Raw genomic sequence first — 57,531 nt, forward strand, 5'->3', positions numbered from 1 at the left:
ATAGCGTCGAAATCGCGTTCTTCAATCATGCGTTGCATGAGTACAGAACCGACCATTCCACGCCAGCCAACGAAACCTACATTTTTCATAATATCTGTCCTGCCCTGAGGGTGATAACTGCTTAAAACGGCTTGAACGCGCGTTTGCACTCAGTGAGTGCCTGTTTTGATGCACTGCGCCCCATTAACGCGCGGGTCTACCACCTTACAAAATGTAGTAGAAGTGGCAAGTGAATTTAATCAATAGTGCGGCTTTTAATAGCAGCGCAACTTATACCCTCAATAATTCGAGTTGCAGGACAAAAGTTTCCGCTTTTGAACAGCGCTTGCGCTGGCCCTGCGAGTAACGCGACAAGCTCAGGAAGCCTGGGGAGCTTAGACAACTAAGTGACCGGCGTGAGTGAGCGCAGTTAACGCATCTGCGACTTGAAGTATGACGGGTATATAACTGGCATTTTTTCTGAGGTAGTTATGACCGAAATGATTTCAGCAACTATTTTGCTGTTTTTAATTATGGATCCGCTGGGTAATTTACCGATTTTTATGTCGGTATTAAAACATCTCGACCCGAAACGTCGCCGTGTGGTGTTGATCCGCGAAATGCTGATCGCACTCATCCTGATGCTGATCTTCCTGTTCGCCGGTGAAAAAATCCTGTCGTTTCTGAATCTGCGCACTGAAACTGTGTCGATTTCCGGCGGTATTATCCTGTTCCTGATCGCCATCAAAATGATTTTCCCGTCGGAAGAGAAAAGCAGCAGCGGACTGCCTGCCGGTGAAGAACCCTTCCTCGTCCCGATGGCGATCCCGCTGGTCGCCGGTCCGTCGATTCTCGCCACGCTGATGCTGCTTTCGCACCAGTATCCAAACCAGATGAGTCACTTAACGCTGGCGCTGTTTATCGCGTGGGGCATGTCGATGGCAATCCTGTTGCTCTCAAACCTGTTCCTGCGCCTGCTGGGTGATAAAGGCGTCAGCGCCCTCGAACGCCTGATGGGCCTGATTCTGGTCATGCTCTCGACGCAGATGTTCCTCGATGGGATCAGGGCGTATCTGAAGATTTAGCGACAGAAGAAATGAAAAAGGCGAGCCATCTGGCTCGCCTTTTTTACGCTATCCGTTTGCCGTCAGACGACCATCGACAGCAGCAGGCATCCCGCCAGACCGCACAGGGAAATGATGGTTTCCAGCACCGACCAGGATTTGAAGGTTTCGACAATGCTCAGGTTGAAATATTCCTTGAACAGCCAGAAGCCCGGATCGTTGACGTGCGAGAAAATCACGCTGCCGGAACCGACGGCGATCACCATCAGTTCAGGACTGACGCCGGTCGTGGCGATCAGTGGTGCGGCAATACCGCCCGCCGTAATCGCGGCCACGGTGGCAGAACCCAACGCGATACGCAGAACCGCTGCGATAGACCAGGCCAGCAGGATTGGCGACAGGTTGCTGCCGTGCATCAGAGCCGCGATGTATTTTTCAATACCGCTGTCCACCAGCACCTGTTTGAACGCCCCGCCACCGCCGATAATTAACAACATCATCGCGATGATTTTGATGGAGTCGGTCACAGTCGCCATCACATCTTCCATCTTGCGGCCACGGTTCAGACCAAAGGTGAAGATAGCGATCAGCACCGCAATCAGCGTTGCCATCACCGGGTCGCCGAAGAACTCAGCATACGCCAGCACCGGATGGCCTTTCGGCAGGATCATTTCGCAGAGCGCGCGAAACGCCATCAGAATGACCGGCACCAGGGAGGTGGCGACACTGACGCCAAAGCCCGGCATCTCTTCTTCCGTGAAGGTTTTCGGGTTAAACAGACCTTCCGGCACCGGTTTGTCGATACCTTTCAGGAAACGCGCATACACAGGACCGGCCAGAATAACGGTCGGCACCGCCAGCAGCGAACCAAACAACAGCGTTTTACCCATATCCGCATGGAAAATCGTCGCAATTGCCGTCGGGCCAGGGTGCGGAGGCAGGAATCCGTGTGTGACGGATAACGCGGCCGCCATCGGAACGCCGACATACAGCAAAGGCAGACGCGCTGCCGCCGCCACAGTGAAGACCAGTGGCAACATCAGCACGAAGCCAACTTCATAGAACAGGGCAAACCCGACGATGAAACCTGTCAGCACAATCGCCCACTGAATGTGCTCACGGCCAAACTTTTCTATAAGGGTGGTCGCGATACGTTGTGCACCACCGCAATCCGCCAGCATTTTACCGAGCATGGCACCGAAGCCCATGATCAGCGCAAGACTGCCAAGCGTGCCACCCACCCCGTTTTTGATTGAGGTGATAACTTTATCGACCGGCATTCCCTGCATAATCCCCACCGCCAGCGCGACAAGAATCAGTGCAATGAAGCCATTAAGCTTAAATCGGATCATAAGTAACAACAGCAGTGCGACACCCACCGCTACAATAACTAATGGCATATTCTTCCCCTTATGCTGTCACTCAGGTATGGCTAAAAACCGGGTGACGCATTATTTTTAGTTTTCAAGATGTTGTAGGAATTAACAGTGCAACGGGTACAGACCGCGACCGCTAAAACAGCAGTGCATTCCTTTGTGATATTAGTCACATCTCCATTTGTTACCGGTATCATGATACCGGTAACATGCTAATATTAGGACTCACTACGCAGTCAAAATGTTCATTTTGGGATAGAGATCATACTTATGGCAGGACAAAGCATCATTCTGATGGGCGTGTCAGGCAGCGGTAAATCCACCGTCGGCGCGGCACTGGCCCGTGAAATTAACGCGAAATTTATCGACGGCGATGATCTTCATCCCCGCGCCAATATTGAAAAGATGGCCAGCGGCACGCCCCTGAACGACGATGATCGTGCACCGTGGCTATTACGCCTCAACGACGCGGCTTACAGCCTGCGCCATAAAAATGAAACCGGCATCATTGTCTGTTCCGCACTGAAGCGCCGTTACCGCGACGCCCTGCGTAAAGACAACGAAGGCATGGTATTTATTTACATGAAAGGCAGTTTTGAGGTGATTGCCGAACGTCTGAAAGCACGCGCCGGACACTTCATGCCGACCGATTTGCTGCGCAGCCAGTTTGAAGCACTCGAAGAACCCGGCGAAGACGAGCCGGATGTGTTGCGCGTAAATATCGATCACAAGTTTGAAGGTGTGGTAGATCGCTGTATCGCGGCTTTGAAGACGGTACAGAAGTAAGACTTTCCCCTGCGAAGGGGGATGTTTAGACCGGAGAAGTCGGGAGGGGGGCTTAATGGCAGCGCTGTCATCCGCAAAACCAACACCCCATCCCAGCCATCCCCTCGTGAGAGGGGAAGGCGCAAAGAAATCAGATACTTCCGCCCGCAGAAATCGTAAACCCTACATCCACCATTCTCGGCACCACTTCTTCGCCGCGAAGTCTCGCCAGCAGGCGTTCGGCGGAGATTTGCCCCATTTTTTCACGCGGCGTCAGGACGCTGGCGAGCGGTGGCTCCATCGTTTGTCCCATGTTGTGTCCATGAAAACCGGCAATCGCCATTTGTGAAGGAATTTTCAGTCCCTGACGCTGACATTCAAAGAATGCACCTGCCGCAAGGTCATCGTTGGTACAGAAAATACTGTCGATTTGTGGCCAGTCTTTTTGCGCCTGTCGCAATAACTCAGCACCACCACTGTAACTGGAAGAGCGGCTGGTCATCACACTGTAAGGCTCCAGACCGGATTCACGCATCGCCTGCTCGTAACCCTGCTGTTTAATAAGGGTACGTTCGTCCTGACGTGCGCCGAAATACACCACATGACGATGGCCGCGCGCGATAATTTGCTGGGTCATCTGCCGTGCGGCTTCAAAGTTGTTGAAACCGACCGCCAGATCCACGCAAGGCGATACGCAATCCATCATCTCTACCACCGGAATACCGGCTACTTCGATCATCTTCAGCGTACGCGCGGTGTGATGCCGCTCGGACAAAATCAGTCCGTCGATATTGTAGGAGAGTAACGAGGTCAGACGCTGTTCTTCACGTTCCTGGCTGTATCCGTAGTGCGCCAGCATGGTCTGATAGCCATGAATATCGGTCACGCTCTCAATGCCGCGCAGCACTTCCGCAAACACCTGATTGGTCAGCGACGGCAGCAGCACGCCGATAGCGCGACTTTTAGCGTTAGAAAGAATGTCAGGGGCGCGGTTGGGGATATAACCCAGCTCATCGAGTGCTGCTGAAATTTTTTCCTGCAACGCGCCGGAAACCTGTTCAGGATTACGCAAATAGCGGCTGACCGTCATTTTTGTGACGCCCACTTTGTCGGCAACATCCTGGAGTACGGGTCTTTTTTTCTTCATATTCATCAATGAGATGGTGCCGCTGAAAAGGTTAAAGGATCAGAGAGTGATGTTAGCAAACATTCGCGCAGGCGGATATCCGTTGCTGCGCGACATGAGAGGTTTGTCAGGAAGGTAAAGAGAGCTGGCCGCGAACCGGCGCGCTGATGTTGGCGGAAAACTGGCCGGTCAGCAGCGCCATCGCCCGTTGTGCCAGCGTTTCCAGCGGATAGGCAATGGCCGGAACGGCAGAAACACCCGGCGGCAACGTACTGTCGAGGCTAAACACCATCACGTTTCCCGGCACAGTGCGCCCGTGATGCATCAGCTGACGAAGTGCGTCCTGTGCCGACGAGTCATCCGGCACCAGCAGGGCATTGAACGGCACATTCTGTGCCAGCAGTTGCGTCAGTGCGTGTGAGCCGCTGTGAACCAGCCGGCGGTCGTAAGGCAGCAGGAATTTCTCCAGCGCAAGATGATATCCCTGCAGGATTTGACCTGCCGTATCATCATTTTCCGGATTGATCAGGGCAATCTGTCTGCGCCCTTGTTTCAGCACATACTGACAGGCGGTTTCGGCCGCAAAGCTGCGGTCAAAATGAATACTGCGTGCAGAATCCGCATCCAGACAATCAATGGTAATGACGTTGTCGGGCAGCGCTGGCAAAGGAAAGCGTGCGCCGATCACAATCATCGCATCGCACAGGCCGCGGCCAATCTCGTCCACAGAATGCCTGAGACTTGCCGCGTCGGTGGCAAAACGCAGCAGCAAATATTTCTGATTCAGCCGCAACTCTTTTTCCAGCGCGTGGAGATAACCGGTCGACTGATTGATGTTTTCGGTCGCGCAAATGACCCCGATACAACCGGTGGATTGTGTAGACAGCGACTGCGCAATCACACTTGGCTTGTATTGCAGTGTTTCAACCGCCTGCATCACAGCCAGGCGGCTTTCTTCTTTGACACCGCGGCTGCCACTGAGGACACGGGACACCGTCGCTTTCGACACCTTCGCCAGCCGCGAAACGTCGTTAATGTTTGCCATGTCTTTCCTTGTGTTAATCGAAACCGTTATTTTTAGAAACTGCCGCGAACCATTCGCCGCTTTTCTTCACCGTGCGTTTCTGCGTTTCCAGATCCAGCTGGATGAAACCATACCGGTTTTTATAGGCATTCATCCATGACCAGCAGTCAATAAATGTCCACATGTGATAGCCGAGACAACCGCTGCCTTCCTGTAAGGCACGGTGCAACCATTTCAGGTGCCCGCTGACAAACTCGATGCGGTAATCATCATCAATCCGCCCTGCCTGTTCAAAGCGCAGTTCATTTTCCACACCCATGCCGTTTTCGGAAATGAAACAGCGCGGATTACCGTAGTTTTCCCGCAGATTAGTCAGAATATCGTAAATGCCCTGCTCATAGATTTCCCAGCCACGATGCGGGTTCATTTTACGCCCCGGCATGACGTAGTTATCAAAGAACCATTCCGGCATAAACGGACTTTCAGGATTAACCATACTGTCGCGGCACTGAATGCGGCGCGGCTGGTAATAGTTAATGCCGAGCAAATCTACCACGCCCTGTTTCAGCAGTTCTTTATCGCCCTGCTGACAGGCCGGAAGCTGACCGTGTTTTTTCAGCAATTCCACCAGTTCCTGCGGATATTCACCTCGCAGCGCCGGATCAAGGAAACTGCGGTTAAACATCAGATCAGCAATATTCGCGGCTTTCAGATCAGCCGGATTCTGCGAACGTGGATAAGACGGCGTGAGGTTAAGAATGATACCGATTTCGCCACCGGGATCACGGGCACGATAAGCTTTTACCGCCAGGGAATGCGCCAGCATGGTGTGATACGCCACGGTGGCGGCACGTTTGAAATCCACCACATTCGGATAATGGAAATCATACAGATAACCACCTTCCACCGGCACCACCGGTTCGTTGAACGTAAACCAATGCTTGACCCGGTCACCAAACAGTTCAAAACAGGTATCGGCGTATTTTGCATACGCCTGCACCACGTCGCGGTTTTCCCAGCCGCCGATTTCCTGCATCGCCATCGGCATATCGAAGTGGAACAGATTGATAAACGGCTGCACACCCTGCGCCAGCATTTCGTCGATCACCTGATTATAAAACGTGACCGCTTCCTGATTCACGTCGCCACGTCCGTTGGGAATTAAACGTGCCCAGGAAATCGACGTGCGGAAGGTGTTGTGATTCAGCTGTTTCAGCAGCGCGATATCCTCGCGCCAGTTTTTATAAAACGTTGAAGTATCCTGCGGGCCGACGTCATTGTGAAAGCGTGTTGGCTGCTGTGAATACCAGTGATCCCACACCGTGGCACTTTTCCCGTGGCTCAGGGATTCACCTTCGGTTTGTGGCGCCGAACTGGCACTGCCCCACCAGAATTCTTTTGGAAATGCGTATTTCATCGTTATCCTCGCTGTCCGTTAGCTGTACGTTTTAACTGATATTTAACTGTTTGCCGGCACGGCATTGCCCGCCGTTTGTGCCGTGGCTTTTTCCGCTTCCTGTTTCAGCAACGTACGTTCATAGGCTTTCAGGAACGGGTAGTACATAACGGCTGATAACACCATACAGAACAGGCACATAATTACCGGACTGAATGCCCAGTTTGCGGCCCATGACGCACCAATCGGTGCAGGTGTTGTCCAGGGTGTGAGCGAGACCACTTGCGCGACCCAGCCGAGTTTTGTGGCGGTGTAAGCAAAAATAGCATTCAGCATCGGCACCAGCGTAAACGGCAGGAAGAATACCGGATTCATGATAATCGGCGTGCCGAACAGGATAGGTTCGTTAATGTTGAAGAAACTCGGTACCACCCCCATCCGGCCAATAGTACGCAGATGCACGGCCTTGCTGCACAGCAAGAGAATCGCCAGCGGTAAGGTCGACCCTACGCCACCAATCAACAGATAGTGATCCCAAAATCCTTGCAGGTAAATATGTGGCAATGGCGCACCGGCCTGTAACGCCGTCTGGTTAAGCGCCAGATTGGTCATCCAGAACGGGTTCATGATGCCAGTGACAATCAGTGCGCCATGAATCCCTGCAAACCACAGCACCTGGCAAATAAACACTGAAATTAAAATCGCCGGCAGCGAATCCGATGCAGAGACCAACGGTGCCAGCAAATGCATGATGGCTTCAGGAATAATCATGCCGGTGGTGGACTGAATAAAGAGATTCAGCGGATGCAGCGTGGCGACAATCACCACCACCGGGATCAGAATTTCAAATGAACGTGCCACACCGGTCGGCACTTCTTTCGGCAGGCGGATGGTGATGTTGCGGCGTTTGAGCAACGCATACACTTCAGCAGCATAAATCGCTGTCAGAATGGCGGTAAAGATACCTTCGCCGGAAAAATATTGCGTGGAGATTTGTTTGTCATGATACGGCGCGGCCACCAGCAGAAACGCCATAAATGCCAGTAAACCGGTCATGATCGGGTCAAGCTTATAATGCTTACCGAGGCTTGCACCGATACCTACCGAAATGAAAAACGTCATGACGCCCATGCTCAGATACCACGGCAACATCAGTTGTTCGCGGTATTTCAGCGACAAGTCCAGCCAGCCGCGCGCGAAGCTCATGGTCGTATCCGGCGAGAAAGGCGGGAAGATAAAGACCAGCATGAACGAGCCAATAATCATAAATGGCAGTGCTGCGATAAAGCCATCGCGGATGGCAATCACATGCCGCTGCTGACCGACACTGCCCGCCAGTGGCGTGATATGTTTTTCGATGACGTTAACCATCGCCTGATAGAGGCCACTCATACGCGGCTTCCTTCCTGTGCGATCAGACCAAAGGCAAAGTCGAGCACGCTATCACCGCGCTGCATGCCATAATCCATCATGTTGATGGTCTCGACCGGAATGTTGAATTCTGCCGCTCTGGCAGATAAATCAGCCTGCATGTAACGCACCTGCGGACCGAGCAGCACCACCTGATAATCACGGAATTTTTCATCAAACTCGCTGGCACCGAATGCGTCAATCTGCACCTCTTCTCCGCGTTCCGCCGCCACTTCTTTCATCTTCCGCACTAACAAACTGGTCGACATCCCCGCTGAACAACAAAGCATGATTCTTTTCATTTTGCTTCACTCCACGATGATTTATGTTCTGCCCGTTTTAACCTGCTGAGGGTATTTGAGGTGTTATGGAAACCGGTTTCCATCGCTATACCCTCGATGTGCGAACAGGCTCAAAATTTTGACGGGGGATTTGTTGCAGGTGTGAATGGCGTCACGAAGCGCAAAATTAAACAATGCAAAAGCGGGGAAAGAGGCTAAGGGAGAGAGCGGCATTGATACAAAAGAAAAAGGCGACCGGAGTCGCCTTAATAACCATGAATCCTCAGACTGGCGGCAGATCGAACAGCAAGATTTCGCTGTCTTCATCTGCATGAACGGACAATGCCGTTTCATCCCAGACAGCCAGTGCATCACTCTGTCCGGCTTTCTTACCGTTGATGGAAACGGTGCCTTTTACCACCTGGATCCACACGCGGCGATCAGCTTGTATCTGGTAAACCGACTGCTCATCTTTTTTCAGTGCCCAGCGGGACAACTCCATATCCTGGAACACCTTCAGCGAACCCTCGCGGGCATCCGGTGAAAGCACTAACTGGCGGCCCTGCGGCGCATCGAACATGCGCTGTTCGTAACGCGGTTCCAGCCCTTTCTGATTTGGGATAATCCAGATCTGATACAGGTGCAGCTTACGGTCGCTGTTACCGTTGTACTCCGAGTGCGTCACCCCGGTACCGGCGCTCATAATCTGGAACTCACCGGCCTGGATTTGTTCTTTATTGCCCATGCTGTCCTGATGTTCCACGGTGCCTTCCAGCACATAGGTCAGAATTTCCATGTCTTTATGCGGATGCTTACCAAATCCCTGCCCTTCATCGATGAAGTCTTCATTAATCACCCGCAATGCGGAGAACCCCATGAATTGCGCATCGTAATAATCGGCGAAAGAGAAAGTGTGCCAGCTTTCGAGCCAGCCGTGACTGGCGTGACCGCGTTCTTGTGCCTGACGTAAGTAGATCATGTTCAACTCTCCTCAATGTTTTCTCTAGTCTAGTCAACGGCTGAGAATAAGAAAGCGTAAAAACTTCACTCCTCTGTTCAAAAAATATGAACAAATGCAGGCCGTTCAATCCAAAGGATTTGTGGGAGATGAAGCAAATTTTCTTATGCCGGTTGCTTAATTGCCTATCCGTACAATACTCAAAGAATAAATTCCTTAAGGTAAATTAATGTGACTTCTGTTTCCGCAAATTATCATGATTAACCGCTGCAAGTTAATCACAGGGATCACCGGCGGTATTAATCATTATCAGGCGCATCACGTGATATTCACGCACGGTAAGCGGTTATTCACAGATAAGGCATTTTCCTGGCCGTCTTATTTTATCGGACAGAACAATATCATGATAAATACCACATCCGTTGTGCCAGGCCGTACAGGGCCACATATTGTGGTTGAAAATACGGAGATATAACAAAGTAAAAAGCTCACCCTGAGCCTTAAAAGGATCCGCCCATGAAAACGTTAAATCGTATATCGGCACTGAAGGATTATAAATTACGGCAAGATCATAATGTCTTCGTTAATGGTTATTTTCAGGCCGGTGACGGCGGTGGCGGCCATTATTACTGGGACAAAAACTGCGTTCTGCCCGCCAATAACGGCACCGTCATCCGTTCTGACCACTCGGACACTGGACGCTGGCTGCTTATCCATCAGGGCGTGGGCGATTTCCGCACTTTCGGTATTCTCAATGCTGATCAACCCGCCGACGATGCGCTGGATGCATTAGTCAATGACCCGGCCATCAGCCAGATCTTCGCTTTTTCAGATTTGCTCTTTCAGCGCCGTCATCGCTTCTCACGTTCAGACATCACCCTGGATTTCCAGAACAACCGAATTTTCACCACAGGCATTGCCAGCGCACCGGCCAATGACCCCTTTGCTGCTGTGCTGTTTTTCCAGGGCACGGTGACCGGCATGCCTGTCACCTTCACGCAGACGGAAACGTTACAGGAGCAAACAGATATTTTCCCGGTAGCGGATTCGTCAGTTTTTCAGGTGGGCGACTGGTATGCGGTTCAGGTGACGGCGGTGAAAGGCGCGGCAGAACGGGAACTGCAAAAGCTGGTGGAAATTATCGCCATTCCTGACAGCACACATATTCAGATTGATTATTACAACGGCTGGGAATTGCTGGCCGGCAGGATAATCAGCTGGCAGAAAGTCGAACCGGTCAAATTCGTCACCGTCAAAAATATACAGTTCTTTGGGGCGGGTGCTGATCAGATCACCGGTAGCCATCCGGTGGCGTTTGAATACGCGGTGTATGCCAACGTCGAAGGTATCCATTCGACGGGCTCCTTCTGGCCGGTGGTAATGCGCCGCTGGAATACCCATTATCTTACGAAGCAATGTTCTCTCATCAATCCGCCGAACACAGCTTTTGGCGGTGCCGGATACCTGACCCAGCAAATCTATTGTCTTTACGGCCAGGTCAGTGATTGCAGCGTCGCTAACGCGCGGCATTTAAATGATTTCACTGCGTCGGCGTATTGTCTGGTCGAAAATTGTCATGCAAGCGGACAAAGCGCGGAAAAAGGGCCGTTTGTGACCCACGGTCAGTACGAACATGATCTCACCTATACCGGCAACTCAGGCCTGATGACTTTTGCCAATTCCGGTGCGACCTGGGGAGGCAGCGCCAAACGTATCAATGTGCGTAAACACGTCTGCCCGTGGTTTGTCGCACGCACCGGCGTGAGTGAACTCACGCTGGAAGATGTTGTGGTGATGGCTAACGACACTATCCCGCAGTCCGGGATGTTGTGGGTGAATGCCGACGGTTTGCAGATGACCGGCTGTACCGCTGACCGCACGCTGATTATCAGTCAGGCATCGCAACGCGCTGTGCGCCCGAATGTCATCCGTCAGTGCCAGTTTTCCCTGCCGGAGGACGGCGCACCGGTAGTACAAAGCAACGTCACCGCCGCCCTCACCTTTACCGATACAGTATTTAACGACATCAACGGGCAGGCTTTTGACAGCACCGCGCCGCTGAATTTTGTCCGCTGTACGTTTAATGCCACCACAGAATTTGCACCGCTCACCCTGAAATCCTCCACGCTGTCGGTTCAGGCATCACAGTTTAATCAGGCCGGTTTCGTCCTTTCCGGCACTGGGGCGAAGCAAATTGATATTCTTTCCTCGACGATGGTGCAGGCTACATTGGATTTCACTGCTTTCACCTCACAGCCCGCCGGTTCACTGATGTTTCTTAACAACCGCCTGTCAGGCAGCGCTGTCATTGCACAGCCTCCCGCCGGAGAACGGGTAATATGGCAGCAGAATATGATTTTTGCCTGAAACAGGCTCGCCAGAAATATGAAAGGTTTTTCGAAATAGTTTGAGTTGTGGAAAGGCGGCCAGCGAGCGAATCCCCGGGAGCATACACAAGTATGTGACCGGGGTGAGCGAACGCAGCCAACGCATCCACAGCTCAAAATATGAAGAAAAAAAAGCCAGCACCCGGCTGGCTAAGTAATACTGGAAGCAATGTGAGCAATGTCGTGCATTCATGGGGACCCGTTTGACCTTGGTGTGAGGCCATCCCCGGAACGCGTGGCAATAATAATCATTATCATTCGCACTTGTAAAGCTTTATTTTTATCCAACATTCGATTGACACTTTTCCTAATCCTGATAAATCTGGTGGATATTCAAACGGTAACCACCATAAGAGGAGTGTCGCCATGAGCGAAATAGTCATTCGTCACGCTGAAGCCGCAGATGCAGAGGCGCTTCATCACCTATACGCTCAGGTTCCTGTTTACAGCGACACGCTACAACTCCCTTATCCATCTGCCACGCTATGGGCAGACAGGCTTGCTAATGCCACACCGGGTCGGTTTGCGCTGGTGGCGTGCATCGACGGCAAACTGGTGGGCAACCTCACCCTGATGGTCGAGCAGCCCTGGCGCCGCCGCCATGTGGCAACTTTCGGCATTGGTGTGGATACACAATTTCAGGGAAGAGGCGTCGGCAGCAAGCTGATTGCCGCCGCCCTTGAGTTGTGTGACAAATGGCTGCACGTGATCCGCGTCGAGCTGACGGTTTATGCCGATAATGATGCCGCAATCGGGCTGTATAAAAAGTTCGGTTTCAGCGTTGAAGGCCTTAGCCCGAGCTACGCAATGCGCGACGGCGAGCTGGTGGATACGCTGCACATGGGCCGCATCCGCCGCATCCCGCAACCGGCTTAACCGGCAGAGGCGCTGGTTTCATGTGCGGGCTGACGTAACAGCAACCGCACTACCAGCGCCATTGCCATCAGCACCAGTAACGCCGAGCCAGGATAAATCGCATCAATCCCGGCCTGTGCCATCAGCATTCCGGCCAGCGGGCCGGTAATCCCCAGTGATAAATCAAGAAATGCCGAATAAGTCGCCAGTGCGCTGCCCTGATTTTCCGGCGGCAACTTTTTGACTGCCACCACGCCCAGCGCCGGATACACCAGCGAAAACCCTACGCCGGTAATGAAAGCACCGGCCATCGCTGCCCACGCTGTCGGGGCGAGAAACACCATCATCAGCCCGATAATTTCCACCACAAAACACACCAGCGCTACGCGTAATCCGCCAAAACGGTTGATACTGTTGGGTAATAACAGCCGCATACCGACAAACGCCACACTGAAAAATGTCAGGGAAAACGCTGCGCCCGGCCAACCTTTCGCGGCGTAAAACAGGGTGATAAAGGTGGCAATCACGCCAAACCCGGTCGAGGCCAGCGCCAGCATCATGCCGTAAGGCAATATTTTCCCCAGCACCTGCCGGAACGGGATTTGCGTTGAGGCTTTCGCGACCACCGGCGGCTTGTGCCACGCGGTGACCAGTGCCGTCAGCGCCACCAGCATGATGCACACCGACAACAGTGTCAGGCCGCCGAAACTGAAAATCAGTACGCCAAGCGGGGCGCCAATCGCCATCGCGCCGTACGTCACCACTCCGCTCCATGAAATCACTTTGCCGATATGCAGGGAGCCGACCACGCTGATCCCCCACAATGTTGAACCGGTTCCGGCAAAACTTTGTCCGACACCCAACATCACGCGGCCGAGACATAATAACGCCAGACTGACCGCCGGCGCGGCGTCAAATCCCAGCGCCAGCAGATAGCACACGCCGCTGAGCAGACAGCCGCTCAGCCCGAACATCACCACCCTTTTTGGCCCGACTTTATCCGCATAACGCCCGGCATACGGACGGCTCAGCAACGTCGCGAAATATTGCAGGCTGATCACCAGTCCCGCCCAGAAGGCGCTGTAACCGAGATGCTCGTGCACATAACCCGGCAGGATCGCCAGCGGCAGGCCGATGGTCAGATAATTGGCAAAATTAAATACCAGAATGGAGAGAATTCGCAGCGTGGTCTTTGCCGGATGGGTGGCCGTTAAATCAGGCGAAGCAGCGTCAGGCATGGAAATTTGCATCTCACGAAAAGAGGGTTCAGGCATGTTACGAAGCCGTAAAGGAATATTTGACTTTATTAGTAATAGCGTCCTTTCGCAACAAATTGAACCGCTGTTTTACTCAGGCTTCCCGGTACTGCCATCAAAGTGACACATCACTGTCATGCGCGCTGATTATGGTCGGTAGACTTCAACCGGAGGACATCCTATGTTCAGCATGGATACCCTGTTTCAGGATCTCGACCCGCAGCATAAAACCCCTTCCTGGCAACGCCGTCTGTTAAAAATCCTGTTCCGCGAAAAAGAATTCCACCGTTTTGCCGATCAGTATCCGCACCTGAAAGGCATTGATATGGCCGAGCAGGTGCTTGAGCATTTTAATATCCGCTGTGAACTGACAGAGCGCGACCGGGAGCAGATCCCGAGCTACGGCCCGGTGGTTATCGTGGCGAATCATCCGATTGGCACGCTGGATGGACTGGCGATATTGCATGCGGTGGCGTCGGTGCGTCCGGATGTCAAAGTGGTGGCAAATCAGTTGCTGTCACTGGTGTCCTCACTCGGCAGCCTGATGATCCCGGTGGATAATATGGGCAATCGCACACGACGCAATCAGGTCACTCAGATGCAGGAACATCTGGAAAATCAGGGCGTGCTGATTGTCTTCCCGGCGGGCGAAGTCTCGCGCATGAGTTCAAAAGGTGTGCGCGACGGAAAATGGCACACCGGTTTTATCCGCCTCGCCGCCAAAGCCCGTGCGCCGGTCGTACCGGTGCATATCAGCGGCAGTAACAGCATGCTGTTTTATATCAGCTCCATGATTTACCGCCCGTTCAGTACGCTTTTACTGGTGCATGAAATGTTTGGTCAGCGTGGCAATAGCCTGACGCTTAAAATCGGGGCGCGCATTCCTTATACCAGCTGGCACGACGGACAAATGCAGGCGGGCGATCTGGCGGCGCGTTTTCGTAAACATCTTTACCGCCTCGGCGCCGGCAAACCGGGTTTGTTCCATACCGAGACGTCGATTGCCCGCGCGGAAGACCGTGCAGTCTTGAAACACGCCCTGGAAGCCAGCGAAGTGTTGGGCAAAACGCCGGATGGCAAAATGATTTACCTGTATCGCCGCCACGGTGAAGACACTGTGCCGATTTTGCGCGAGCTGGGGCGCTTACGCGAAATTGCGTTCCGCGCCGTTGGCGAAGGCAGCGGACGCCGTCGTGATCTCGACGGCTACGATGACGATTACTATCATCTGGTTTTATGGGATCCGCAGGCGCTGGAAATTGTCGGCGCATACCGGTTTATCCCGACCGCAGAACAAGTCGCCAGCAAAGGACTGAACGGGATCTACAGCCAGAGCCTGTTTCAGTACGGCCATCAGATGGACCCGATTCTGGCGCAGGGTATCGAACTCGGGCGCAGCTTTATTCAGCCCGCCTACTGGGGTAAACGCGGGCTGGATTATCTGTGGCTCGGTATCGGGGCGTATCTGGCGAAATATCCGCAGACACGCTATCTGTTCGGACCGGTATCGATTTCCGGCGGGATGCCGCTGCCCGCCCGTGATTTACTGGTCGCGTTTTACCGCCTGTATTTCTCTCCGGCCTTACCGCTGGCGACATCCCGGCGCCCCTATCCGGCGTCGTTGCCCGACGTGTTAGCCCAGTTTTGCGGGGATGATTATCAGGAAGATTTGCAACGCCTGAAACGCCTGCTGGCAAATCTCGGCTGCAGCATTCCGGCGTTGTATAAACAATATTCCGAACTTTGCGAAACCGGCGGCGTGCAGTTCATTGATTTCGGCAGCGATCCTGAATTCAATAACTGTATCGACGGGTTAGTGCTGGTGGATCTCAGCCAGCTAAAACCGGCGAAGTTTGAGCGTTATATTGCGGTGCATCAGATAAATGAAACGCATGCAATGCATGAAAATTTATAGGAAGGCATCACGCAACTTCTTGATTTGATGTTTGGCAGGCGATCAGTCGTTACTGTATTATTCCCGGGCTGCGGCACATCCGCAGTCCGGGAATTGCAGCCCGGCTTGGAAAACAACAGTGCGATAATATATAGCTATCCTCTGTTGCAGCCTTGTCACATCCGTCGGAAATTATCTGATGTTCTATGGTGGCTCAGGCGGGGCTGACTTCGGTCAGACCGGGGTCCAAGCCGGTACTGCAATCTCCGTCTGGGCTACCACCCAAAAGAGTATTGCAGCTCTTTTAGGGGTAGTAATCACTGCTTAACTTGGACAAGCAACATGAAACATGTTTCTCATAATCCTACCTTTCTACCGTTCCCCGATTGCTCAACGAGCCCGCACATTTGGGGAGGTGTGCAATGAAAACCTACCAATATGAAGATTGGCATTCCGCCGATATCATCGCCGGGCTACGTAAAAAAGGCACCACACTTGCCGCCGTTTCACGCGCCGCAGGTTTATCTTCCTCTACACTGTCCAACGCACTTTCCCGCCCATGGCCGAAAGGCGAATTATTGATTGCAGAAGCACTTGGCCTGGTGCCTGCGCAAATCTGGCCGAGCCGATATTATGATCACAGAGGCGCAGAGATCAGGAAAGTGCTCAGAAAATAAAAAATGAAGTCATTAAATAGTCGGGGGCGGCATTCCGGCGCTGTATAAACAAGACTCCGAACTTTGCGAAACCGGCGAAGTTTGAGCGTTATATTGCGGTGCATCAGGAGATGCAGAAAGCGTAATTCCCCTTTCGGAAGCCGGCTTAAAACCGCCAGTATCGTATGCCTCCCCGGCACCGGGGAGGCATTTTCGTGCAACACCCCCTGCCGTTTAATACATCCATCGAATCAATAAATAATTAATTTTTATTCACAGGGGATATTTAATTATTTTTTACAATGACGCAGACGTTTTTCTAGCAGGAAACTCCATTCCCCTCGAGCAATTTTTGCATTAGCCTTAATTCTTGTTTATAAATATAACGTAGCGGGTCAGCACCACCAATAACGTTGTGGGAGTCAACCAATACCAGGCATGGAAATGATCTGGGCGCGGCTTCAGAAAGAACACATGCCAATTCCTCATCAGTAAAGATAGAGGAATTCAGGGGATCGTTATTAATATTTAAATAATCTTTTATAAACCATTTTTCAAATGAGGCGTTATCAGTAAGGACTTTCATAAAACCTTTTCTGCTCTGTTCAGTGAATGCCATTATTAGGCCGCCCTCTGAGTTCATACACAATAGAAATTTTTAAAAATCGTGATTTGAAATATTTTGTGACCTACATCATGTATTTGATTAAAAGGATAATAATACTCTTGTGAGCAATAAATTTGACTATAATTTGATCAAAACTCTGGTCCTGGTTTATGAAACCAAAAGCATGAGTAAATCGGCGAAAGCACTGGGGCTTTCTTCCCCAACGCTGACCTATGCATTAAACAAATTGCGTGATTACTATAACGATCCGTTATTCATCAAATCCTCCAGAGGGCTTAAAGCGACGCCCGTTGCCAATCAGCTATATCCGAATTTCAAGAAAATTGACGAAGACATTGCGAACTCTGTGATGATAAGCGGCAAAAATTATCCTGAGGTTGCTGATGTTATCATCAGAACTAATACTATGGTTGAATATTTCCTGATGGATAAACTGCTAAAAAATAATAAATTGCGGGAAGGTATTAATTTCACGTTTAATAACCGGATCATGCTTGAAGAACAACGACTCACCGCACTGGTCTCACGGGAGGTGGATATTGATATTGGCTCGGCCATAAAGCATAACCACTCGTTTATTTCTACCCGTATCGCACAATCAAAAATTATTGGCTTATGCCGTCAGGGACATCCGCGGATTAAAGAAAATTTAAGCCTGGAACAGTGGATGAAAGAAGAGCATGCCGTACTCAGTTCTGCTGAAACACACGCCTATCTGCCGGAGAAATTATATGCAAATTTCCATCAGCGAAATATCCGTTACCGCTCAAATTCATTGCTTAATATGCTGCATTGCATAGAGAAAAGCGACTTTGTTATGTTCTTCCCGGAGTTCCTGCTGAAACATATTCCGCACTATTTTAATTTGCAAACGGTTGCTATACCCTGGATGGAAAAAGATACGATGGATGTTTATGCCTATATTCATAGCAAGGCAAAAAATGACGAACGACTGCTGCATATAATTGATTTACTGAAACTGTAGAAGCGGGAAAACTCACCCTTGCGCGCAAAAACGGAAGGGATTCTTTGTTATTTCAACGTCTCTTCCATCACCGGCAACGGCCTTTGAAATCGTCCGCCATTGCCATTTTCAGTAACAAATCATGGCCGACATAATTGCTCCAGTTGAAGGAATTTTGTAGAACCACTACCGCATTTTTATGCTTTTTATCGAAGCCAATATAACTGGAATACCCACCGATATAGCCGACCTGATAAGTAATAATCTGTCCATCTTTATAATCTGTGACCCAGGCGATGTTAGCGGCTTCCATTTCTCTCTGGAAATAAATCTTTTCCGTGGTCTGAATAGCGGCACTGAGAGCCGCAGATTGTGAATCATCAATATGCGCCCGCAAATATTTCAGCAAATCATCAGCATTACTGTAAAGGCTGGCCGCCGCCACCATATTGTTCGAGAAATGCCAGTCAGGCACCACGTCGCCACGGCGGATAAGTTTAGGCTGATCCCCTGCATGACCAATCGCGCGGTACGGATAGGTTTTTAACTGGCTGGCATAAAAACTGGTGTTACCCATTTTTAAGGAATCAAAAATAAAGGTATAAGATAATTGCTGAATATCTTCACCGGTTTTTAATTTCAAAATATAACCGAGCAGTGCATAGCCTAAATTAGAATATTGTGGCTGACGTAATAACGGCCTTTTAAAAGACGACAGGTCATCGACCACGGCATCGCTGTCCAGCTCATGATAGAAATTGTCGCCGGTATATAAATACTTAAGGAAACTTTCCAGCATATCTTTGGTCATGTTCTGACGGGGCAAACCCGAAGTGTGCGTCGCCAGTTGCAACAGGGTGATTTTTTTGGCGTCCTCGCTCAGCGGGGTATTTTTTGGCAGGAGATCCACCAGTTTGTCATCCCACTTGAGCTGTCCTTTATCGACCAGCCCCGCCACCACTTCTCCCGTCACACCTTTACTGACCGAACCGAGTGCAAACAGGGTTTCGCCATCAATCCTGTAACCGTTCACCGCGTTGGTATAACCATAGCCCCAGGTTCTGGCCGCGCCGTTATTTCTGATGATCCCGATCGCCATGCCGCTGGATTTTTCTTTGTGCAGGTACCGCCGGGCTACGGTATCCACCATGTCGTCAAGATTTTGGCTACAGGCCAGCTGCTTCACTTCATGCGGATTTTCTTCAACCTGCATATCGGAAAGTGTGCCGCACGCTGTCAGAAGCAGTGGAAGCATGATACTTAAGCCCGAAAATCGTCCCGTGATTCTTTTCATTTTATTGATTTATAAAGATAAATAGCACGGTGGCAATTATGAATAAACATCAGGTGACCTTGTGACAGAGAAAGAGACATGCCGGATGGGCGTGGGCAGGTCGCAGACTGTGTTATTTCCTCGCGCTTTTCAATGAGAAATTGCCGTGTTCCTGATGTTCTTTTTAACAACCTTCCTGATCCGTCGGAAATGATTCAAAAACCGATCCAATGAGAATGAAAAATCTCTTTAGATGCATAAAAAATCATTCGCAACATTATTTATGAACATTTTATTAACGTAAATTATTGAATTAGATCGGTTTAATTAACGTTAACGCAATTTTTGCCGATAACCGTGATTCACATCCTGTCTTTTTCCTGAAGGCGGGACTTTTAAAATCAGGGGAAAATATGAACATCACACAACGTCTTTTACTGACGTTCTCGCTGCTTTCTGCGGCCCTTATCTCAATGGGCGTCGTCGCAATCATGTTGATTTCGGGTTTCCAGGACCGGTTTGAATATGTTCAGGTCAATACGATCCCTTCAATTAAGGATCTCAATAATCTTATTGATCAAAGCAATAAGCTTTCTCTCACCCTCTATAAACATCAGAGCCAGACCGATAACGGTAAAATGCCTGAAGTAGAAACCCGCATTCAGCAGCAGATTGCCGGGCTAAAAACGCTGACGGATTATTATCTGCAGCACAACATCTCAGATGCTGAAGATGAAAGGCTGACACACGTGGCTTTTGACAATATTCGTAAAGTGGAAGAGAAACTTCCCGCCTTTCTGACCTCTTCACGAGCGCATCAGGACGATGTCACTCTGGCAATGATTGAGGGCGACGACAGTATCGGCGGGGCTATCCGTCAGCTCATCGCCGATTATCGCAAACAGCTTACCTTAAATATCAACATCGGTGAGGGGCTGCGGGCCATCAACCACAGCATTTTCAACACCACATTGTGGGGAATGGGCGGCAGCGTGACGATCATTATTCTGCTGTTGGGATCCTTCGCACTGGCCACCATCCGTCGGGTACGAAAAAGCCTGCTGGACATCGGCGGGATTATGGCCGTCGCCAGCGAGCGGCTGGATCTGACCGTAAGCGCCGATGACAGCCGTCATGATGAAGTGGGCAATATGGCCCGCGCGTTCAATAGCCTGATGCAACGCGTATCCGGAGCGCTGCTGTCTGTGAGCGCGGCTTCCCAGTCCGTCAGCAGCGCCTCGGCACAAATCGCGGCCGGTAACGAAGACCTCTCCTCGCGCACCGAGCAGCAAGCAGCTTCTCTGGAACAAACGGCCGCCAGCATGACCGAGCTGAGCGAGACGGTTCGCCAGACGGCTGACAACACGCGTCAGGCCAGCCAGCTGGCGGGTAACATGAATGCACTGTCGGAGAAAAGTGCATCATCACTTGAGACGATGCTGGGTACGATGGGTGATATCCGCAGCAGTTCACGCAAAGTCACTGAGATCATCACGCTTATCGAGGGCATCGCCTTCCAGACCAATATTCTGGCGTTAAATGCCGCCGTGGAAGCGGCACGTGCCGGTGAGCACGGTAAAGGCTTTGCTGTTGTTGCAGGAGAGGTCAGAAATCTTTCTCAACGTTCGACCACCGCCGCGCGTGAGATAAAAGAACTGATCGACCTTTCCTACAGCCTGATCGAAGCCGGTGCCCATCAGGCGGGCGATGTCGGCGAGAACATGAACTCCATGGGTAATGCCATCCGTCAGGTGACTGATTTGGTCAACGAGATTGCCGCTGCGGCAACAGAGCAGAGTCAGGGGATTTCTCAGGTACATCAGGCGGTCAATCAGATGGATGACGTGACTCAGCAGAACGCCGCGCTGGTAGAGGAAGCCTCTTCAGCCTCGCGCTCGTTGCAGGATCAGGCTGACGGCCTGGCGAGACTGGTCGGCGAATTCCGTCTCAGCGACGCCACGGCTCAGCATCAGTCCCGGGCAAAACCGGCGCGGGCACTAGCCGCCCTTCCACGCACGGAAAAGCCGGGTGCGCACTCCACAAATGAGTCCGACTGGCAAAGCTTCTGATCAGGCTTTTGCCGTCGTCTCGTTACCGGGAGAACGTCATTATGGAAAATCTTCAGGAGCATGCCGGCCATCTGGAAAAACACAGGGCGCTGATCGAGAGCTTCGAACAGATGGCGGTGCTGGTGAATCAGCTTGCTACGGGAGAATACCGTTCACTGGATTTGTACATTAATAACTGCCGACATTTCCGCGATCGCAGTCTGGAAGTTCAGGCGGTGCTGGCAGATAAGCGTTTTGAAACCTACCTGATGCGCAATGATATTACGCTGTATTACAGCATTCACAGCGTAAATATGGCCTTCGGCATGATGACCAATATGCTGGAAAATTTGAAAGGTTTTTTGTCCTGAGAAGGTGTTACCGGGGGACTCCAAAACGCCAGTCAGGCTGCCGTTCACGACAGGAGACTATGAGTTCAAAGTGACCGTATCCTAAAAGTACGTTTTAGCTGACCCCGCTACCTCAGAAAGGGTGGCGGGGTTTCTTGTGGTTCGTATTATTGGGTTTTACGCGTAGACTGCCCAACCTCACAAACCCGCTGTGATTATCCCGTAATAAAAACAATACCGCCCACAGGTGGCATTAAAACATCTGGACAGATAAACGCGGCAAGCCGCTAGCCTGCTTATGCAACCCAACGTCCTCATGCCACCGGCGTGAACCGCTCGCTAAACACGACATAGGGTCTGTCGGTCAGTGGCGACCACTACCCTATGTCGTGTTTTTCTGCTTTTGAGAGGGGAGATTTTCCTGTTTGACATCACAATTAGATTTTTTGTCGTGGTGCTCTGGATCACGAACTTTAATGTCTCAAATGCAGGTGAGATCACCAACTATTTATTCAGATCATCATTTTTATTATTGCAAAACACCACCAGATCCTGCGCACAGGCCCACGCCGAACTCCACGCCCACTGGAAGTTATATCCACCCAGCCAGCCGGTGACATCCACCACTTCACCGATAAAATACAAGCCCGGCACCTTAGCGGCGGCCATGGTTTTGGACGACAACTCTTTGGTATCGACGCCGCCAAGCGTCACTTCTGCCGTGCGGTAACCTTCGGTGCCGTTGGGCTGAACCTGCCAGTTTTGCAGTTGTTCAACCAGTTCCGCCTGCTGCGGCACATTCAGCTGTTTCAGCGTGACGTCCGGCAACTGACCCAGCGTTTGCAGGCACTCCACCAGACGTTTCGGCAGTTGCATCGCCAGCGTATTTTTCAGGCTCTGGTTCGGGTGTTCCTGACGCTGCGTATTCAGAAACGCCGCCAGATCCACATCAGGAAGTAAGTTAACGCTCACAAACTCACCCGGCTGCCAGTAGCTCGAAAGCTGTAAAACTGCCGGACCGGACATGCCACGATGGGTGAAAAGAATGCTTTCACGGAAAACCGTGCCGTCTTGCGCAGTCAGAACCGCAGGCACTGACACGCCGGAAAGCGTCTGCAAATGATCGAGCAGCGGTTTGTGCAGGGTAAACGGCACCAGACCGGCGCGGGTCGGCAGCACTTTCAGGCCAAACTGTTCCGCCAGACGGTAACCGAAGGGTGTCGCGCCCAGCCCCGGCATGGAAAGCCCGCCGCTGGCAATAACAAGTGAGTGAGTGCTTACAGTTGAGCCATTCACCTTGATGACAAAGCCATTTTCGGTTTTCTGCACATCGGAAATCTCGCTGCGCAGGCGTACATCGACATTGCCCAGCTCGCATTCTTTATCGAGCATGCTGACGATTTGCTGTGCCGAGTCGTCGCAGAACAACTGCCCGAGGGTTTTCTCGTGCCAGGCGATGCCGTAACGGTTGACCATATCGATGAAATCCCACTGGGTATAACGCGCCAGCGCGGATTTACAAAAATGCGGATTTTCGGAAAGATAGGCAGCGGGTTCAGCATAAAGGTTGGTGAAATTGCAGCGTCCGCCGCCTGACATCAAAATTTTGCGTCCGGTTTTTTTGCCGTTATCCAGCAGCAGAACCCGGCAGCCACCTTGTCCGGCCTGCGCCGCGCAGAACATGCCTGCCGCACCTGCACCAATGACTACCACATCAACCTGTTCCACTTTCGGCCTCTCTTTTACGGAAATTCAACTACGTTTTACATAAGGTTCGCCCTGTTTACCGGGGCGTTGAGCCGCGGATTGTAAGGGACAGGCGCCTGTTAAACCAGCCAACAGACCGTTTCCTGAACGTCGTAAGTAAATGTTTCAATCACCAAAGGAGGAATAACTTTTTGATAAATAAAAACTTAACCAAATCCAGGGTAGATATTGGACTGTTTTTAGTCAAAAAAATGTCATATTTTCCTTTTCCCCTCCCCCTGTTCTCGCAGATAATGCGCGGCGTTCATGACCACTAACTGGCGTAACAATTATGCTGCATCTATTTGCCGGATTGGATATTCATACCGGTTCGTTATTGATTCTCGCGTTACTGTTTGTTCTGTTCTATGAAGCCATTAACGGCTTCCATGATACGGCCAACGCAGTGGCAACCGTCATCTATACCCGGGCAATGCGTTCGCAATTAGCGGTCGTGATGGCAGGGGTATTTAACTTCTTTGGCGTCCTGCTCGGTGGTTTGAGTGTGGCTTATGCCATCGTTCATTTACTGCCAACTGATTTGCTGCTCAACGTGGGTTCTGCTCATGGCCTTGCCATGGTGTTTTCTATGTTACTGGCGGCGATCATCTGGAACCTTGGCACCTGGTATTTCGGCCTGCCGGCGTCCAGTTCCCATACCCTGATCGGCGCCATCATTGGCGTAGGGCTGACCAATGCATTAATGACTCACACCTCTGTGGTCGATGCGTTAAACATCCCCAAAATGATCGGTATTTTTGCCTCACTGATCGTCTCCCCGCTGGTCGGGATGATTATGGCAGGTACCATGATTTTCCTGCTGCGCCGTTACTGGAGTGGCAACAAGAAACATGCACGTATCCACCTGACCCCTGCTGAACGGGAAAAGAAAGATGGCAAGAAAAAGCCGCCATTCTGGACACGTATCGGCCTGATCCTGTCGGCTATCGGCGTGAGTTTCTCTCATGGCGCTAATGATGGTCAGAAAGGTATTGGCCTGATCATGCTGGTTCTGATTGGTGTGGCTCCGGCGGGTTTTGTGCTGAACATGAGTGCAACCGGTTACGACATTACCCGTACCCGCGACGCCGTGACCCACCTCGGACAGTATTATCAGCAACATGCTGATGCCGTACCGCATGTGGTAGCACTGACACCGATAGTGCCTGCACCTGATGTTAATATCGCACCGACTGACGAGCCCAAAGTGTTCCACTGCGACAGCAGCCACGCACTTGACGCCATTGGTCGTGCGCAAAGCCTGCTGACTAATCTGCAATCTTATAGCGACCTGTCACCGGACGAACGCAGCCATATGCGTCGCCTGCTGATGTGTGTTTCTGATACTGCGGATAAAGTGGCGAAGCTGCCGGAAACTTCCGCCGCAGATAAACGCTTCCTCGGCGAGCTGAAAACCGACATTCTGCAAACCGTCGAATATGCACCTATCTGGATCATTATCGCGGTAGCGCTGGCGCTGGCACTGGGTACCATGATTGGCTGGAAACGTGTTGCGACCACCATCGGTGAGAAGATTGGTAAGAAAGGCATGACTTACGCACAGGGGCTGTCAGCACAGCTTACTGCGGCAGTTTCCATCGGCGTAGCCAGCTACACCGGCATGCCAGTTTCCACCACGCATGTGTTGTCGTCTGCCGTCGCGGGCACCATGATTGTCGATGGCGGCGGTGTGCAGTCGAAAACCGTGAAAAACATCGCGATGGCGTGGATATTAACCCTGCCGGTGTCGATTGTGCTTTCCGGTGTCCTGTACTGGATTGCCCTGAAGCTGATCTGATGCTTGTCTGACAGGCAGTAAAAAGGCGACCTTGCTCAGCAGGTCGCCTTTTTTGTTTCCTTATTCACTCATCCTCCCTCACGTTTCTTTCAGTTTCTAATACCAGATCAGCATCGCTAACATACTGATTAATATTAAACCGACCAGTGCCGTAGTCAGGATAAACTGACCGCGAACCCGCTCACAACGGCGAATAAACTCAGGATCGTGATGTTCAACGTAGCGCTGAGCATAAATATAGCGTACCAACCTTATTTGCTTGCCAGGCTGACCGTGAGCCGTAAAAAACCCTCCGCCATCGACGTACTGATACAACAGCGGATCGCACCCCCGCAGAACCACCAGCAATGCGCGCAAAGAAGAGTAATAGCGCAGCATATTCACTACACATACAAAACATAAAGCCCAAAACAGCGCAACGGGACTGATCATGATTCCCCCTCAAGGCGAACTGACACCGCGCAATGCGCCCGTCATGCTGGCATACACCCGGCGTTTCGCCCTGCCTTTCCGCAATTTCACACCCCCGGGCTACCTTCGCCCGCCCTCTTTTCGTACCACAGAAGATTGCCAAAGCAGGAGACGCCTGCATTATTGAGTGTAGGAAACGAATCCGAAACTGTTCATATTATTTATATCTATGGATTCTCAGATAAGGAAATGGGATCTGTATGCTTGATTTATTTAACCATTTTGGCGCTATACTGACGTCATGACATCCGCATGATGCTGATATTGCTATTAACCGACTTATGGAAGGAGTTTTCTTATGGCTTACAAACACATACTTATTGCTGTGGACCTGTCGCCGGAGAGCAAAGTTCTGGTCGAGAAAGCCGTTTCCATGGCGCGCCCATATAACGCCAAAGTGTCCCTGATCCACGTTGATGTGAACTATTCAGACCTGTATACGGGTCTTATCGACGTTAACCTGGGCGACATGCAGAAACGTATTTCCGAAGAAACCCATCACGCGTTGAACGAACTGTCGCAAAATGCCGGCTATCCGATTTCGGAGACCCTCAGCGGCAGCGGTGATCTGGCGCAGGTGCTGGTAGATGCCATCAACAAATATGGCGTGGACTTAGTGCTGTGCGGCCATCATCAGGATTTCTGGAGCAAGCTGATGTCCTCAGCACGCCAGTTGATTAACACCGTTCATATCGACATGCTGATCGTGCCATTGCGCGATGAGGAAGAAGAAGCGTAAGAGGCGTTGCTGTTAATATTGTAAACAAGCCCGCTGGTTTTCACCTGCGGGCTTTTTTTGTCTTTTTGCCTGGAGAATACGGGTCGATTCCTGAACAAAGAATTATTCTGTATATACAGAATAGGTGATTATCAATATATAAATCACATCCCTCTGTTAATTATGAAGAATATTAAAACAGTATGGGTATATACGGAAGATGTTTTCATACAGGATGTATTATGAAAATCCAGTTTTCACCGGCAGTGAAAGAGAAATTGTTCGTAAAATATAATGTTGTGGAGAAAGAGGTCTTCGAATGCTTTGCTAACCGCGGGGGTCATTATCTGAAGGATACCCGCGAAAAACTGGCAGCAACACTCCCAATTTAGAGGAAGATATTATGACGACCCGCCATGACGCTCAGGATAATGCAGAAATGTGGGATAATCGCGAACTCGGAGCATCGGAGGAGCATGCAGAGGCAGTTAACCCTTCTCTGGCCGCTGAATTTGATGACATGATGGAGCTTCAGGCCATCTCAATAAGGTTGCAAAAATCGCTGCTGAATAACCTGAAAACCATCGCGGCACATCACCAGATTGGATACCAGCCGATGGTAAGGGATTTACTGACGCGTTTTGCAGAAGCAGAAATGAAAAAGATCCTGATTGACCAATTAAATAAGATCGACGAAACACAGCGGGATCGCGAAAAAACGGTGCCGGTTACTGAGTTTATTGAAGATTTGCGTAATCAGGCATGAAAATAAGAAACCAGAACGTATGTGCAGCGCTTTCTGGTTTCTTATTAATCATGCGATGCCTTTGGTTACAACGGCGTATAGATATCAAACCGGTGACTTTTGGTCACGACAGCGGCCTGGGCGGCGATATCAGCCATCGGCGGTGCGTAGTCCGGGCGTTTGACCACAATACGTTTAGTCGCTAAACGGCGTGCCGGTTCCAGCAGGCCATCCGCATCTTCATCCGGGCCGACTAATCCCTGAAATACCCGCATCTCTTTCTTCACCAGCGCACTTTTCTGTTTATGCGGATACATCGGGTCGAGATACACCACTTCCGGTTTTGGCGATAGTGCAGCCAGCGCTGTCAGGCTTGAGGCATGCAGCAACGTCATACGCTCGCGCAGCCACGGGCCGATTTCTGCATCGCGATAGCCGCGCGCCAGCCCGTCATCGAGCAGTGCCGCCACTACCGGATTGCGCTCCAGCATCCGCACCTTACACCCCAGGGACGCCAGTACAAACGCATCACGGCCCAGCCCTGCGGTGGCGTCAACGACATCCGGCAGATAGCTGCCTTTAATGCCGACGGCTTTGGCTACTGCCTCACCGCGTCCGCCGCCGAATTTGCGACGATGCGCCATCGTGCCGCCGACAAAATCGACATAAATCGCGCCGAGTTTTGGCTCGTCACGTTTGCGTAATTCCAGACGTTCAGGCGTCAGCACCAGCGCCATTACGGCATCCGGGTCAGACGTCAGATCCCAGCGCTGCGCCAGAACAGATAAGGCGCCTTCATCGGCGCCTTCTTCACACAGTAAACACACACTCACAGGCAGAGGTTATCCTTTGATTCCGTAGTGGCGCAGCATAGCATCCAGCTGCGGCTCACGCCCGCGGAAGCGTTTGAACAGCTCCATCGGCTCTTCGGAACCGCCACGCGACAGAATGTTATCCAGGAATGACTGGCCGGTTTCGCGGTTGAAAATGCCTTCTTCTTCAAAGCGGGAATAGGCATCGGCAGACAACACTTCCGCCCACAGATAGCTGTAATAACCCGCCGCATAACCGCCCGCAAAGATGTGGCTGAAAGCGTGCGGGAAACGTCCCCACGACGGTGACGGTACCACGGCCACCTGTTTTTTGATTTCTGCCAGCGTTTGCAGGATTTGCGCACCTTTGGCCGGGTCGTACTCTGCATGCATACGGAAATCGAACAGACCGAACTCCAGCTGACGCAGGATAAACAGCGCCGCCTGATAGTTTTTCGCCGCCAGCATCTTATCCAGCATCTCTTTCGGCAGGGGTTCGCCGGTTTCAAAATGACCGGAGATAAACGCCAGAGCGTCCGGCTCCCAGCACCAGTTTTCCATAAACTGGCTTGGCAGTTCGACAGCATCCCACGGTACACCGGCAATACCGGCAACCCCCGGCGTGTCGATGCGGGTCAGCATATGATGCAGTCCGTGACCGAATTCATGGAACAGCGTGGTGACTTCGTTGTGCGTAAACAGTGCCGGTTTGTTGCCCACCGGACCGTTAAAGTTACAGGTCAGGTATGCGACCGGTTTTTGCAGTTCGCCGTCCGCTTTGCGCATACTGCCCACGCAGTCGTTCATCCATGCGCCACCGCGCTTGTGTTCACGGGCATAAAGATCGAGATAGAAGCTGCCGCGCAGGTCGCCGGTTTCATCGAACAGATCGAAGAAACGCACATCTTTGTGCCAGGTTTCCACATCTTTGCGCTCTTTGGCGGTGATACCGTAAATACGTTTCACCACTTCGAACAACCCTTCCAGCGCACGCTGTTCAGGGAAGTAAGGCCGTAACTGCTCGTCGTTAATGGAGAACAGGTGCTGTTTCTGTTTTTCGCCATAGAACGGCAAATCCCAGGCTTCCATCTCATCCACGCCGAAATGTTCTTTGGCGAAAGCACGCAACTGCGCCAGTTCCTGCTCGCCCTGCGGACGCGCACGTTTTGCCAGACCGCTCAGGAAATCGATCACCTGTTTCGGGCTTTCCGCCATTTTGGTGGCAAGCGACATATCCGCAAACGAATCAAAACCTAACAACTGGGCCAGTTCGTGACGCAGCGCCAGCTCTTCGGCCATGACCTCACTGTTGTCCCACTTACCGGCATTCGGCCCCTGATCGGAGGCACGGGTGGCAAACGCACGGTACATCTCTTCACGCAATTCACGGTTTTCGCCGTAGGTGATCACCGGCAGATAGCTCGGGATATCCAGTGTTAACAGCCAGCCTTCCTGCTCTTTAGATTCTGCCAACGCTTTTGCAGCGGCCAGTGCGCTTTCCGGCAGACCTTTCAGGTCATTCTCATCAGTGATGAGTTTGCTCCAGCCCATGGTGGCATCGAGCACATTGTTACTGTAGGTCGAACCCAGTTCAGACAGGCGCGCGGAAATTTCGCCGTAACGCTTTTGTTTGTCCATCGGCAAGCCAATGCCGGACAACTCAAAATCACGCAGCGCGTTATCGATGGCTTTTTTCTGAGCCACGGACAGTGTGCTGAAATGTTCGCTGTCTTTTAAATCGCGATACGCCTGATACAAACCGGCATGCTGCCCGGTCCAGGTGCTGAATTCCGACAGAATTGGCAGACATTGCTCGTAAGCTTCACGCAATTCCTGGCTGTTTTTTACGGCGTTGAGATGCCCGACCGGCGACCAGATGCGGCTCAGGCGATCGTCACTTTCGGCCAGCGGCTGACACAGGTTTTCCCAGGTATAAGGTGCGCCCTGCGCAACAACGCGTTCAATTGTCTGACGGCTTTCTTCGATAGCGGATTTCATCGCAGGGACAATATGTTCGGGCTTGATCGCAGAGAAAGGTGGCAGGGAGAACGGTGTTAAGAGCGGATTCGACGCATTTTGCTGTTCAGTCATAGGGCCAGTCCTTCGTAATAGCGTTTGGGGCTGATGCGCCTGTGGCGCACCACGCCGTGAATTCGGGTCGTCTTAAAGATGACGTAACTTCTAACATGCGGTCAAGTTACGGTGAAATCAATGGGTGGCGGCGGGATAGTCTTTAATGGATAATGCCGCGAAGCCGCAGGAGAAGCCGCACATGTTGAGTTACCGCCACAGTTTTCACGCAGGCAACCATGCCGACGTACTGAAACACACCGTTCAGAGCCTGATCATTGAATCTCTGAAAGAAAAAGAAAAACCCTTCCTTTATCTCGACACCCACGCGGGTGCCGGGCGCTATCAGCTGAGCGGCGAGCACGCCGAACGCACCGGCGAATATCTGGAAGGCATCGCGCGCATCTGGCAGCGGGACGATATTCCTGAAGAACTGGCGGCATATATGTCGGTCGTCAATCACTTCAACCGCAATGAAAACCTGCGTTATTACCCGGGTTCGCCGCTGATTGCCCGTCAGCTGTTGCGCGAAGATGACAAGCTGCATCTGACTGAACTGCACCCGAGCGATTTCCCGCTGTTGCGCAGTGAGTTTCAGAAAGATGACCGCACCCGCGTTGCCCGCGCTGACGGTTATCAGCAACTGAAAGCCCAGTTGCCACCGCCTTCACGCCGTGGGCTAATCCTGATGGACCCGCCGTATGAAATGAAAACCGATTATCAGGACGTGGTAAAAGGCATTCAGGAAGGCTACAAGCGTTTTGCCACCGGCACTTACGCGCTGTGGTATCCGGTGGTGATGCGTCAGCAAATCAAGAAAATGCTGCGTGATCTCGAAGCGACCGGCATCCGCCGTATTCTGCAAATCGAGCTGGGCGTGCGCCCGGACAGCGATCAGCGCGGCATGACCGCTTCCGGCATGATCGTGATTAACCCACCGTGGAAACTCGAGCAGCAGATGAACAACGTGCTGCCGTGGTTGCTCAAAGTGCTGGTGCCTTCCGGTACCGGTCACACCACAGTTAACTGGGTTGTGCCTGAGTAAAAGCCTGCATAAATTGCCGGAGCCTTTTTTCAAAGGTTCTGGCTATCAAACCTATCACAATCATTGATCCAATCTTTTCCACAACACGTTAAACTCTTAGCCAAATTTTGAGATTAATGACGCTGTATCAGTGTCTCCATTTTTCACAACTTACGGATAAAACGATGACCAAACATTATGACTATCTGGCAATTGGCGGCGGCAGCGGCGGTATCGCATCAATCAACCGTGCAGCCATGTATGGGAAAAAATGTGCGCTGATCGAAGCTAAAGAGCTTGGCGGCACGTGCGTCAACGTGGGTTGTGTTCCGAAAAAAGTCATGTGGCATGCCGCGCAAATCGCAGAAGCGATCCGCAACTACGGCCCGGATTACGGTTTTGATACCACCGTTAACAGCTTCAACTGGAAAACGCTGGTCGCCAACCGTACCGCTTACATCGACCGTATCCACACCTCGTACGACAACGTACTGGGCAAAAATAACGTGGATGTGATCAAAGGTTTTGCCCGTTTCGTTGACGATCATACCGTTGAAGTGAACGGTGAGCAGATCACCGCAGATCACATTCTGATCGCCACCGGCGGACGTCCGAGCCATCCGGATATTCCGGGTGCAGAATACGGCATCGATTCAGACGGTTTCTTCGATCTGACCGAAATGCCAAAACGCGTTGCGGTTGTCGGTGCAGGGTATATCGCGGTGGAGATCGCCGGTGTGATGAACGCACTGGGTGCCGAAACGCATCTGTTCGTGCGTAAACATGCACCGCTGCGGACTTTCGATCCGCTGATCGTCGAGACGCTGGTAGAAGTGATGGAAACCGAAGGTCCGGCACTGCATAAAGAATCCATTCCGAAAGAAGTGGTGAAAAATGCCGACGGCAGCCTGACGCTGAAGCTGGGAAATGGCCAGGAATTTGTTGTCGACAGCCTGGTCTGGGCGATTGGCCGCGAACCGGAAACTGACAACTTCAACCTGAAAGCGACTGGCGTGAAAACCAACGATAAAGGTTACATCGTCGTCGATAAGTTTCAGAATACCAGCGTAAACGGCATTTACGCCGTGGGTGATAACACCGGTGCGGTTGAACTGACCCCGGTGGCTGTTGCCGCCGGTCGTCGCCTGTCAGAACGCCTGTTCAACAACAAGCCGGACGAACATCTGGATTACAGCAACATCGCCACCGTGGTGTTCAGCCACCCGCCAATCGGCACGGTCGGGCTGACCGAACCGCAGGCGAAAGAGCAGTTCGGCGAAGACAACGTAAAAGTCTACAAATCAGCCTTCACCGCCATGTATACCGCCGTCACGCAACACCGTCAGCCATGCCGCATGAAGCTGGTATGTGTCGGTAAGGAAGAGAAAATCGTTGGCATCCACGGCATCGGTTATGGCATGGATGAAATGTTGCAGGGCTTTGCGGTCGCACTGAAAATGGGCGCAACCAAGAAAGACTTCGACAATACCGTCGCTATCCACCCGACCGGTGCGGAAGAGTTTGTGACCATGCGCTGATCGCGTCATGCTCTTGCCGGAAAAGTGTTATCTCCGGCAAACAAAAGGCTGAGGATCTTATGATCCCCGGCCTTTTTTATAGCGCTATTTACACTGCAGGAAGCAAAGAACACAGCCGGTTATCACCGTAGTGATGTCAGTCCAGCAAAATCACTTTCGGGCTGTCGGCCTCGAATAACGGCTTACAGAGGATTTTATAACTGTCGCGGTCAAAATGCGGCACAGCAGTATCAAAGGCTTTGGCGGCTTCCAGCGTTTTCACTGTCCCCAGATAAAACCAGTGATTAATGACGTGATAATCGGTCAGTCCGTTGGCTTCTTCGGCGATCGCAATCCGTCCCGGATACGGCCAGCTACGAATTTTCAGGGCGCTGAGTGCTTCCCGCAGGCGCGCCTGATGATCCTCCTGTGATTCTTTGCCACAACAGACACCGGCACACTTGCCCAGCGAAAAACGGAAACACGCGCGATTTTTTGACAGCTTTTCCAGCCCCAGCGTGCCGTAACATAGCTTTTCCTGATCGGCGATCTCACGGATCTTTTCGACTGCCGACATCCTGGTTTTAAACAACCCAAACAGGTCTTCGCTGTGCGAAAAATCCACATCATCGCTGAAAACGATGCTGGCCGTCAGCCCCTGAAGCCGGATGGAACACAGCTTACGGGCAGTGCGCAGACGCTTATTAAACAAAGGTCGCCGGGTTTTGATCAGATCAGATTCCAGCAATAAGGCGCCGACTTCCCCGATCGTTTCAATAAATTCAATATCACGGGTCATATGCAGGAGTTTGGCTTCGCCAGGATTGCGGAAGTGCGACATGACCCGGCTGCGGATATTCACGCTTTTACCGATATACAGCGGAAAGGCATTATCATCACCGTAAAAAATATACACGCCGCTGCGGTTGGGCAAATTTTCTAAGGTATGACGAAGATGCTCAGGGTACTGATAGAGCTCGGTAAAAAGCTCTTTCTCGGGATTCCACAAAATAGCTGACCTGTTTTTCTCTGATAACTTTTCTCTGACACCTTTTTTGAAACTTTTCTAAAACAAAAAATGCCGTATAAAAAACAGACGGATAATACTGGGGATTTATACAGCCTTCAACCTTTGGGGGAAAAATCTTGTGTAAATATTGAACGTCAGGATTTACGCCTGGGTACGCAGCTCTATATATTCCTGACCATTCAGCAGGCTAGCTAAGGTTTTTTCACGGCTTTCCCGCTGTCCGGATTGTATCCACTGGTAAAGATTATCAATGTTATCGAAACGGACCAGCACGGTGTAGATAGTTTCCCCATGAACCGGCCGCAAGATTTTTACACTTTGGTAACCGGTAAAACTTGCCGCATCGGCCATCAGTTTCTCCAGCCAGGATTCATATTCCGTCAGCTTATCCCGCCGTACGCCATGGGTTATCACCAGAGTAATGTGGTCAGGTTGGTGCGGATAAGTCATCAGATATTCCTTCTCATTAACCGTTGTTCTGGTTAACTGAATGTTGCGTTATATTCATGAACGATACGAAATCAATACAGTCATTCATAACGGAAATATTTTGGGTTGTTGTTAAACAATTTTTGGGGTGGGGAAAATAATGCGATTAAGCCTTGAAGCGCTGCTGATCCTGGATGCGCTGGACAGACACGGCACTTTTGCCGCTGCGGCTGCCAGACTGTTTAAAACCGCTTCTGCACTGAGTTATACCGTGCAGAAAATGGAAAGTGATCTGAATATCAAGCTTCTGGACCGCTCAGGCCACCGCGCGACATTCACACCCACTGGCCGTCTGATGTTGGAAAAAGGCCGCGTACTGCTGCGGGCCGTCAGTGAGCTGGAACAACAGGCGCAGTACGTCGAAAGCGGCTGGGAAAGCAAACTGACCATCAGCGTCGATGCTTCCGTCCCGTTCGCGCTGCTTGCGCCGCTGATCGACCGTTTTTACGCAGAACATCAGCACACCCAGTTATTGTTCCGCCACGACGTACTGGCGGGTTGCTGGGAAGCGCTGAGTTACGGCGAAGCCGACATCGTATTCGGTGCCGTGCAGGAGCCGGTGACGCGCAGCGGCATTGAATACCGCCCGATCGGCTGGCTGGAATATGTGTTTGCAGTAGCAAAGCATCACCCGCTCGCCTCACTGCCGGAACCGCTGGTGCGTGAGCAAATCCGTCAGTATCGCGCGGTGGTGGTTCACGACACGTCCCGCCACGGTACAGGGGCTGACTTACGCGTGCTTGATGAACAGAAAATGCTGAGCGTTCATGATTTTAACGCCAAAGTTCACGCACAAATTGCCGGGCTGGGTTGTGGCTATTTGCCACGTTATCTGGCCACGCCGCATCTCGAAAGCGGTGCGCTGGTGGAGCGTCGTCTCGATACCGAAACCCGTCGCGATCAGGCTTTTATGGCCTGGAACGAAAATGCCACCGGCAATGCCGCCATGTGGTGGCGCGAAAACTTACAGAATTTCGACGGTATCGCAGCGGTGTATAGCCTGGAATAAAAAAAGCCGCATCATGCGGCTTTGTACTGCGACTAACGTACCGAAAGGTAATGATGTACCTGAGGTTTATTTTCTCCACGGTGATAACGTGTCACTTCGCTTTGCAAATCGGCATCGGCATGCGACACACGCTGATGCTGACGCAGATGCTCTTGCCAGGATTCCACCAGGAACCATTCCACCAGACGCAACGGATCATCGCTGTGCTCGGTGATCCCCCACGCATAAGCCCCGTCACGGCGGCGTGCCAGCGAAAGTTTGCGGATTTCAGCCAGAAACGCCGGACGATCTTCCTGTGCAATCATATATTCAATCTGGATCATCACCGGACCGCGATCGCCCTGCACATCCCCTTCCACGACCGGATTATCCCAGTGCCCGGCAGGTTGTAAATCCGCCTCGCCAGCGGGCAATTTCAGCCGCCAGCATACCAGCGCGGCGATAACTAATCCGCTGCCGGCGAGTAACAGCGCCCCGACCAGACCGGTTTCCCGGGCAATTAAACCCCAGAACAAACTGCCCGCTGCCATCGCACCGTTAAACACCATCAGGTACACTGCCAGCCCGCGGCCACGCACCCAGTCAGGCAGTACCGCCTGCGCCACACCGTTCATGGAGGTCAGCGCGATAATCCAGCCAATCCCTAATACCACCATCAGCACCACGGCCAGCCATTTTTCCGGTGATGTTGCCAGCAGCAACATGACGGCGGCGGACAGTAAGGCGGAAAGCAGCACCAGTCCGTCAGCGCTCAGTTTCCGGCGTAAACGGGGCAACAGCAGCGCACCGAAAATCGCGCCGACGCCCACTGCGCCAAGCAGAACACCGTAGAATCCGGCAGTACCGTGCAACATATTGCGGGCAATCAGCGGCAACATCGCCCAGATGGCGCTGGCGAAAGCGAAGTAAATCGCGGCACGCAGCAGCACGCGGTGAAGTTCCCGGCTGGCTTTGACATATCGCAGCCCTGCACGGAACGCACCCAGGAAGTGCTCCGATAACTCATTTTTCGCTTTAACCGGACGTTTCCACCACAGCAATGCGCCGATGACAAAAACATAGCTCATGACATCTGCGCCGTAAGCCGCACCGGCACCGAGGCTGGCCAGCAGCAAACCTCCGCCAGCGGGACCCACCGCCCGGGCAATGTTGATCCCCAGTGAATTCAGCGCGACGGCATTTCTCAAATCTGAACGGGGCACCAGTTCCGGCACAATCGCCTGCCAGGCAGGCCCCATCAGCGCGGCACCGATACCGCCGATAAAGGTCAGTGCTACCAGGTATTCCACGGTCAGCAAATTATTGTGTGACAACAGAAGCAAGGTTCCGCTGACGCCTGCCAGCAACAACTGAACAAAAATCAGCAGGCGGCGACGGTCAAGAATATCGGACAGCACACCCGCGGGGATCGCCAGCAAAAAAATCGGCAAGGTTGCTGCGGTTTGCATCAGCGCGACCGCCGCAGGGTTTGATGACAGCCCGGTGACTAACCACGAGCTGGCCACATCACGCATAAAACTGCCGGTATTACCGAGAATGGTTGCCACCCAAATCGTGGCAAATAATCCTTGTTTCAGCGGTGAAAAAGCGCCGCCGGTCGCAACAGCATTCTGGCTCATACCCGCCCCTTAAGGTCATCCCAGGCAACATAGATAAAAGCGCCGGCCAGCCCGATATGCTCGAAGAAACCGTTCATCATCATGGCGCGTTCCTGTCCCGACACCTGCCAGAAGGCATTTGCCATAAAATTGGCGCTGAAAGTGAACAGCGCCAGCGCCAGCGCACCCGCCCGGCGAAAGCGTCCGGTAAGAATCAGTGCCGAAGCCGCCAGTTCCAGCACAATCACCGCAGCGGCCATGGGCGCGGCCGGTGACAAACCGAAATGTTGCATCTCGGCAATCGCGCCGGGAAAATCGAACAGTTTGACGATGCCGCCCTGCAAATACGCGGCACATAAGGCCAGCAGGGCCAACCAGCGGATGACCGCGAAAGGGATAACAGGTGCCGACAGGCGGGAAACAGGGGCATGACGCATGATGTCTCTCCTGCCGGAACCCGCCTGAGCACGGTTCCGGCTTAATGGATAAATGAAGAAGGTTACGCTTTACGCTGCGGGGCTTTGTGCACCATGGTGTAGGCGTAATCGACACCCATACCGTAAGCACCGCTGTGTTCACGCACCAGATCCATAACGGCGTCGTATGTCTCTTTACGTGACCAGTCGCGCTGGTATTCGAGCAGAACTTGCTGCCAGGTCACCGGCACTGCACCAGCCTGCACCATACGGTCAATGGAACGTTCATGAGCGTCCACGCTGGTGCCGCCGGAGGTGTCGGTCACCACGTACACTTCATACCCTTCTTTCAGCGCCATCAGTGCCGGGAATGTCAGACACACTTCGGTCCACAGGGCGGAGATGATCAGTTTTTTGCGGCCTGTGGCTTCAACGGCTTTCACGAATGCTGCGTCTTCCCAGGAATTCATTGAGGTACGCTCAATCGGTTTCACATCCGGATGCACCGCCAGTAATTCCGGCCAGATATAACCGCTGAAGCTTTCCGTCTCGACCGAGGTGTAAATCACCGGCACGTTAAAAACTTTGCCCGCTTTAGCGAGAGCGACCGTATTATTTTTAAGCTGCTGGCGATCGATATTCGCAACGCCGAAGGACATTTGTGGCTGATGGTCGATGAAAATCAGGGTGGAATTCTGTGGGTCCAGCAGATCGAATTTAGACATTTTCATTTCCTCTCAGAGTGCATTGTTAGATTGAGTGTTTGTATTTAACGTCGTGCTGTTGTGCTGCTGGAATTAACAATAGGTCAGGACATTAAAAGCGGATAGCGGAAAGAATTTGGCAACTTGTTCAGATTTTTTTGACAGGTATTACCCTCTCTATATGCCCGATAATACCCATTAATTTCAGCGCGATAGGAACAACAAAATCTTTTAACAACTTATCAAAAACATCCTGTTATCAATATTTCCCTGCCACGCCTAATGTTGTTTTCAACACAACACACGACCCGTATAAAACCTGCAAAATAATCGCTGAGGAAATCTATAAATGAGCACATTCAATACACAAGACGGCACTCAAATTTATTTTAAAGACTGGGGTAAAGGTAAGCCGGTATTATTCAGTCACGGCTGGCCGCTGGATGCTGATATGTGGGACAGCCAGATGAATTTCCTGGCCGATCGCGGCTACCGGGTTATCGCTTTTGATCGCCGTGGTTTTGGCCGTTCAGAACAACCATGGGAAGGTTACAACTACGACACTTTCGCCTCTGATATCAATGATCTGATTGAGCATCTCGATTTGCAGGACGTGACGCTGGTCGGCTTCTCCATGGGCGGCGGCGACGTCACCCGTTACATCAGCCGTTACGGTTCAGAACGCGTCACCCGCCTGGTCCTGCTGGGTGCGGTCACACCGCTGTTTATTAAAACGGATGATCATCCGCAGGGTGTGGATAAATCCGTATTTGATGGTATCAAAGCCGGTTTACTGAAAGACCGTGCACAGTTCATCAGCGATTTTGCGACACCGTTCTACGGCACCAATCAGGGGATGACCGTTTCTGATGGCGTGATGACGCAGACGCTCAACATTGCACTGATGGCGTCGCTGAAAGGAACTGTTGATTGTGTTACGGCCTTCTCTGAAACGGATTTCCGCCCGGACATGGCGAAAATTACCGTACCGACGCTGGTTATTCACGGCAGCGCGGATCAGATAGTACCGTTCGAAGCCACAGGCAAACTGGCAGCAGAAATGATTAAAAACGCAGAGCTCAAAATCTATGAAGGCGCACCGCATGGTTTTGCTGTGACGCATCAGGATCAGCTGAACGACGATTTACTGGCATTCCTGACCGGTACTGCTCAGCGGTAAACAACGTCATCCGCAGAAACGAAAAGGCATTCCCGCAAAGGAATGCCTTTTTCTTTTGAGCCTGTTTTAAGCACTTCTTTTAACAAAGCAGCCGTCAGACTACCGGCAGTCTATCCAGAATCGCCTGTGCGGTATTCACGTCCGTCACTAATGAATTAATCATGCCTGAACGCACGGCACCGATAATCCCTGCCGCTTTTTCCGGCGTTGCCGCCACGCCGATAGTCAGCGGCGTTTTGCGCAACTGTTCAACCGAGGCCGCAATCATTCGCTCCTCGCCTTCCCAGTGCAATAACTCGCCCGTTCCCGTGAAGTAATGGCGCAGCACATCGCCTGCGGCATCGCTCAGCGCCTGCTCGCCGGGTGTCGCGGTGGTGGATTCGCTCGGCTTCGGCGTATGCGTCAGGCCCACACCGACAATCGCCGCATCGAGCCTGTCCCACAATGAAATGATTTCCTGCACACTCGGGTCCGAGAGAAACGCATCACGCAATTCCGCAGAAGAAAGATAAGGGGCATGCAGGAAATACGGCGTGCCTTCCATCTGTTCCGCCGCGCGGCGCACGAACTCGGTTATCTGAAAATGCGGCGCAGATTGTTGCATACCGCCGTTGAGCGCCACGGTCATGATCCCCGGCAGACGAGGCATACCGGCCAGCGTGACTTCGCGCACCGCCCTTCCCCAGCCAATACCGAGCACCGATCCCGCCCCTAAACCGGCGTCCTGTAAAAGAGAAGCCAGCGGCGTCGCCAGTGCGCCGAGCACATTGCCCGGCGGCGCATCCACAACATACGCCTGTTTGAGCCCGAGACGTTTTATCAGATCTGCCGTCATGTCTTCCGGTGAAGATAATCCCACCACTTCGATGCGTACAATCCCCGCCGCGCGGGCTTTATTCAGCAACCGGGAGATGGTTGCCGTCGACACATCCAGCTTGCGTGCAATCTCCACCTGAGACATATCAGACTCGTAATGCAGCTTCGCTACCAGATGCATCATGGCACGCGTTGCTGCAATATCTTGCAAAATTGGCTCTTTCAGCTTGAAATTCCTTTCAGTAATGAATTACACTCAAATCGTCGATTGAGGGATTATTGCGCAACACCTGTAAAAATGCAATGTGCCGGATCGGGCTTCAACCCTTGTAATACGGCATGTTACGCGATTTTCCACCCCGTTTATCCAGGGGGTAAACACAGAACGTCCAGTGTAATCGAGATTTTTTCATCTGTAATAAATTTCACGCAAAGGAGAGTTCCATGTCAAAAATGTCCACCTCAGAATTACGCAGCTATCAGCAGATTTGCGGTAAAAATGGCGCAATGATGGTGATCGCCTGTGACCAGCGCGGCGCCATGCGCAGCCTGCTCGCCAGCGATCCGCAACAACAATCTGCCATTTCAGAGCACGAACTCGGGCTGATTAAAGCCGACATCACGCAATATCTTGCCAGCAAAGCCTCCTGCGTACTGGTCGATCCGGTCTGTGCCGTGCCGCAACTGGTGGACAACGGCATCATTGCCCGCGACACCGCGCTGCTGATTGGCCTGGATGCATCAGGCTGGGATAATTCGCCGGAAGGTTATCGTCTGTCACGGCTGGTGGAGAATGTCGATGCGCGTCGTGTGCGTGAGCTCGGCGCGACCGGCGGTAAAATCATGGTGTATCTGCGTTCCGATCAGGAAGCGGCAAACCGTCATAACATTGATATTCTGCGCCAGTGCATTGAAGATTTCGCCCGCGAAGACCTGCTGCTGGTGGTGGAGTTCCTGACCTATAAACTCGACAACGAAACCGGGGAAGAATATAAAGAAAAAGTCCCGTCTCTGATTTATGGCGGCACGAAGATTTGTCTGGAATGCGGGGCTAAGGTGTTGAAACTGCCCTATCCTGGCTCAAAACAAGCCTGTGCTGACATCACGAAACTCGCGGGTGACGTGCCGTGGGCCGTGCTTTCTGCGGGCGTTGACCATTCCACCTTCCTCAAACAAGTGGCGGATGCCATGAGCGAAGGCGCATCAGGCGTTATCGCAGGCCGATCATTGTGGAAAGACTGCATCTCACTGGACCGCAATGCGACAAAATCCCGTCTGGAATCGCTGGCTGTACCGCGTCTGAACGAACTTCAGGCCGTCATTGAGCAGCATTTCCATGCACCGGCACACAACCAGACACAACAGGTGGAACATGTCTGAAAACAGAAGCGCCTCACGAAATGGCTTTACCGGCAAACGCGTCATCCTGGTGAACGGGATCCCGGCGTCAGGTAAAAGCCGACTCGCCGTTGAGCTTTCTGCATACAGCGGCTGGCTGCAACTGTCGCTTGATGGCATTAAAAACCCATTTCTTCAGCGATTAGAGAATGTTGACCGTCCTTTTAACCGCGTGCTCGGGCTGGCAAGTTATCAGGTTATCTGGGACATCATCGGCGGCGCGCCTCAGGGCAGCACTTTTATTGTCGATGCGTGGTTTGGTTTTCAGCCCAAAGAGGTATTGCAGGATTATCTGCAACGGGCGGGCGCATCACAGGTTGTGGAAATCTGGTGCCAGATTGATGCTGAACGTGCGGCCGAACGATTTTCCTCACGACTGGGCGAACGTTTACCGGGACATGTCGGGGCAGAATATATTCCCGAATTAAAAATTCTCGCCGGAAATGCACGACCAATAACCTCAGGGCCAGTGTATTCTGTGGACCAGAATGTTATCGGACAAAATAAGCCTGTGAACATTGTTGATATTCATACGTGGATAATTAATGCATTCCACACACAACTCCAATAAATACCTGAACAAAGGAAATATTTATTTACTGGAAAAGTAAGTTAATTCTGATATCGGGATATTGTTAACCCTCTACTATCATTCATTCTTTCAGGTTGTTTGAAATTATTATCGTTCATTGATGGCTAATAGGATTGGACAGATCACAGTTTTTATTTTAATTAAATATCATACTGAGAAAAGACCCTATTCATATGAAGAGGTATTATGTTAAGCGACTGGATTAATGAAAACAACACGCAAATCATTAGCAAAACAGATGACTGGAAAAGTGCAGTAGCAGTTGCCGTACAACCGTTAATTGATTCGGGCGCAGCGGAAAATCGCTATCTTCAGGCTATATATGATATGCACCGGGAGATCGGACCTTATTATGTTTTGGGCGAAGGTATTGCGATGCCACACGCCCGGCCTGAAGAAGGGGTTAACCGGACGGCACTGTCTTTGGTCATTGTTTCAGAAGGCGTTGAGTTTGGCAGTGAAGGTAATGATCCGGTTTACGTTATCTTCGCGCTGGCCGCGGTGGACAGCCATTCGCACATCGAAATGATTGCCAGCCTTTCCCATCTGTTCTGCGATGACGAGGCAGCGGAACGATTAAAACGCAGTAAAAACAAACAGGAAGCATTAGAGATTATCCGGCAGTTTTAGACGTGAAGTGAAAAAGATAAACATAACCCTTTATGAACACCTACAAAGAACGTAAGGAAAAATGATGAAAAAGCTATCAATCCTGGCGGTATGCGGTGCGGGTCTGGGCAGCAGTTTTGCCTGTGAAATGAGTATCGAAGCGGCACTGAAGGATCTGGGTGTGGAAGCCGATTTATCACATTGTGATATTTCCAGCGCCACGTCTTCAAGAGCTGACATTATTATGACCGGCGAGAATTTCAGATCGCAATTTCAGCATTACACCATTAATGCCAATATTATTTATCTGAAACGACTGGTGGATAAAAATGAAATAAAGACCAAGCTGACGCCTATTCTTCAGGAGATGGGGCATCTGGCCACGTAATAACACGCTGTCTTAATTCACAATACGTATAAATTAAATCAACAGAACAATTACCGTGAACTCTACAGGGGACGCTTATGTCTTTCCTTCACTTTATTGTCAATGATGTATTAGGCCAGGCATCAATATTAATATCACTGATCGCCATGATTGGTCTGATAGCATTAAAGAAAAGCACCGGGCAAGTTATTACCGGCACATTAAAAACGCTTCTGGGTTTTTTGGTTCTGCTTTCCGGTGCAAGTATTATTGTTAATGCCCTGACCTTTCTGGGTGAAATATTCCAGAAAGGGTTTCATATGCGCGGGATTGTTACCGACGTCGGTTCTATTGCCGGTATCGCACAGCAAACCCTCGGGCGTGAAACCGCATTAATTATGGTTCTGGCGTTTATCGTCAATATCCTGATTGCCCGCCTGACCCGTTTCAAATATATCTTTCTCACCGGACAGGCCTCCCTGTGGATGGCCACGGTATGTTCCGTTATCGGGTATATGGGCGGTTTGCGCGGTACGGAACTGATCCTGACCGGTGGCATTATTGCGGGCATTATGGCCGTCGGGATGCCGGTGCTGGCTCAGCCGATCGTGCGTAAAATCACCGGTTCCGATGACATTGCACTCGGCCATTTTTGCACCATCGGTTATATCGTGCAGGCGGGTGTGGCGAAAATCACCGGCGATGTCAGTAAAAGCACCGAAGATTTCGAGCTGCCGCAATCTTTCTCTTTTCTGCAGGACACCTACCTGTCGATGATGGTGGTGATGATCCCGATTTACCTGATCCCGGCGATTGCCGCAGGGCCGGAAGTCGTCGCGCCTTACGCCAATAACGTCAACTATCTGGTCTATTCGTTCCTGCAATCCATTCAGTTTGTGGTCGGCGTTTATGTTCTGCTGTCGGGTGTCCGCCTGTTGCTAGCGGAAATCGTACCGGCATTTCGCGGCATCGCCCTGCGCATTGTCCCGAACGCCATTCCGGCACTCGATTGCCCGGTGCTGTTTCCGTATGCACCGAACGCCGTCATTATCGGCTTCATCTCCACCACCATTGGCTCCGTCATCGGCATGTTCCTGTTTCCGAGCCTCGGGCTGGCGATGATTTTACCGGGCATGCTGACCAACTTCTTCGCGGGTGGCACAGCGGGCATCTTCGGCAATGCTGTCGGCGGGCGGCGCGGCGCAATTATCGGCGGCATCTTCCACGGCCTGTTTATCACCCTGCTGCCTGCGTTGCTGCTGCCGCTGCTGGGTAAGTTCGGCTTCTCGAACGTGACGTTCAGTGACTCAGACGTCATCAGCGTCGGGCTGGTATTCGGCCACATTCTTAACTTCTTCCACTAAGCAAACCGGAGAGCCTTCTTATGGATAAAAGTTTGGACACACGCATCGGACAAATTTTAGCGCAACAGATGCCGCCGCAGGCGTCGGCGAAAGCACTTAATGAACTGGGAAAACAGTATCAGGAACAGCAGGATCTGGACGCGGCCATTGCCTGCTGGGAGCAAAGCATGGCCTGTTATGGCAAACCCGGGTTTGCCCAGGCTCAGCTGATGAAAGCCTACAATGCCCGGCGACGTCAGTGCTCTGAAGCCGGTGACGGCAAAGGGCTGGAGCAATATTCTGAGAAAATCGATGCGCTGATGCAGCAAAGTAAGGATGCAATCCGCTACGGATTCTGAGGGAGCCAAAAGCCAGAACAGAGGTTCCGGCTTTTGTTTTTCACGTCTTTATTCTTCTCAATCCTTCCGTAGAATAGATTTTGCCCCCGTCGTGAGGGCCTAATAACGAAGGATTTACTATGCCGATGATCCGTTTGGAAATGTTGCCGGGCCGCACTGCTGAACAAAAACGCAATTTTGCCCGTGAAGTGACCCGCCTGGCGGTAGAAACGCTTAACTGTAAGCCTGAAAGTGTGGATGTGATAATCACTGAAATACCAAAATCACATTGGGCAAAAGGGGGCGTATTACCGGAAGAATAATAGGCGGGATTAAACGCCGTCAGCCAGCACAGAGAATGTGCTGGCTGAGCCGATAAAACGGCCAGAAACGTGATTACTTTTGCAAAGATTTCGTCCGCTGCGCAAAGCTCTTGCGCAATTTTTGCAGTTTCGGCGGGATCACCGCCATGCAGTAACGGTTCTGCTGTCCTGCGCCATCCCAGTAATTCTGGTGATAACCCTCGGCCACGTAGACTTCACCGAGCGGTTCAATGCTGGTGACAATCGGATCACTGTGATCATGTTGCGCACGCAGTATTGCCGCTTCCGCCTCTGCTTTTTGCTGGTCGTTAGCCGGGAAAATCGCTGAACGGTATTGCGTACCGACATCATTCCCCTGACGGTTAAGCTGGGTCGGATCGTGCGTCGCAAAATGGATATCCAGTAAATCGCCGTAGGTCAGTTTTTCCGGGTCAAACCCTACACGGATGGCTTCCGCATGGCCGGTCGTGCCGGTGCAAACCTGTTCATAATTCGGATTCGGACGACGCCCGCCGGTGTACACACTTTCCACCGACTCCACGCCGATGACGTCTTTGAACACCGCTTCCGTACACCAGAAACAGCCGCCACCGAAAATAGCGTATTCGATTGTCATACAGACTCCTTCACTGAGGGGGTAGAAGAAATATGGGGACGAATAGCATTGAGATAAAGGTATGGCATTAAAAAAACAGAATGTGAAATTTTATCCCCGGTAAATGATATTATTTTGCACCCGCTTATTTCCCTGTAAATAGTGTTGATATTTCGTCTGATTGATCTGGCTTTTTTTTCGTGGCAGACTCACTGGCATTGAAATACATGGAATTCCCCTATGAAAGACGTCATTGAAGGTTTCCTCAGATTCCAGAAAGAAGCGTTTCCGCAACGCTCTAACTTATTCAAAAAACTCGCGTTAAACCAAAATCCTAAAACCTTGTTTATCTCCTGTTCTGACAGCCGGCTAGTGCCGGAATTGGTCACGCAGCGTGAACCGGGCGAACTGTTTGTTATCCGTAATGCCGGTAATATTGTGCCGCCATTCGGGCCGGAACCGGGCGGCGTTTCCGCCACGGTAGAATATGCCGTCATGGCGCTGGGCGTGAAAGATATCGTGATCTGCGGGCACTCCAACTGCGGCGCAATGAGCGCTATTGCGAACTGCACCTGTCTGGATCACATGCCGGCAGTCGCCCACTGGCTGCGTTATTCCGATGCCGCGAAAGCCATCAATGAATCCGTCGAACACGAAAACCCCGAGGCCCGCGTCAACGGTATGGTGCACCAGAACGTCGTTGCCCAGCTCAGTAACCTGCGCACACACCCTTGCGTTGCCGTCGCGCTGGCGAAAGGGGAAATTACCCTGCACGGCTGGGTTTATGATATTGAATCGGGTTCTATCGAAGCTTTCGATGCGAAAAGCGGCGCTTTTATTTCGCTGTCTGATAACCCTGAAGTCAGAGCCAGTTAATTAAAACATCCGGAACATTTGTAAATAATGTTCCGGATGATAAATCATCGACTTAAGTCTTATTATAGTGTTGTCTTCACCTCTGCCGTAATATCCCCCTGCCTGAACGACAGTTAACCGATTTCTCTTTTACGCCACAGCGAGAATAATTGATGTCTGTTATTACGTTAAACCGTCTGGCCGATTGTCCTGCCGCACAGTGGGATGCGCTGGTGCCTGCGCAGCAGCCTTTCCTGAGCCATGCATTTTTATCCGCGCTGGAAGACAGCGGCAGCCTGGGGCCACATTCCGGCTGGCGTCCGCAGCACCTTCTCTGGCAGGAAAACGGCGAAATCTGCGCCGCCATTCCCGGCTACCGCAAGCACCATTCTTATGGCGAATATGTGTTTGATCAGGGCTGGGCAGATGCCTGCCAGCGTTCAGGCATTGCTTATTACCCGAAATGGCTGGGCGCCGTACCCTTCAGCCCGGTGACCGGCGCAAGGTTGCTGGGTGAGGAATCGGCGGTGATCAATCTGTTACAGACATTGCCTGATTATCTGGAAGAGAATGGCCTGACCGGTGCGCATATTAATTTTACTGACGAACGCGCCAACCGGCTGATGGGCGATCAGGCGGTCTGGCAGCACCGTCAGGGCCTGCAGTATCACTGGCAAAACCGTGGCTACCGGGATTTTCAGGATTACCTCGACGCGCTGACGTCGCGTAAGCGCAAACAGTTTCGCAAAGAGCGGGAACAGGTGGCGTCACAAGGAATCGATTTTGTCTGGCGGGAAGGTGCGCAGGTCACAGAAGCGCAATGGGATTTCGTCTATGCCTGTTACAGCAATACCTATGCAGTTCGCGGCCAGTCGCCGTATCTGACCCGCACTTTTTTCAGCCTGCTGGCGGAAAGAATGCCGCAGGCTATCCGCGTGGTGTTTGCTCAGCAAAACGGCCGCGACGTGGCGATGGCCTTCAGCTTAATCAGCGGCGATACGTTTTATGGCCGCTACTGGGGATGTGTAGCGGAATTTGACCGGCTCCATTTCGAGACCTGTTTTTATCAGGGAATGGAATATGCGATTGCCAGCGGACTGGCGCGTTTCGACGCGGGGGCACAAGGGGAACACAAGCTGCTGCGCGGTTTTGAACCGGTGATCACCGACTCCTGGCACTATTTACGGCATCCGGGTTTGCGCGATGCCGTGGAGGATTTTCTGGTGGAAGAACGTGCCGCCGTGCAGCGCTGGGCCGATGAAGCCCGTGAAGTGCTGCCCTACCGGCACGACGTCTGTTAAGTGCGGCCTTAATCCATACCGACAAAACCGCCGGTCTGGTGTTGCCATAAGCGCGCATAAAGACCACCGTGCGCCAGCAGCTCGGCGTGATTACCCGTCTCGACAATCTGTCCTTTTTCCAGCACCACCAGACGATCCATTTTGGCGATGGTCGATAAGCGGTGTGCAATCGCAATCACCGTTTTGCCGCCCATCAGCGTCTCCAGACTTTCCTGGATTGCCGCTTCCACTTCGGAATCCAGCGCCGACGTGGCTTCATCCATGATCAGGATCGGGGCGTTTTTCAGTAATACACGGGCAATCGCAATACGCTGACGCTGCCCGCCGGAAAGTTTAACGCCGCGTTCGCCGACATGCGCATCCAGCCCGGTTCTGCCCAGTGAATCATAAAGCTGCGGGATAAATTCATCGGCACGCGCCTGACGGATTGCCCGCTGCAACTCTTCTTCCGTCGCGCCCGGTCTGCCATAAAGCAGATTATCGCGGATTGAACGGTGCAACAGTGAGGTGTCCTGCGTGATCATACCGATTTGGGCGCGCAGGCTTTCCTGAGTGACCTCCGCAATATTCTGCTGATCAATCAAAATACGGCCACCGTCGATGTCATAAAGACGCAACAGCAGATTGACCAGTGTGGATTTCCCCGCACCGGACGGTCCGATCAGACCGATCTTCTCGCCGGGGCGAATCGCCAGATCCAGATTCGGGATCACCCGGCCACCTTTGCCGTCATTCTCTTTTCCATAGTTAAATTCAATATGATCGAAATGGATCGCACCCTGATCCACTTTCAGCGCTTTCGCCTGCGGAATATCCGTTACCGTCAGCGTCCGCGCAATGGTGTGCAGCCCATCCTGTACCATGCCGATATTTTCAAAAATACCGTTCACCACCCACATGATCCAACCGGACATATTCACGATACGAATAACCAGACCCGTCGCCAGCGCGATAGCCCCGACGCTTATCAGCGACTGCGTCCACAACCACAGAGCCAGACCGGTGGTGCTGACAATCAGCAACCCGTTCAGCGTGGTGATCGACACATCCATCCCCGTGACCAGGCGCCCTGCCAGCTGGGTTTTCTCGGTCTGTTCAGTGATCGCTTCGCGCGCGTATTTCTGCTCAAGATCCGTATGGGCGAACAGTTTCAGCGTTGTGATATTGGTGTAACCGTCGACGATACAACCCATCAGCTTTGAACGCGCTTCCGATGATTGCACCGAGCGTTGTTTCACGCGCGGCACGAAATAACGCAGACAGATACCGTAGCCAAAAATCCAGATAATCAGCGGGATCATCAGCCGCCAGTCCGCCTCGGCAAACAGGAATAATGCACTGGCGGCATAAATGACCACATGCCAGATGGCGTCCACCGCCTGCACCGCCGAATCGCGCAGCGAGTTACCGGTCTGCATAATGCGCTGGGCAATGCGTCCGGCGAAATCGCTCTGGAAAAAGTTCAGGCTCTGTTTGAGGACATACTTGTGGTTCTGCCAGCGGATCATGCTGGTCATGCCCGGACTGATGGTCTGGTGAACCAGCAAATCATGCAGCCCGATAAATACCGGCCGCAGGATCATCGCGACCGCCGCCATCCAGAGAAGCTCGCCCCTATGGTCGGTGAAAAAACTGCCCGGCGGGGTGTCTTTGGTCAGGTCGATAATCTGGCTGAGATAGCTGAACAGCGAGACTTCGATCAGCGCACCGATCAGCCCCACCACCAGTAAAATAGCGAAACTCGGCCAGACCTGGCGCAGATAATAAACATAGAAAGGCAGTACCTGATCCGGCGGCTTAACGGCCGGTGCCTCACGGAAGATGTCGATCATTCGCTCGAAACGGCGAAACAGCATAGCGGATCCCCTTTATGATATCCCTGTCGGCGTTGCTGGTTTCCATGCCATTTCAACGCCGTAAAGGGCAAAGCTTAGTGCAAATCACAGGGAGTATGGCCGGTTATTTCTTCAGCACAGCATCTTTTTGTAACAGCGACAGGACAAACGCCAGCACCATCACGCACGCGGCAATCAGATACACCGAGTGCAACGCCGAGCCAAAGGCCTGCAAATAATCAGCACGGATGGCGGCCGGTAATTCCTGCACCGCCTGCGCACCCAGCGAGCGCGGAAGCACCGTGCCTTCGGGGATCAATGCCCCCAGCTGATCACGCAGCACATGGGTAAAAATCGCACCAAACATTGCCACGCCGATGGAACCACCGATAGAACGGAACAGCGTCACCCCGGATGTTGCCACCCCCATCTGCTTCATCGACACCGCATTTTGCACCGCCAGCACCAGCACCTGCATCACCATGCCCAGCCCGAGGCCGAGCACACCGATATAGAGATACAACATATGCACCGGTGTGCTGACTTTCAGAAAGCCCAGCAACACCATGCCGGCAAAACTCAGCAACGTCCCGATAATCGGGAAGATGCGGTAGCGCCCGATGCGGCTAATCAGACGTCCGCTGATAACCGAGCTGACCAGCAGCGCGGCCATCAGCGGCAACAGTTGCATCCCGGCTTGTGACGGCGACGAGCCTTTCACCACCTGCAAATACAGCGGCAGAAAGGTCATCGACCCCATCAGAGACATACCGATAATAAAGCTTATTGCACAACTCAGCAGGAACGTACGGTCACGGAACAGGCCCAGCGGAATAATCGGCTCTGCCGCCAGCGTCTCTTCATAAATGAAGCCACCGAGGGTCACAATACCGAACGCCAGAATGCACCACAGCTGAGGATCTGACCACTGATACACCGTGCCCCCTTCGCTGGTGAACAAAATAATGCAGGTCAGCGCCGCCGCGAGATAACCCGCACCGAGAAAATCAATTTCATGGCGGATACGCGCGGTCTGCGATTTCAGGGCCACACCAATCACCAGCAGGGCGAAGATCCCCAGCGGCAGATTGATATAGAAAATCCAGCGCCATGAAATATGCTCAACCAGAAAACCGCCAATCAGCGGCCCGATAACTGTCGCAAGGCCAAATACACCGCCGAATAACCCCTGATATTTACCGCGCTCTGCAGGCGGAATCACATCACCGACCGCAGCCATACTGACCACCATCAGCCCGCCGCCGCCCAGCCCCTGTAAAGCACGCATCAGGATCAGCTGAGTCATGTTCTGCGCCAGTCCGCACAATACGGAACCGAGCAAAAACACGATAATCGCCGTTTGCAGCACAATTTTGCGGCCGAGCAGATCACCAAACTTACCGTACAGCGGCACCACAATCGTGGAGGCCAGCAGATATGAGGTCACCACCCACGAGAGCTGTTCCATCCCGCCGAGTTCACTGACGATGGTCGGCAGCGCGGTGGAGACTATCGTCTGGTCAAGTGCGGCCAGCAACATCACCAGCATCAGCGCAGAGAACAGCAGCTTTATCGAAGGCTTCTGTTGCACTACCTCGCCTGGTGCCGAATTTATTGTCGTCATGAATGAGATCCTGACTTGTAATTAATTAACGATATAATTAATATTGAAGCATCAAACTCATCTGGTCAATGGATCATCTTTCTTATGGCAGACAGAAAAATCTCAGAAACGCCAGGATCTGCACAAAAAGATCCCACGGCAGCCGCGCGTCGTCCGGGTCGTCCCCGCAGTGGCAAAAAAGGCGCAGACAAGCGTGAACTGCTGCTGGACGCCGCCCTGAAACTGTTTGCCCAATACGGCATCGCCGAAACACCGCTGAGCATGATCGCCAAAGAAGCTGGCGTCACTACCGCCATGCTGCATTATTATTTCAAGACCCGTGAACAGTTGCTGGACGTGATGATCGACGAACGTTTTCAGCCGGTGCGTGCCGGATTTACGGACATTTTCGAAACGCATGCCGATGACCCGCTGATGGCGATCACCAACATGGCGCAATGCATGATTGATGCGGCAGAAAAATACCCGTGGGTAGCACCGCTGTGGGTACGCGAAGTCATCAGCGAAAGCGGTATGCTGAAAAAACGCATGGAAGAACGTAACGGCGATAAAAACCGGAAAATCGTACAGGAGTGCATTATCCGCTGGCAGGCAGAAGGACGGCTAAACCCGGATCTTAATCCGGCATTGTTGTTCATTTCCCTGTTCGGCCTGACGCTGTTCCCGATGGCCTCAATGAAAATGAGACAGGGAGGCGTATCGCCCATTTCCCCCGACATGTTGCGTAAACACGTCACCCTTTTGCTGTTCCACGGCGTTGCACCGCAGAAGCCGTAAGCCGGATCACGATAAGCGCGGGTCAAGCCGCGCAACTCTCTTAATTCCCTCTTTTTTGTAATGAAAAAAACTGTGCAGACTGTTTTATGATGTAAATAAAATGTTGCTGTTAATCAGGGAATACCGTTCAACATGAAGGGAATGCCACCGTTAATTCTTGCTTTGCTCGCCAGTTCGTTAGTACTCACTATCGGGCGTGGTGTCACGCTGCCGTTTATTACTATTTATCTGACCGAGCACTATCATCTGCTGCCCAAAAGCGTCGGAATTATTCTCGGTGCCAGTCTGGCTATCGGTATTCTCAGCAGTCTTTACGGTGGCTATCTGGTGGATAAGTTCAATCACCGGACGCTGATTACCGCCTCAGTCAGCCTGTTCGGGCTGAGTTTTTTGCTGTTGCCGTTTCTGCCGGATGTGACCGGCGTACTGCTGGTTCTGGCATTGCTGAATGCCTCTTACGCCCTGCTCAGCATTACGCTCAAAGCCTGTATCGCCAGCTGGCTACCGGTGGAAAAGCGGGTGAAGGCCTTCTCAATGAACTATACGCTGGTAAACGTCGGCTGGGCTGTGGGCTCATCGCTGGGTGTCTGGCTAGCGGGTTTCAGCCCGATGCTGCCGTTTGTGATTTCCGGCATGCTGGCACTGGGTACTGTGTTGTCCCTGACGTGGGGGCTACGTAATATTCCCCATAAATCGCCACAAGCAGAACAGGAACAGCAACCCCTGCCGAAACCCAACCTTCGCCAGACACTGAGCATTCTGGCTCATGACCGTCGCCTGATTTACTTCACACTGGGCAGCACACTGGGTTCGGTGGTGTTCGGGCAATTCGCCGGTTACCTCTCGCAGTATCTGATTCTGGTGACCAGTGCGGCCTTCGCCTATAAAATTATCGGCGCGGTGATGATCACCAACGCCGTGATTGTTATCGTCTTCCAGTACGCATTAAGCAGCAGGATGAAACAAAACAGTCTGCTGAAATGGCTGCTTCTCGGTACTCTGTTCTTCATCATCGGTCTGACCGGCTTTATGACTGCCGGACAATCGGTGTTGTTCTGGGTGGTCGCAATGGCGATTTTCAGTTTTGGCGAACTGATTGTTATCCCGGTGGAATACATGTTTATCGACTTTATCGCGCCGGAAAACATGAAAGGCAGCTATTACGGCATGCAGAACCTGAGCAATCTGGGTGGCGCGATAAATCCGGTCATGTGCGGTTTGCTGCTCAGTTACGCCGCCCCGCCGGTGATGTTTATCGCGCTGATCGCCGCCTCCGCTGGCGGGCTGATATTCTTCTGGATGGGGCACAGGCTGGCGGCTAATACAACGCGCGCGCCTGCTGTTTGAGGTTCTCCATCAGCCCGATATAAGGGTGCGGGCCATAGCTTATCCGGCTGACACCCGCCGCCGTGAGATCAGCCAGCGGCGGGGTCAGGTTGCTGGTCATAATATTCACCGGCAGCGCTGATACCTCACAGAGTTCGGCAATCAGTGTCAGGTCGCTCAAACCGGGAGCAAAAAAACCGCTGGCACCCGCATCCTGATAAGCGCTCAGCCGCTTTTTGGCTTCGGCCATCAGTGCAGGATGCCGTGACTGATCACTTTCCTGTAAAAAAATATCGGTTCGTGCGTTGATAAACAAAGCAATTCCCTGAGTTTCCGCCACCTGACGCAGTGAGCTCAGCATCCCGCATTGTTCACGGATGCCGTTCAGTGCGGATAATCCCATTCGCTGATCTTCAACATTAATGCCCACCACACCGGCCTGCAAAAGTGCGCTCAGATTATCGCGACGGTCAGCACCATAACCCGTTTCGAAATCCACCGTGAGCGGCAGACTGACAACACAGGCAATACGTTGCACCGTCTGCAACAAACGGGCGAAAGGCATGGCTTCGCCATCCTGATAGCCCTGCGCTGCCGCACACGACCAACTGCCGGTCGCGATGGCTTTTGCCCCCGCCTGTTCCACAGCCAGCGCACTTCCCGCATCCCAGATGTTGTATAAAATGACCGGATCGTTTTTGCGGTGAAGCTGTGAAAATGCCAATGCCTGACGTTGCTGACTCATACTCTGCTCCTCATTTAGCGGCTCAGCGCCATTCTTCTTTCGTGTTCAATCAGCCACCGCTTTCGCCATAATCCGCCACCATAACCGGTCAGCGAACCGTCGGCACCCATCACGCGATGACAAGGGATCAGAATTGAAATTTGGTTAGCACCGTTAGCCCGGGCGACTGCGCGGCAAGCCGTTGCCTGCCCGATATCGGCAGCCAGCGCGGAATAACTGCGTAACTCACCTGCCGGAATGGCTTTGAGCGCATCCCAGACTTTGCGGGTAAACAACGAACCGAACTCCGCCAGCGGCGTGACGAATGTGTATTTTTCGCCTGTGAAATACGCCTTCAGTTCGTCTTCAACCTGATCAATTAGCGGATTACGGCCAAAAATGATTTCAGATGACGTCAGCTGTTTCAGCCGCTCGATTTCATTGGGCAATGCCGGACGATCAATAAACTCCAGCAGATACAGCGCATCCCCGCTGGCAATCGCCAGCATGGAACCGATCGGCGTATCCAGCCAGTCAGCTTTCAGAAACTGATGCTTTCTGGCCTGGCTGGGATTCAGCCCGATTTGCCGGCTTATCGCCGCACGGAATCCGCTCCCGGATTCAAAACTGGCATCCAGCTGGGCGTCAATGACCGGCTCACCGCCGGCCAGCGCATCGACACCTTTGCCGATCCTGCGCAAGCGCGCCATTTCCAGAAAAGTGATGCCAAACTGTCGTTTAAAGGCCCGGCGGACAGTGGAAGGATCAACGTTCATTGCCTGAACATCCCCTTCACTCCACTTTCTTTCCGGTTCTTTCTCGAGTGCAGCAAGCAATTTCAGCACCAGCGGGTCTTTTTCTCCGCCCTGCATGAGCGGCCTGCAGCGTTTACAGGGACGAAATCCTGCTTCCATCGCGCTGACCATCGACGGGTAAAATACCGAGTTCTCACGTTTAGGCTTTCGTGCCGGACAAGTCAGACGGCAGAAAATACCGGTGCTTTTAACGCCGACAAAAGCAAAGCCGTCATAGGCCGGATCACGGGCAATCAGCGCAGCATAAAGCACATTATCGTCAGGCAAATCGAAAAGCATGATTTCACTCACAGGCGGGATACGTGAGGAAAAGCATAGGGGAATTTCAGCAGAGGAAGCGACGTTTTTCGGGCGTTGATTTAAATATTTATGACAAGATAAACCATGCCCGGCCTGATACCGGGCATGGCCATGTTTACTCCTCCAGCCCGCGATTTTTCAGCATCGGTTCAATCGACGGCGCTTTGCCACGCCAGGTTTCGTAGAGTTTTTCCAGGTCTTCGCTGTTGCCGCGTGAGAGGATCTGATCACGGAATTTCTGACCATTCTCCCGCGTCAGTCCCCCCTGTTCGGTGATACCCGCAAAGGCATCATCGGCCAGCATTTCGGTCCACAGATAGGCGTAATATCCCGCCGCATAACCGTTACCCCAGATATGCTGGAAATAGCTGGAACGGTAGCGCGGTGGCACATACGCCAGATTCACCTTGTCTTTCGCCAGCGAATCCGCTTCAAACTTATCAACATCCTGCTGCGGTGCGTCCGCGCTCAGGCTGTGCCAGTGCATATCCAGCAGCGCGGCCGCCAGAAGCTCGGTCATGTCATAACCTTTGTTGAACTTACTGGCTTTCTCGATTTTGTCCTGCAAGGCCTGCGGCATCACCTGACCGGTCTGATAATGTTTGGCGAAGTGAGTAAATACTTTCGGATCACTCGCCCAGTGCTCGTTAAACTGCGACGGGAATTCGACAAAATCACGCGGCGTCGCCGTGCCGGAAAGGCCCGGATATTCCTGATCGGCAAACAGGCCATGCAGCGTGTGGCCAAACTCGTGGAACATCGTAATCACGTCATCCCATGACAGCAATGCCGGTTGTCCCGCAGCCGGTTTCTGGAAATTCGCCACGTTATATATCACGGGCTTGTTACCCAGCAGTTTCGACTGATCGACGTAATTACTCATCCACGCGCCGCCACCTTTATTATCGCGCTGATAGTAATCGGCGTAGAACAACGCCATCGATTTGCCATCCTTATCGAATACCTCAAAAACCCGCACGTCAGGGTTATATACCGGCAGGTCTTTGCGTTCTTTAAAGCTAATGCCATACAGCAGGTTAGCGGCATAAAACACACCGTTTTCCAGTACATTATTCAGCTCGAAATACGGTTTGATCTGCGCGTCGTCCAGATCGTATTTTTCCTTACGAACCTGCTGTGCGTAATGCTGCCAGTCCCAGGCAGCCATTTTGAAGCCGCCGTTCTGTTTATCGATTTCCGCCTGGATATCGGCGGCCTCACGCTGCGCACGGGCGGTCGCTGCCGGCACAATCTTATGCATAAAATCCAGTGCAGCCTGAGGCGTTTTCGCCATCTGGTCTTCCAGCTTCCACGCCGCATAGCTCGGGAAGCCCAGCACCCGGGCCTGCTCCGCACGCACTTTTGCCAGCTTCGCAATCAGTTCACGGGTGTCATTCGCATCGCCTTTTTCAGCACGATTGACGGAGGCTTCATACAACGCTTTACGCGTTTCACGATTATCCAGCGACTGCAATAACGGCTGCTGGGTGGTATTTTGCAGCACCAGAAGCCAGGCGTTATCCAGCTTGCGGTCTTTGGCGGCCTGCGCGGCAGCCGATAATTCGGCATCGCTCAGCCCGGCCAGCTGCGCTTTGTCTCTCACCGTCAGCCCGCCTGCTTTGGTCGCGGCCAGCAATTTGTTGGTGAACTGCGTGCTGAGTGTCGCAGCCTGCTGGTTCAGCGCCTTAAGTTTATCTTTATCCGCATCAGAAAGATTAGCGCCTGCCAGTTCGAAATCCTTAAAGGTCACCTCAATCAGGCGCTGTGATTCAGGAGAAATTTTCAGACTGCTGCGCTGATCATAGACAGCTTTCAATCGGGCAAAAAGCTTGCTGTTAAGATGGATGCTGTCATCCATTGCCGCCAGTTTTGGCGAAGTCTCTTCATCAATTTTTTGCAGCGTGTCGTTGGTGTTCGCACCGGTCATCGCACCAAAAACATTCAGCACGCGCCCGAGCATAACGCCGGATTTTTCCAGCGCTACGTAGGTATTTTCAAAGGTTGGTGGGGCAGTATCACTGGCGATTTTATCGACTTCAGCGAGTTTCTGCCGGATACCTTCGAGGATCGCCGGTTCGTAATCGCTGTCTTTATAGAGATTAAATTGTGGCGCCTGATATTCCAGCGGGCTGGGCTTCAGAAACGGATTATCGGCACTGATGGTGTTTTTCATGACGTGCTCCTGCGTTGATACCGGTGCAGATGGGGATTGTTCAGCGGACGCGTATTGGCCGTATGCCAGAGTAATAGCCAGAAAAAGAGGAGAAAGACGCATAGGGGATTTTCCTTTACCTGAGTTCCTTTAAGTCTTTGAGCATAGTAACAGGCAGGGGATTGGGCAAAATTAAGGGGGAGAAATTTACAGATAACCTTATGTTGCCCAATAAGAATGTACTTTATTCCCCCCGCCTCAGCCGGCAGCAGACGATCAGTCTTCAGCCCCTGAGTCGTCGGATCCGGAACTTAAATAATCGAGATCAGAGTCTTCATCAATCCCGCTTGAACTTAAGCTCCTGACTTGTGGCTTGTAATACTCATTGTTTATCGTGTATTGCTCAGATTGGATACCCACCATT

56 protein-coding genes (2 of these 56 only partly in view) are annotated in these 57,531 nt (G+C 52.1%); 28 read left to right on the plus strand and 28 right to left on the minus strand.

What is annotated here, in order from left to right; genetic code table 11:
* Positions 1 to 89 carry the 5' end (the start) of an aspartate-semialdehyde dehydrogenase gene (asd, locus tag EVX52_RS13485; protein ID WP_129991478.1) on the minus strand. Its footprint begins 1,015 nt before the window's first position, so 89 of the gene's 1,104 nt are visible here — the first part of the coding sequence; its start codon is at positions 87 to 89; its stop codon lies beyond the left edge, outside the window.
* A gap of 381 nt (positions 90 to 470) precedes the next feature.
* On the opposite strand from asd, the gene EVX52_RS13490 reads away from it, so the two are divergent.
* Positions 471 to 1,064 (plus strand): YhgN family NAAT transporter, encoded by a 594-nt coding sequence (locus tag EVX52_RS13490; protein WP_013573548.1) that lies wholly within the window; start codon positions 471 to 473, stop codon positions 1,062 to 1,064.
* Between the two features lie 62 nt (positions 1,065 to 1,126).
* Here EVX52_RS13490 and gntT read toward each other — a convergent pair whose 3' ends face one another.
* Positions 1,127 to 2,443 (minus strand): gluconate transporter, encoded by a 1,317-nt coding sequence (gntT, locus tag EVX52_RS13495; RefSeq protein WP_129953845.1) that lies wholly within the window; start codon positions 2,441 to 2,443, stop codon positions 1,127 to 1,129.
* Positions 2,444 to 2,689: 246 nt separating this feature from the next.
* Between gntT and EVX52_RS13500 the strand changes: the two genes are divergently transcribed.
* A complete protein-coding gene (locus tag EVX52_RS13500; RefSeq protein WP_129953846.1) occupies positions 2,690 to 3,205 on the plus strand; it encodes a gluconokinase in 516 nt (171 codons plus the stop codon).
* Positions 3,206 to 3,335: 130 nt separating this feature from the next.
* On the opposite strand, the gene gntR is transcribed toward EVX52_RS13500, so the two are convergent.
* The 6 genes from gntR to EVX52_RS13530 form a co-directional block, all read right to left on the minus strand.
* On the minus strand, positions 3,336 to 4,331 hold the full coding sequence (gene gntR / locus EVX52_RS13505; protein WP_129954170.1) for a gluconate operon transcriptional repressor GntR: 996 nt from the start codon (positions 4,329 to 4,331) through the stop codon (positions 3,336 to 3,338).
* A gap of 106 nt (positions 4,332 to 4,437) precedes the next feature.
* Positions 4,438 to 5,355 carry a LacI family DNA-binding transcriptional regulator gene (locus tag EVX52_RS13510; RefSeq protein WP_129991479.1) on the minus strand — a complete coding sequence of 306 codons (918 nt, stop codon included), beginning with the start codon at positions 5,353 to 5,355 and terminating at the stop codon, positions 4,438 to 4,440.
* A gap of 13 nt (positions 5,356 to 5,368) precedes the next feature.
* Positions 5,369 to 6,751 (minus strand): glycoside hydrolase family 1 protein, encoded by a 1,383-nt coding sequence (locus EVX52_RS13515; RefSeq protein ID WP_129953848.1) that lies wholly within the window; start codon positions 6,749 to 6,751, stop codon positions 5,369 to 5,371.
* A gap of 42 nt (positions 6,752 to 6,793) precedes the next feature.
* Positions 6,794 to 8,122 (minus strand): PTS sugar transporter subunit IIC, encoded by a 1,329-nt coding sequence (locus EVX52_RS13520; protein WP_129953849.1) that lies wholly within the window; start codon positions 8,120 to 8,122, stop codon positions 6,794 to 6,796.
* On the minus strand, positions 8,119 to 8,442 hold the full coding sequence (locus EVX52_RS13525) for a PTS sugar transporter subunit IIB (RefSeq protein ID WP_129991480.1): 324 nt from the start codon (positions 8,440 to 8,442) through the stop codon (positions 8,119 to 8,121). The genes EVX52_RS13520 and EVX52_RS13525 overlap by 4 nt, the downstream gene beginning before the upstream one ends.
* Positions 8,443 to 8,704: 262 nt before the next feature.
* Positions 8,705 to 9,400: a pirin family protein gene (locus EVX52_RS13530; RefSeq protein WP_129991481.1), complete on the minus strand. Its 696-nt coding sequence runs from the start codon at positions 9,398 to 9,400 to the stop codon at positions 8,705 to 8,707.
* A 495-nt stretch (positions 9,401 to 9,895) separates the two neighbouring features.
* On the opposite strand from EVX52_RS13530, the gene EVX52_RS13535 reads away from it, so the two are divergent.
* Positions 9,896 to 11,746: a hypothetical protein gene (locus EVX52_RS13535; RefSeq protein ID WP_129991482.1), complete on the plus strand. Its 1,851-nt coding sequence runs from the start codon at positions 9,896 to 9,898 to the stop codon at positions 11,744 to 11,746.
* Between the two features lie 386 nt (positions 11,747 to 12,132).
* Positions 12,133 to 12,642, plus strand: coding sequence for a GNAT family N-acetyltransferase (locus EVX52_RS13540; RefSeq protein WP_129953853.1), 510 nt, complete (start codon positions 12,133 to 12,135; stop codon positions 12,640 to 12,642).
* Here EVX52_RS13540 and EVX52_RS13545 read toward each other — a convergent pair.
* Positions 12,639 to 13,859: an MFS transporter gene (locus EVX52_RS13545; protein ID WP_129991569.1), complete on the minus strand. Its 1,221-nt coding sequence runs from the start codon at positions 13,857 to 13,859 to the stop codon at positions 12,639 to 12,641. The two genes, EVX52_RS13540 and EVX52_RS13545, sit on opposite strands and share 4 nt — an antisense overlap.
* 199 nt (positions 13,860 to 14,058) lie before the next feature.
* On the opposite strand from EVX52_RS13545, the gene EVX52_RS13550 reads away from it, so the two are divergent.
* Positions 14,059 to 15,792 (plus strand): lysophospholipid acyltransferase family protein, encoded by a 1,734-nt coding sequence (locus EVX52_RS13550; protein WP_129953854.1) that lies wholly within the window; start codon positions 14,059 to 14,061, stop codon positions 15,790 to 15,792.
* Between the two features lie 401 nt (positions 15,793 to 16,193).
* A complete protein-coding gene (locus EVX52_RS13555) occupies positions 16,194 to 16,448 on the plus strand; it encodes a helix-turn-helix transcriptional regulator (protein WP_129953855.1) in 255 nt (84 codons plus the stop codon).
* A 298-nt stretch (positions 16,449 to 16,746) separates the two neighbouring features.
* Here the strand turns inward: EVX52_RS13555 and EVX52_RS13560 are convergent, their stop codons facing one another.
* On the minus strand, positions 16,747 to 17,046 hold the full coding sequence (locus EVX52_RS13560) for a hypothetical protein (RefSeq protein WP_129953856.1): 300 nt from the start codon (positions 17,044 to 17,046) through the stop codon (positions 16,747 to 16,749).
* Between the two features lie 109 nt (positions 17,047 to 17,155).
* Between EVX52_RS13560 and EVX52_RS13565 the strand changes: the two genes are divergently transcribed.
* Complete coding sequence (locus EVX52_RS13565) at positions 17,156 to 18,040, plus strand: LysR family transcriptional regulator (RefSeq protein WP_129991483.1); 885 nt, start codon at positions 17,156 to 17,158, stop codon at positions 18,038 to 18,040.
* A 67-nt stretch (positions 18,041 to 18,107) separates the two neighbouring features.
* On the opposite strand, the gene EVX52_RS13570 is transcribed toward EVX52_RS13565, so the two are convergent.
* The gene (locus EVX52_RS13570; RefSeq protein WP_240783470.1) at positions 18,108 to 19,274 is read right to left on the minus strand and encodes a beta-lactamase family protein; all 1,167 of its coding nucleotides are present in this window, start codon (positions 19,272 to 19,274) and stop codon (positions 18,108 to 18,110) included.
* Between the two features lie 431 nt (positions 19,275 to 19,705).
* Between EVX52_RS13570 and EVX52_RS13580 the strand changes: the two genes are divergently transcribed.
* On the plus strand, positions 19,706 to 21,361 hold the full coding sequence (locus EVX52_RS13580; protein WP_129953859.1) for a methyl-accepting chemotaxis protein: 1,656 nt from the start codon (positions 19,706 to 19,708) through the stop codon (positions 21,359 to 21,361).
* Between the two features lie 41 nt (positions 21,362 to 21,402).
* A complete protein-coding gene (locus tag EVX52_RS13585; RefSeq protein ID WP_129953860.1) occupies positions 21,403 to 21,711 on the plus strand; it encodes a hypothetical protein in 309 nt (102 codons plus the stop codon).
* Between the two features lie 483 nt (positions 21,712 to 22,194).
* Here the strand turns inward: EVX52_RS13585 and EVX52_RS13590 are convergent, their stop codons facing one another.
* Positions 22,195 to 23,418 (minus strand): NAD(P)/FAD-dependent oxidoreductase, encoded by a 1,224-nt coding sequence (locus tag EVX52_RS13590; protein WP_129991485.1) that lies wholly within the window; start codon positions 23,416 to 23,418, stop codon positions 22,195 to 22,197.
* A 310-nt stretch (positions 23,419 to 23,728) separates the two neighbouring features.
* Between EVX52_RS13590 and pitA the strand changes: the two genes are divergently transcribed.
* Complete coding sequence (gene pitA, locus EVX52_RS13595; protein WP_129953862.1) at positions 23,729 to 25,234, plus strand: inorganic phosphate transporter PitA; 1,506 nt, start codon at positions 23,729 to 23,731, stop codon at positions 25,232 to 25,234.
* Between the two features lie 96 nt (positions 25,235 to 25,330).
* On the opposite strand, the gene uspB is transcribed toward pitA, so the two are convergent.
* Positions 25,331 to 25,666, minus strand: coding sequence for a universal stress protein UspB (uspB, locus tag EVX52_RS13600; protein WP_129953863.1), 336 nt, complete (start codon positions 25,664 to 25,666; stop codon positions 25,331 to 25,333).
* A 337-nt stretch (positions 25,667 to 26,003) separates the two neighbouring features.
* Here uspB and uspA point away from each other — a divergent pair, with 337 nt between their 5' ends.
* The 3 genes from uspA (at position 26,004) to EVX52_RS13610 (ending at position 27,189) form a co-directional block, all read left to right on the plus strand.
* The gene (uspA, locus tag EVX52_RS13605) at positions 26,004 to 26,444 is read left to right on the plus strand and encodes a universal stress protein UspA (RefSeq protein WP_014333460.1); all 441 of its coding nucleotides are present in this window, start codon (positions 26,004 to 26,006) and stop codon (positions 26,442 to 26,444) included.
* A 221-nt stretch (positions 26,445 to 26,665) separates the two neighbouring features.
* The gene (locus EVX52_RS25305; RefSeq protein WP_165385182.1) at positions 26,666 to 26,815 is read left to right on the plus strand and encodes a hypothetical protein; all 150 of its coding nucleotides are present in this window, start codon (positions 26,666 to 26,668) and stop codon (positions 26,813 to 26,815) included.
* Positions 26,816 to 26,826: 11 nt separating this feature from the next.
* Positions 26,827 to 27,189, plus strand: coding sequence for a hypothetical protein (locus EVX52_RS13610; RefSeq protein ID WP_129953864.1), 363 nt, complete (start codon positions 26,827 to 26,829; stop codon positions 27,187 to 27,189).
* A 65-nt stretch (positions 27,190 to 27,254) separates the two neighbouring features.
* Here EVX52_RS13610 and rsmJ read toward each other — a convergent pair whose 3' ends face one another.
* Both rsmJ and prlC read right to left on the minus strand, forming a co-directional pair.
* Positions 27,255 to 28,001, minus strand: a complete 747-nt coding sequence (gene rsmJ / locus EVX52_RS13615; protein ID WP_129953865.1) for a 16S rRNA (guanine(1516)-N(2))-methyltransferase RsmJ — start codon at positions 27,999 to 28,001, stop codon at positions 27,255 to 27,257.
* Between the two features lie 9 nt (positions 28,002 to 28,010).
* Positions 28,011 to 30,071 (minus strand): oligopeptidase A, encoded by a 2,061-nt coding sequence (gene prlC / locus EVX52_RS13620; RefSeq protein ID WP_129953866.1) that lies wholly within the window; start codon positions 30,069 to 30,071, stop codon positions 28,011 to 28,013.
* A gap of 181 nt (positions 30,072 to 30,252) precedes the next feature.
* Here prlC and EVX52_RS13625 point away from each other — a divergent pair, with 181 nt between their 5' ends.
* Positions 30,253 to 31,095, plus strand: a complete 843-nt coding sequence (locus EVX52_RS13625; RefSeq protein WP_013573521.1) for a 23S rRNA (adenine(2030)-N(6))-methyltransferase RlmJ — start codon at positions 30,253 to 30,255, stop codon at positions 31,093 to 31,095.
* 164 nt (positions 31,096 to 31,259) lie between these two features.
* Positions 31,260 to 32,612: a glutathione-disulfide reductase gene (gene gorA, locus EVX52_RS13630; RefSeq protein WP_129991486.1), complete on the plus strand. Its 1,353-nt coding sequence runs from the start codon at positions 31,260 to 31,262 to the stop codon at positions 32,610 to 32,612.
* 136 nt (positions 32,613 to 32,748) lie between these two features.
* Here gorA and cho read toward each other — a convergent pair whose 3' ends face one another.
* Positions 32,749 to 33,600 (minus strand): excinuclease Cho, encoded by an 852-nt coding sequence (gene cho, locus EVX52_RS13635; protein ID WP_129991487.1) that lies wholly within the window; start codon positions 33,598 to 33,600, stop codon positions 32,749 to 32,751.
* Between the two features lie 162 nt (positions 33,601 to 33,762).
* A complete protein-coding gene (locus tag EVX52_RS13640) occupies positions 33,763 to 34,071 on the minus strand; it encodes a transporter (RefSeq protein WP_129991488.1) in 309 nt (102 codons plus the stop codon).
* A gap of 139 nt (positions 34,072 to 34,210) precedes the next feature.
* Here EVX52_RS13640 and EVX52_RS13645 point away from each other — a divergent pair, with 139 nt between their 5' ends.
* Positions 34,211 to 35,119, plus strand: a complete 909-nt coding sequence (locus tag EVX52_RS13645) for a LysR family transcriptional regulator (protein WP_129991489.1) — start codon at positions 34,211 to 34,213, stop codon at positions 35,117 to 35,119.
* 32 nt (positions 35,120 to 35,151) lie between these two features.
* Here the strand turns inward: EVX52_RS13645 and EVX52_RS13650 are convergent, their stop codons facing one another.
* From EVX52_RS13650 to EVX52_RS13660, 3 genes are all read right to left on the minus strand, one after another.
* The gene (locus tag EVX52_RS13650) at positions 35,152 to 36,738 is read right to left on the minus strand and encodes an MFS transporter (RefSeq protein WP_129953871.1); all 1,587 of its coding nucleotides are present in this window, start codon (positions 36,736 to 36,738) and stop codon (positions 35,152 to 35,154) included.
* A complete protein-coding gene (locus EVX52_RS13655; protein WP_129953872.1) occupies positions 36,735 to 37,154 on the minus strand; it encodes a DoxX family protein in 420 nt (139 codons plus the stop codon). The genes EVX52_RS13650 and EVX52_RS13655 overlap by 4 nt, the downstream gene beginning before the upstream one ends.
* Positions 37,155 to 37,216: 62 nt before the next feature.
* A complete protein-coding gene (locus EVX52_RS13660; RefSeq protein WP_129953873.1) occupies positions 37,217 to 37,858 on the minus strand; it encodes a hydrolase in 642 nt (213 codons plus the stop codon).
* 328 nt (positions 37,859 to 38,186) lie between these two features.
* Here EVX52_RS13660 and EVX52_RS13665 point away from each other — a divergent pair, with 328 nt between their 5' ends.
* A complete protein-coding gene (locus EVX52_RS13665; protein ID WP_129991490.1) occupies positions 38,187 to 39,017 on the plus strand; it encodes an alpha/beta fold hydrolase in 831 nt (276 codons plus the stop codon).
* 94 nt (positions 39,018 to 39,111) lie between these two features.
* Here the strand turns inward: EVX52_RS13665 and EVX52_RS13670 are convergent, their stop codons facing one another.
* Complete coding sequence (locus EVX52_RS13670; protein WP_129953875.1) at positions 39,112 to 40,044, minus strand: sugar-binding transcriptional regulator; 933 nt, start codon at positions 40,042 to 40,044, stop codon at positions 39,112 to 39,114.
* 233 nt (positions 40,045 to 40,277) lie between these two features.
* On the opposite strand from EVX52_RS13670, the gene EVX52_RS13675 reads away from it, so the two are divergent.
* From EVX52_RS13675 to EVX52_RS13705, 7 genes are all read left to right on the plus strand, one after another.
* Complete coding sequence (locus EVX52_RS13675) at positions 40,278 to 41,213, plus strand: tagatose-bisphosphate aldolase (protein ID WP_129991491.1); 936 nt, start codon at positions 40,278 to 40,280, stop codon at positions 41,211 to 41,213.
* Positions 41,206 to 41,802, plus strand: a complete 597-nt coding sequence (locus EVX52_RS13680; RefSeq protein ID WP_129953877.1) for an AAA family ATPase — start codon at positions 41,206 to 41,208, stop codon at positions 41,800 to 41,802. The genes EVX52_RS13675 and EVX52_RS13680 overlap by 8 nt, the downstream gene beginning before the upstream one ends.
* Before the next feature lie 207 nt (positions 41,803 to 42,009).
* Positions 42,010 to 42,453, plus strand: coding sequence for a PTS sugar transporter subunit IIA (locus EVX52_RS13685; protein ID WP_129991492.1), 444 nt, complete (start codon positions 42,010 to 42,012; stop codon positions 42,451 to 42,453).
* A gap of 64 nt (positions 42,454 to 42,517) precedes the next feature.
* Positions 42,518 to 42,820, plus strand: coding sequence for a PTS sugar transporter subunit IIB (locus EVX52_RS13690; RefSeq protein ID WP_047606432.1), 303 nt, complete (start codon positions 42,518 to 42,520; stop codon positions 42,818 to 42,820).
* A 77-nt stretch (positions 42,821 to 42,897) separates the two neighbouring features.
* On the plus strand, positions 42,898 to 44,163 hold the full coding sequence (locus tag EVX52_RS13695) for a PTS sugar transporter subunit IIC (protein ID WP_129953880.1): 1,266 nt from the start codon (positions 42,898 to 42,900) through the stop codon (positions 44,161 to 44,163).
* A gap of 20 nt (positions 44,164 to 44,183) precedes the next feature.
* The gene (locus tag EVX52_RS13700; protein WP_205951598.1) at positions 44,184 to 44,501 is read left to right on the plus strand and encodes a hypothetical protein; all 318 of its coding nucleotides are present in this window, start codon (positions 44,184 to 44,186) and stop codon (positions 44,499 to 44,501) included.
* 119 nt (positions 44,502 to 44,620) lie between these two features.
* A complete protein-coding gene (locus EVX52_RS13705) occupies positions 44,621 to 44,803 on the plus strand; it encodes a 4-oxalocrotonate tautomerase (protein WP_129991493.1) in 183 nt (60 codons plus the stop codon).
* Between the two features lie 73 nt (positions 44,804 to 44,876).
* Here EVX52_RS13705 and msrA read toward each other — a convergent pair whose 3' ends face one another.
* Positions 44,877 to 45,419 carry a peptide-methionine (S)-S-oxide reductase MsrA gene (gene msrA, locus EVX52_RS13710; protein WP_129953882.1) on the minus strand — a complete coding sequence of 181 codons (543 nt, stop codon included), beginning with the start codon at positions 45,417 to 45,419 and terminating at the stop codon, positions 44,877 to 44,879.
* A gap of 219 nt (positions 45,420 to 45,638) precedes the next feature.
* Here msrA and EVX52_RS13715 point away from each other — a divergent pair, with 219 nt between their 5' ends.
* Both EVX52_RS13715 and EVX52_RS13720 read left to right on the plus strand, forming a co-directional pair.
* Complete coding sequence (locus tag EVX52_RS13715) at positions 45,639 to 46,274, plus strand: carbonic anhydrase (RefSeq protein ID WP_129953883.1); 636 nt, start codon at positions 45,639 to 45,641, stop codon at positions 46,272 to 46,274.
* Between the two features lie 152 nt (positions 46,275 to 46,426).
* A complete protein-coding gene (locus EVX52_RS13720) occupies positions 46,427 to 47,554 on the plus strand; it encodes a GNAT family N-acetyltransferase (protein WP_129991494.1) in 1,128 nt (375 codons plus the stop codon).
* An 8-nt stretch (positions 47,555 to 47,562) separates the two neighbouring features.
* Here the strand turns inward: EVX52_RS13720 and EVX52_RS13725 are convergent, their stop codons facing one another.
* Positions 47,563 to 49,410 carry an ABC transporter ATP-binding protein gene (locus tag EVX52_RS13725; protein ID WP_129991495.1) on the minus strand — a complete coding sequence of 616 codons (1,848 nt, stop codon included), beginning with the start codon at positions 49,408 to 49,410 and terminating at the stop codon, positions 47,563 to 47,565.
* Between the two features lie 103 nt (positions 49,411 to 49,513).
* Entirely contained in the window at positions 49,514 to 51,013 is a 1,500-nt protein-coding gene (locus EVX52_RS13730) for an MDR family MFS transporter (RefSeq protein WP_129991496.1), read from the minus strand.
* An 84-nt stretch (positions 51,014 to 51,097) separates the two neighbouring features.
* Here EVX52_RS13730 and EVX52_RS13735 point away from each other — a divergent pair, with 84 nt between their 5' ends.
* Positions 51,098 to 51,790: a TetR/AcrR family transcriptional regulator gene (locus EVX52_RS13735; RefSeq protein WP_129991497.1), complete on the plus strand. Its 693-nt coding sequence runs from the start codon at positions 51,098 to 51,100 to the stop codon at positions 51,788 to 51,790.
* A gap of 132 nt (positions 51,791 to 51,922) precedes the next feature.
* Positions 51,923 to 53,137: an MFS transporter gene (locus EVX52_RS13740; RefSeq protein WP_129953890.1), complete on the plus strand. Its 1,215-nt coding sequence runs from the start codon at positions 51,923 to 51,925 to the stop codon at positions 53,135 to 53,137.
* Here the strand turns inward: EVX52_RS13740 and EVX52_RS13745 are convergent.
* From EVX52_RS13745 to EVX52_RS13760, 4 genes are all read right to left on the minus strand, one after another.
* Positions 53,109 to 53,861, minus strand: a complete 753-nt coding sequence (locus EVX52_RS13745) for an isocitrate lyase/phosphoenolpyruvate mutase family protein (protein ID WP_129991498.1) — start codon at positions 53,859 to 53,861, stop codon at positions 53,109 to 53,111. The genes EVX52_RS13740 and EVX52_RS13745 overlap by 29 nt on opposite strands.
* A 14-nt stretch (positions 53,862 to 53,875) precedes the next feature.
* Positions 53,876 to 54,946 (minus strand): bifunctional transcriptional activator/DNA repair enzyme AdaA, encoded by a 1,071-nt coding sequence (locus EVX52_RS13750; RefSeq protein WP_240783471.1) that lies wholly within the window; start codon positions 54,944 to 54,946, stop codon positions 53,876 to 53,878.
* A gap of 124 nt (positions 54,947 to 55,070) precedes the next feature.
* Positions 55,071 to 57,128: a peptidyl-dipeptidase Dcp gene (dcp, locus tag EVX52_RS13755; protein ID WP_370278345.1), complete on the minus strand. Its 2,058-nt coding sequence runs from the start codon at positions 57,126 to 57,128 to the stop codon at positions 55,071 to 55,073.
* 255 nt (positions 57,129 to 57,383) lie between these two features.
* A protein-coding gene (locus EVX52_RS13760) for a hypothetical protein (protein ID WP_129991499.1) crosses the window boundary here: on the minus strand, positions 57,384 to 57,531 show its 3' end. 785 nt of this gene lie beyond the right edge of the window; the window shows 148 of its 933 coding nt (coding positions 786–933); its start codon lies beyond the right edge, outside the window; its stop codon occupies positions 57,384 to 57,386.

This window comes from Rahnella sp. CFA14(1/10) (assembly GCF_004195095.1).
GTDB classification, from domain to species: Bacteria; Pseudomonadota; Gammaproteobacteria; order Enterobacterales; family Enterobacteriaceae; genus Rahnella; species Rahnella perminowiae.

Coding starts and splice junctions, on each gene's coding strand:
- EVX52_RS13715 (WP_129953883.1), top strand. CDS start 45,639: ATGAAAGACGTCATTGAAGGTTTCCTCAGATTCCAGAAAGAAGCGTTT.
- EVX52_RS13720 (WP_129991494.1), top strand. CDS start 46,427: ATGTCTGTTATTACGTTAAACCGTCTGGCCGATTGTCCTGCCGCACAG.
- EVX52_RS13650 (WP_129953871.1), bottom strand. CDS start 36,738: ATGAGCCAGAATGCTGTTGCGACCGGCGGCGCTTTTTCACCGCTGAAA.
- gorA (WP_129991486.1), top strand. CDS start 31,260: ATGACCAAACATTATGACTATCTGGCAATTGGCGGCGGCAGCGGCGGT.
- EVX52_RS13660 (WP_129953873.1), bottom strand. CDS start 37,858: ATGTCTAAATTCGATCTGCTGGACCCACAGAATTCCACCCTGATTTTC.
- EVX52_RS13580 (WP_129953859.1), top strand. CDS start 19,706: ATGAACATCACACAACGTCTTTTACTGACGTTCTCGCTGCTTTCTGCG.
- gntR (WP_129954170.1), bottom strand. CDS start 4,331: ATGAAGAAAAAAAGACCCGTACTCCAGGATGTTGCCGACAAAGTGGGC.
- EVX52_RS13745 (WP_129991498.1), bottom strand. CDS start 53,861: ATGAGTCAGCAACGTCAGGCATTGGCATTTTCACAGCTTCACCGCAAA.
- EVX52_RS13655 (WP_129953872.1), bottom strand. CDS start 37,154: ATGCGTCATGCCCCTGTTTCCCGCCTGTCGGCACCTGTTATCCCTTTC.
- EVX52_RS13490 (WP_013573548.1), top strand. CDS start 471: ATGACCGAAATGATTTCAGCAACTATTTTGCTGTTTTTAATTATGGAT.
- EVX52_RS25305 (WP_165385182.1), top strand. CDS start 26,666: ATGAAAATCCAGTTTTCACCGGCAGTGAAAGAGAAATTGTTCGTAAAA.
- EVX52_RS13735 (WP_129991497.1), top strand. CDS start 51,098: ATGGCAGACAGAAAAATCTCAGAAACGCCAGGATCTGCACAAAAAGAT.
- uspB (WP_129953863.1), bottom strand. CDS start 25,666: ATGATCAGTCCCGTTGCGCTGTTTTGGGCTTTATGTTTTGTATGTGTA.
- EVX52_RS13675 (WP_129991491.1), top strand. CDS start 40,278: ATGTCAAAAATGTCCACCTCAGAATTACGCAGCTATCAGCAGATTTGC.
- EVX52_RS13685 (WP_129991492.1), top strand. CDS start 42,010: ATGTTAAGCGACTGGATTAATGAAAACAACACGCAAATCATTAGCAAA.
- EVX52_RS13570 (WP_240783470.1), bottom strand. CDS start 19,274: ATGCTTCCACTGCTTCTGACAGCGTGCGGCACACTTTCCGATATGCAG.
- EVX52_RS13665 (WP_129991490.1), top strand. CDS start 38,187: ATGAGCACATTCAATACACAAGACGGCACTCAAATTTATTTTAAAGAC.
- EVX52_RS13585 (WP_129953860.1), top strand. CDS start 21,403: ATGGAAAATCTTCAGGAGCATGCCGGCCATCTGGAAAAACACAGGGCG.
- EVX52_RS13545 (WP_129991569.1), bottom strand. CDS start 13,859: ATGCCTGACGCTGCTTCGCCTGATTTAACGGCCACCCATCCGGCAAAG.
- EVX52_RS13705 (WP_129991493.1), top strand. CDS start 44,621: ATGCCGATGATCCGTTTGGAAATGTTGCCGGGCCGCACTGCTGAACAA.
- EVX52_RS13740 (WP_129953890.1), top strand. CDS start 51,923: ATGAAGGGAATGCCACCGTTAATTCTTGCTTTGCTCGCCAGTTCGTTA.
- EVX52_RS13500 (WP_129953846.1), top strand. CDS start 2,690: ATGGCAGGACAAAGCATCATTCTGATGGGCGTGTCAGGCAGCGGTAAA.
- EVX52_RS13555 (WP_129953855.1), top strand. CDS start 16,194: ATGAAAACCTACCAATATGAAGATTGGCATTCCGCCGATATCATCGCC.
- gntT (WP_129953845.1), bottom strand. CDS start 2,443: ATGCCATTAGTTATTGTAGCGGTGGGTGTCGCACTGCTGTTGTTACTT.
- EVX52_RS13680 (WP_129953877.1), top strand. CDS start 41,206: ATGTCTGAAAACAGAAGCGCCTCACGAAATGGCTTTACCGGCAAACGC.
- pitA (WP_129953862.1), top strand. CDS start 23,729: ATGCTGCATCTATTTGCCGGATTGGATATTCATACCGGTTCGTTATTG.
- EVX52_RS13540 (WP_129953853.1), top strand. CDS start 12,133: ATGAGCGAAATAGTCATTCGTCACGCTGAAGCCGCAGATGCAGAGGCG.
- msrA (WP_129953882.1), bottom strand. CDS start 45,419: ATGACAATCGAATACGCTATTTTCGGTGGCGGCTGTTTCTGGTGTACG.
- EVX52_RS13520 (WP_129953849.1), bottom strand. CDS start 8,122: ATGAGTGGCCTCTATCAGGCGATGGTTAACGTCATCGAAAAACATATC.
- EVX52_RS13610 (WP_129953864.1), top strand. CDS start 26,827: ATGACGACCCGCCATGACGCTCAGGATAATGCAGAAATGTGGGATAAT.
- EVX52_RS13535 (WP_129991482.1), top strand. CDS start 9,896: ATGAAAACGTTAAATCGTATATCGGCACTGAAGGATTATAAATTACGG.
- EVX52_RS13560 (WP_129953856.1), bottom strand. CDS start 17,046: ATGGCATTCACTGAACAGAGCAGAAAAGGTTTTATGAAAGTCCTTACT.
- EVX52_RS13515 (WP_129953848.1), bottom strand. CDS start 6,751: ATGAAATACGCATTTCCAAAAGAATTCTGGTGGGGCAGTGCCAGTTCG.
- prlC (WP_129953866.1), bottom strand. CDS start 30,071: ATGACTGAACAGCAAAATGCGTCGAATCCGCTCTTAACACCGTTCTCC.
- EVX52_RS13550 (WP_129953854.1), top strand. CDS start 14,059: ATGTTCAGCATGGATACCCTGTTTCAGGATCTCGACCCGCAGCATAAA.
- EVX52_RS13625 (WP_013573521.1), top strand. CDS start 30,253: ATGTTGAGTTACCGCCACAGTTTTCACGCAGGCAACCATGCCGACGTA.
- dcp (WP_370278345.1), bottom strand. CDS start 57,128: ATGAAAAACACCATCAGTGCCGATAATCCGTTTCTGAAGCCCAGCCCG.
- EVX52_RS13510 (WP_129991479.1), bottom strand. CDS start 5,355: ATGGCAAACATTAACGACGTTTCGCGGCTGGCGAAGGTGTCGAAAGCG.
- EVX52_RS13695 (WP_129953880.1), top strand. CDS start 42,898: ATGTCTTTCCTTCACTTTATTGTCAATGATGTATTAGGCCAGGCATCA.
- uspA (WP_014333460.1), top strand. CDS start 26,004: ATGGCTTACAAACACATACTTATTGCTGTGGACCTGTCGCCGGAGAGC.
- EVX52_RS13645 (WP_129991489.1), top strand. CDS start 34,211: ATGCGATTAAGCCTTGAAGCGCTGCTGATCCTGGATGCGCTGGACAGA.
- EVX52_RS13640 (WP_129991488.1), bottom strand. CDS start 34,071: ATGACTTATCCGCACCAACCTGACCACATTACTCTGGTGATAACCCAT.
- EVX52_RS13530 (WP_129991481.1), bottom strand. CDS start 9,400: ATGATCTACTTACGTCAGGCACAAGAACGCGGTCACGCCAGTCACGGC.
- EVX52_RS13525 (WP_129991480.1), bottom strand. CDS start 8,442: ATGAAAAGAATCATGCTTTGTTGTTCAGCGGGGATGTCGACCAGTTTG.
- EVX52_RS13730 (WP_129991496.1), bottom strand. CDS start 51,013: ATGACGACAATAAATTCGGCACCAGGCGAGGTAGTGCAACAGAAGCCT.
- EVX52_RS13725 (WP_129991495.1), bottom strand. CDS start 49,410: ATGCTGTTTCGCCGTTTCGAGCGAATGATCGACATCTTCCGTGAGGCA.
- EVX52_RS13690 (WP_047606432.1), top strand. CDS start 42,518: ATGAAAAAGCTATCAATCCTGGCGGTATGCGGTGCGGGTCTGGGCAGC.
- EVX52_RS13700 (WP_205951598.1), top strand. CDS start 44,184: ATGGATAAAAGTTTGGACACACGCATCGGACAAATTTTAGCGCAACAG.